58 protein-coding genes and 3 tRNA genes (2 of these 61 only partly in view) are annotated in these 54,495 nt (G+C 69.3%); 28 read left to right on the forward strand and 33 right to left on the reverse strand.

Annotated features, from left to right (window positions below):
• On the reverse strand, positions 1–947 hold the 5' portion of the coding sequence (locus D2K64_RS13825; RefSeq protein WP_120009019.1) for a DMT family transporter. It extends 34 nt beyond the left edge of the window; the window shows 947 of its 981 coding nt (coding positions 1–947); its start codon is at positions 945–947; the stop codon falls past the left edge of the window.
• A gap of 226 nt (positions 948–1,173) precedes the next feature.
• Here D2K64_RS13825 and D2K64_RS13830 point away from each other — a divergent pair, with 226 nt between their 5' ends.
• The 4 genes from D2K64_RS13830 to D2K64_RS13845 all read left to right on the forward strand — a co-directional run bounded on the left by D2K64_RS13830 (position 1,174) and on the right by D2K64_RS13845 (position 3,716).
• Positions 1,174–1,677 (forward strand): type III secretion system chaperone family protein, encoded by a 504-nt coding sequence (locus tag D2K64_RS13830; RefSeq protein WP_120008964.1) that lies wholly within the window; start codon positions 1,174–1,176, stop codon positions 1,675–1,677.
• Positions 1,674–2,504 carry a pyrroline-5-carboxylate reductase gene (gene proC, locus D2K64_RS13835; RefSeq protein ID WP_274379305.1) on the forward strand — a complete coding sequence of 277 codons (831 nt, stop codon included), beginning with the start codon at positions 1,674–1,676 and terminating at the stop codon, positions 2,502–2,504. Before D2K64_RS13830 ends, proC begins: the two co-directional genes overlap by 4 nt.
• 137 nt (positions 2,505–2,641) lie before the next feature.
• On the forward strand, positions 2,642–3,214 hold the full coding sequence (locus D2K64_RS13840) for a TetR family transcriptional regulator (protein WP_238384186.1): 573 nt from the start codon (positions 2,642–2,644) through the stop codon (positions 3,212–3,214).
• Positions 3,215–3,281: 67 nt separating this feature from the next.
• Entirely contained in the window at positions 3,282–3,716 is a 435-nt protein-coding gene (locus tag D2K64_RS13845) for a phasin family protein (RefSeq protein ID WP_120008966.1), read from the forward strand.
• 24 nt (positions 3,717–3,740) lie between these two features.
• Here the strand turns inward: D2K64_RS13845 and D2K64_RS13850 are convergent, their stop codons facing one another.
• The 3 genes from D2K64_RS13850 to D2K64_RS13860 are packed head-to-tail and all read right to left on the reverse strand — an operon-like array spanning position 3,741 to position 6,383.
• Entirely contained in the window at positions 3,741–5,102 is a 1,362-nt protein-coding gene (locus tag D2K64_RS13850; protein WP_120008967.1) for an ATP-binding protein, read from the reverse strand.
• A gap of 17 nt (positions 5,103–5,119) precedes the next feature.
• On the reverse strand, positions 5,120–5,821 hold the full coding sequence (locus tag D2K64_RS13855; RefSeq protein WP_120008968.1) for a response regulator: 702 nt from the start codon (positions 5,819–5,821) through the stop codon (positions 5,120–5,122).
• 16 nt (positions 5,822–5,837) lie between these two features.
• Positions 5,838–6,383 (reverse strand): MarR family winged helix-turn-helix transcriptional regulator, encoded by a 546-nt coding sequence (locus tag D2K64_RS13860; RefSeq protein ID WP_120008969.1) that lies wholly within the window; start codon positions 6,381–6,383, stop codon positions 5,838–5,840.
• A gap of 429 nt (positions 6,384–6,812) precedes the next feature.
• Between D2K64_RS13860 and D2K64_RS13865 the strand changes: the two genes are divergently transcribed.
• Together D2K64_RS13865 and pyk are read left to right on the forward strand one after the other, a co-directional pair.
• Positions 6,813–8,099 (forward strand): glycerate kinase type-2 family protein, encoded by a 1,287-nt coding sequence (locus D2K64_RS13865; protein WP_120008970.1) that lies wholly within the window; start codon positions 6,813–6,815, stop codon positions 8,097–8,099.
• 60 nt (positions 8,100–8,159) lie between these two features.
• Entirely contained in the window at positions 8,160–9,593 is a 1,434-nt protein-coding gene (gene pyk, locus D2K64_RS13870; RefSeq protein ID WP_120008971.1) for a pyruvate kinase, read from the forward strand.
• A 91-nt stretch (positions 9,594–9,684) separates the two neighbouring features.
• Here pyk and D2K64_RS13875 read toward each other — a convergent pair whose 3' ends face one another.
• Entirely contained in the window at positions 9,685–10,266 is a 582-nt protein-coding gene (locus tag D2K64_RS13875) for a tetratricopeptide repeat protein (RefSeq protein ID WP_157985840.1), read from the reverse strand.
• A 201-nt stretch (positions 10,267–10,467) separates the two neighbouring features.
• Between D2K64_RS13875 and osmF the strand changes: the two genes are divergently transcribed.
• The 4 genes from osmF to D2K64_RS13895 are packed head-to-tail and all read left to right on the forward strand — an operon-like array spanning position 10,468 to position 14,235.
• Positions 10,468–11,406, forward strand: coding sequence for a glycine betaine ABC transporter substrate-binding protein OsmF (gene osmF, locus D2K64_RS13880; RefSeq protein ID WP_120008973.1), 939 nt, complete (start codon positions 10,468–10,470; stop codon positions 11,404–11,406).
• Positions 11,406–12,602, forward strand: coding sequence for an ABC transporter permease (locus D2K64_RS13885; RefSeq protein WP_120008974.1), 1,197 nt, complete (start codon positions 11,406–11,408; stop codon positions 12,600–12,602). Before osmF ends, D2K64_RS13885 begins: the two co-directional genes overlap by 1 nt.
• On the forward strand, positions 12,599–13,528 hold the full coding sequence (locus D2K64_RS13890) for an ABC transporter ATP-binding protein (RefSeq protein WP_120008975.1): 930 nt from the start codon (positions 12,599–12,601) through the stop codon (positions 13,526–13,528). The genes D2K64_RS13885 and D2K64_RS13890 overlap by 4 nt, the downstream gene beginning before the upstream one ends.
• Positions 13,525–14,235 (forward strand): ABC transporter permease, encoded by a 711-nt coding sequence (locus D2K64_RS13895; RefSeq protein WP_241792561.1) that lies wholly within the window; start codon positions 13,525–13,527, stop codon positions 14,233–14,235. The genes D2K64_RS13890 and D2K64_RS13895 overlap by 4 nt, the downstream gene beginning before the upstream one ends.
• 22 nt (positions 14,236–14,257) lie before the next feature.
• Here D2K64_RS13895 and D2K64_RS13900 read toward each other — a convergent pair whose 3' ends face one another.
• The 6 genes from D2K64_RS13900 to D2K64_RS13925 all read right to left on the reverse strand — a co-directional run bounded on the left by D2K64_RS13900 (position 14,258) and on the right by D2K64_RS13925 (position 19,587).
• Positions 14,258–15,259, reverse strand: coding sequence for a branched-chain amino acid ABC transporter permease (locus D2K64_RS13900; RefSeq protein ID WP_120008976.1), 1,002 nt, complete (start codon positions 15,257–15,259; stop codon positions 14,258–14,260).
• 3 nt (positions 15,260–15,262) lie between these two features.
• A complete protein-coding gene (locus tag D2K64_RS13905) occupies positions 15,263–16,150 on the reverse strand; it encodes a branched-chain amino acid ABC transporter permease (RefSeq protein WP_120008977.1) in 888 nt (295 codons plus the stop codon).
• A gap of 64 nt (positions 16,151–16,214) precedes the next feature.
• A complete protein-coding gene (locus tag D2K64_RS13910; RefSeq protein ID WP_120008978.1) occupies positions 16,215–17,459 on the reverse strand; it encodes an ABC transporter substrate-binding protein in 1,245 nt (414 codons plus the stop codon).
• A gap of 95 nt (positions 17,460–17,554) precedes the next feature.
• A complete protein-coding gene (locus D2K64_RS13915) occupies positions 17,555–18,259 on the reverse strand; it encodes an ABC transporter ATP-binding protein (protein WP_120009022.1) in 705 nt (234 codons plus the stop codon).
• Positions 18,252–19,025: an ABC transporter ATP-binding protein gene (locus D2K64_RS13920; protein WP_120008979.1), complete on the reverse strand. Its 774-nt coding sequence runs from the start codon at positions 19,023–19,025 to the stop codon at positions 18,252–18,254. Before D2K64_RS13920 ends, D2K64_RS13915 begins: the two co-directional genes overlap by 8 nt.
• 106 nt (positions 19,026–19,131) lie before the next feature.
• A complete protein-coding gene (locus D2K64_RS13925) occupies positions 19,132–19,587 on the reverse strand; it encodes an RrF2 family transcriptional regulator (RefSeq protein WP_120008980.1) in 456 nt (151 codons plus the stop codon).
• A gap of 48 nt (positions 19,588–19,635) precedes the next feature.
• Here D2K64_RS13925 and cysK point away from each other — a divergent pair, with 48 nt between their 5' ends.
• Complete coding sequence (gene cysK / locus D2K64_RS13930) at positions 19,636–20,607, forward strand: cysteine synthase A (RefSeq protein ID WP_120008981.1); 972 nt, start codon at positions 19,636–19,638, stop codon at positions 20,605–20,607.
• Positions 20,608–20,620: 13 nt separating this feature from the next.
• On the opposite strand, the gene D2K64_RS13935 is transcribed toward cysK, so the two are convergent.
• Positions 20,621–21,091, reverse strand: coding sequence for an Lrp/AsnC family transcriptional regulator (locus D2K64_RS13935; RefSeq protein WP_202910670.1), 471 nt, complete (start codon positions 21,089–21,091; stop codon positions 20,621–20,623).
• Between the two features lie 225 nt (positions 21,092–21,316).
• Here D2K64_RS13935 and D2K64_RS13940 point away from each other — a divergent pair, with 225 nt between their 5' ends.
• Positions 21,317–21,841 (forward strand): cysteine dioxygenase family protein, encoded by a 525-nt coding sequence (locus tag D2K64_RS13940; RefSeq protein WP_120008982.1) that lies wholly within the window; start codon positions 21,317–21,319, stop codon positions 21,839–21,841.
• 89 nt (positions 21,842–21,930) lie between these two features.
• Here the strand turns inward: D2K64_RS13940 and D2K64_RS13945 are convergent.
• From D2K64_RS13945 to D2K64_RS13980, 8 genes are all read right to left on the reverse strand, one after another.
• Positions 21,931–22,007, reverse strand: a tRNA-Pro gene (locus D2K64_RS13945).
• Between the two features lie 63 nt (positions 22,008–22,070).
• Positions 22,071–22,490: a MerR family transcriptional regulator gene (locus tag D2K64_RS13950; protein ID WP_120008983.1), complete on the reverse strand. Its 420-nt coding sequence runs from the start codon at positions 22,488–22,490 to the stop codon at positions 22,071–22,073.
• Between the two features lie 59 nt (positions 22,491–22,549).
• Entirely contained in the window at positions 22,550–22,861 is a 312-nt protein-coding gene (locus D2K64_RS13955) for an integration host factor subunit alpha (RefSeq protein WP_120008984.1), read from the reverse strand.
• 160 nt (positions 22,862–23,021) lie between these two features.
• Entirely contained in the window at positions 23,022–23,597 is a 576-nt protein-coding gene (locus D2K64_RS13960; protein ID WP_120009024.1) for a GNAT family N-acetyltransferase, read from the reverse strand.
• A 97-nt stretch (positions 23,598–23,694) separates the two neighbouring features.
• A complete protein-coding gene (locus tag D2K64_RS13965; protein ID WP_120008985.1) occupies positions 23,695–25,014 on the reverse strand; it encodes an RsmB/NOP family class I SAM-dependent RNA methyltransferase in 1,320 nt (439 codons plus the stop codon).
• A 101-nt stretch (positions 25,015–25,115) separates the two neighbouring features.
• On the reverse strand, positions 25,116–26,639 hold the full coding sequence (gene guaB, locus D2K64_RS13970) for an IMP dehydrogenase (protein ID WP_238384188.1): 1,524 nt from the start codon (positions 26,637–26,639) through the stop codon (positions 25,116–25,118).
• Positions 26,640–26,764: 125 nt separating this feature from the next.
• The gene (locus D2K64_RS13975; protein WP_120008986.1) at positions 26,765–27,454 is read right to left on the reverse strand and encodes an RlmE family RNA methyltransferase; all 690 of its coding nucleotides are present in this window, start codon (positions 27,452–27,454) and stop codon (positions 26,765–26,767) included.
• A 31-nt stretch (positions 27,455–27,485) separates the two neighbouring features.
• Positions 27,486–28,556, reverse strand: a complete 1,071-nt coding sequence (locus D2K64_RS13980; RefSeq protein ID WP_120008987.1) for a Ppx/GppA phosphatase family protein — start codon at positions 28,554–28,556, stop codon at positions 27,486–27,488.
• Positions 28,557–28,723: 167 nt separating this feature from the next.
• Between D2K64_RS13980 and D2K64_RS13985 the strand changes: the two genes are divergently transcribed.
• The 9 genes from D2K64_RS13985 to D2K64_RS14025 all read left to right on the forward strand — a co-directional run bounded on the left by D2K64_RS13985 (position 28,724) and on the right by D2K64_RS14025 (position 38,288).
• Positions 28,724–28,797, forward strand: a tRNA-Gln gene (locus tag D2K64_RS13985).
• 344 nt (positions 28,798–29,141) lie between these two features.
• Positions 29,142–30,821 (forward strand): peptide ABC transporter substrate-binding protein, encoded by a 1,680-nt coding sequence (locus tag D2K64_RS13990; protein ID WP_238384189.1) that lies wholly within the window; start codon positions 29,142–29,144, stop codon positions 30,819–30,821.
• A gap of 13 nt (positions 30,822–30,834) precedes the next feature.
• A complete protein-coding gene (locus tag D2K64_RS13995) occupies positions 30,835–31,785 on the forward strand; it encodes an ABC transporter permease (RefSeq protein WP_120008988.1) in 951 nt (316 codons plus the stop codon).
• Positions 31,786–31,795: 10 nt separating this feature from the next.
• On the forward strand, positions 31,796–32,704 hold the full coding sequence (locus tag D2K64_RS14000) for an ABC transporter permease (protein ID WP_120008989.1): 909 nt from the start codon (positions 31,796–31,798) through the stop codon (positions 32,702–32,704).
• Positions 32,704–33,735, forward strand: a complete 1,032-nt coding sequence (locus D2K64_RS14005) for an ABC transporter ATP-binding protein (RefSeq protein WP_120008990.1) — start codon at positions 32,704–32,706, stop codon at positions 33,733–33,735. The genes D2K64_RS14000 and D2K64_RS14005 overlap by 1 nt, the downstream gene beginning before the upstream one ends.
• The gene (locus D2K64_RS14010) at positions 33,732–34,724 is read left to right on the forward strand and encodes an ABC transporter ATP-binding protein (RefSeq protein ID WP_120008991.1); all 993 of its coding nucleotides are present in this window, start codon (positions 33,732–33,734) and stop codon (positions 34,722–34,724) included. The genes D2K64_RS14005 and D2K64_RS14010 overlap by 4 nt, the downstream gene beginning before the upstream one ends.
• Positions 34,725–34,759: 35 nt before the next feature.
• The gene (locus D2K64_RS14015; RefSeq protein ID WP_120008992.1) at positions 34,760–36,094 is read left to right on the forward strand and encodes an NAD(P)/FAD-dependent oxidoreductase; all 1,335 of its coding nucleotides are present in this window, start codon (positions 34,760–34,762) and stop codon (positions 36,092–36,094) included.
• A 328-nt stretch (positions 36,095–36,422) separates the two neighbouring features.
• Positions 36,423–36,917 carry a helix-turn-helix domain-containing protein gene (locus D2K64_RS14020; protein WP_162306196.1) on the forward strand — a complete coding sequence of 165 codons (495 nt, stop codon included), beginning with the start codon at positions 36,423–36,425 and terminating at the stop codon, positions 36,915–36,917.
• Between the two features lie 42 nt (positions 36,918–36,959).
• Positions 36,960–38,288: an NAD(P)/FAD-dependent oxidoreductase gene (locus tag D2K64_RS14025; protein WP_120008993.1), complete on the forward strand. Its 1,329-nt coding sequence runs from the start codon at positions 36,960–36,962 to the stop codon at positions 38,286–38,288.
• A gap of 11 nt (positions 38,289–38,299) precedes the next feature.
• Here D2K64_RS14025 and D2K64_RS14030 read toward each other — a convergent pair whose 3' ends face one another.
• Positions 38,300–38,812, reverse strand: a complete 513-nt coding sequence (locus D2K64_RS14030; protein ID WP_238384190.1) for an Lrp/AsnC family transcriptional regulator — start codon at positions 38,810–38,812, stop codon at positions 38,300–38,302.
• Between the two features lie 58 nt (positions 38,813–38,870).
• Positions 38,871–39,734, reverse strand: coding sequence for a GNAT family N-acetyltransferase (locus D2K64_RS14035; RefSeq protein WP_120008994.1), 864 nt, complete (start codon positions 39,732–39,734; stop codon positions 38,871–38,873).
• A 469-nt stretch (positions 39,735–40,203) separates the two neighbouring features.
• On the opposite strand from D2K64_RS14035, the gene D2K64_RS24395 reads away from it, so the two are divergent.
• Both D2K64_RS24395 and cysS read left to right on the forward strand, forming a co-directional pair.
• Positions 40,204–40,380, forward strand: coding sequence for a hypothetical protein (locus D2K64_RS24395; protein ID WP_157985841.1), 177 nt, complete (start codon positions 40,204–40,206; stop codon positions 40,378–40,380).
• Positions 40,381–40,707: 327 nt separating this feature from the next.
• Positions 40,708–42,138 (forward strand): cysteine--tRNA ligase, encoded by a 1,431-nt coding sequence (cysS, locus tag D2K64_RS14040; protein ID WP_120009029.1) that lies wholly within the window; start codon positions 40,708–40,710, stop codon positions 42,136–42,138.
• 1 nt (position 42,139) lies between these two features.
• On the opposite strand, the gene D2K64_RS14045 is transcribed toward cysS, so the two are convergent.
• Positions 42,140–43,012: a protein-methionine-sulfoxide reductase heme-binding subunit MsrQ gene (locus D2K64_RS14045; RefSeq protein WP_120008995.1), complete on the reverse strand. Its 873-nt coding sequence runs from the start codon at positions 43,010–43,012 to the stop codon at positions 42,140–42,142.
• A gap of 174 nt (positions 43,013–43,186) precedes the next feature.
• Between D2K64_RS14045 and copM the strand changes: the two genes are divergently transcribed.
• Both copM and D2K64_RS14055 read left to right on the forward strand, forming a co-directional pair.
• Positions 43,187–43,549: a CopM family metallochaperone gene (gene copM, locus D2K64_RS14050; RefSeq protein ID WP_120008996.1), complete on the forward strand. Its 363-nt coding sequence runs from the start codon at positions 43,187–43,189 to the stop codon at positions 43,547–43,549.
• Between the two features lie 76 nt (positions 43,550–43,625).
• Entirely contained in the window at positions 43,626–44,450 is an 825-nt protein-coding gene (locus D2K64_RS14055; RefSeq protein WP_120008997.1) for an RNA methyltransferase, read from the forward strand.
• Positions 44,451–44,463: 13 nt separating this feature from the next.
• On the opposite strand, the gene D2K64_RS14060 is transcribed toward D2K64_RS14055, so the two are convergent.
• The 3 genes from D2K64_RS14060 to D2K64_RS14070 all read right to left on the reverse strand — a co-directional run bounded on the left by D2K64_RS14060 (position 44,464) and on the right by D2K64_RS14070 (position 47,608).
• Positions 44,464–44,652, reverse strand: coding sequence for a hypothetical protein (locus tag D2K64_RS14060; protein WP_120008998.1), 189 nt, complete (start codon positions 44,650–44,652; stop codon positions 44,464–44,466).
• A 14-nt stretch (positions 44,653–44,666) separates the two neighbouring features.
• Positions 44,667–46,031 carry a glutathione-disulfide reductase gene (gene gorA, locus D2K64_RS14065; protein WP_120008999.1) on the reverse strand — a complete coding sequence of 455 codons (1,365 nt, stop codon included), beginning with the start codon at positions 46,029–46,031 and terminating at the stop codon, positions 44,667–44,669.
• 98 nt (positions 46,032–46,129) lie between these two features.
• Positions 46,130–47,608: an NAD-dependent succinate-semialdehyde dehydrogenase gene (locus D2K64_RS14070; protein ID WP_120009000.1), complete on the reverse strand. Its 1,479-nt coding sequence runs from the start codon at positions 47,606–47,608 to the stop codon at positions 46,130–46,132.
• A 217-nt stretch (positions 47,609–47,825) separates the two neighbouring features.
• On the opposite strand from D2K64_RS14070, the gene D2K64_RS14075 reads away from it, so the two are divergent.
• On the forward strand, positions 47,826–47,978 hold the full coding sequence (locus tag D2K64_RS14075) for a DUF3309 family protein (RefSeq protein WP_120009030.1): 153 nt from the start codon (positions 47,826–47,828) through the stop codon (positions 47,976–47,978).
• On the opposite strand, the gene D2K64_RS14080 is transcribed toward D2K64_RS14075, so the two are convergent.
• From D2K64_RS14080 to glmU, 3 genes are all read right to left on the reverse strand, one after another.
• On the reverse strand, positions 47,975–48,415 hold the full coding sequence (locus D2K64_RS14080) for a hypothetical protein (protein ID WP_157985842.1): 441 nt from the start codon (positions 48,413–48,415) through the stop codon (positions 47,975–47,977). The two genes, D2K64_RS14075 and D2K64_RS14080, sit on opposite strands and share 4 nt — an antisense overlap.
• 111 nt (positions 48,416–48,526) lie before the next feature.
• A complete protein-coding gene (glmS, locus tag D2K64_RS14085) occupies positions 48,527–50,350 on the reverse strand; it encodes a glutamine--fructose-6-phosphate transaminase (isomerizing) (RefSeq protein ID WP_120009002.1) in 1,824 nt (607 codons plus the stop codon).
• Positions 50,351–50,352: 2 nt separating this feature from the next.
• On the reverse strand, positions 50,353–51,675 hold the full coding sequence (gene glmU / locus D2K64_RS14090; protein WP_120009003.1) for a bifunctional UDP-N-acetylglucosamine diphosphorylase/glucosamine-1-phosphate N-acetyltransferase GlmU: 1,323 nt from the start codon (positions 51,673–51,675) through the stop codon (positions 50,353–50,355).
• A 101-nt stretch (positions 51,676–51,776) separates the two neighbouring features.
• Between glmU and gph the strand changes: the two genes are divergently transcribed.
• Entirely contained in the window at positions 51,777–52,448 is a 672-nt protein-coding gene (gene gph, locus D2K64_RS14095) for a phosphoglycolate phosphatase (protein ID WP_238384191.1), read from the forward strand.
• Here gph and D2K64_RS14100 read toward each other — a convergent pair.
• Positions 52,337–53,182: a DUF3108 domain-containing protein gene (locus D2K64_RS14100; RefSeq protein WP_120009031.1), complete on the reverse strand. Its 846-nt coding sequence runs from the start codon at positions 53,180–53,182 to the stop codon at positions 52,337–52,339. The genes gph and D2K64_RS14100 overlap by 112 nt on opposite strands.
• Before the next feature lie 127 nt (positions 53,183–53,309).
• Here D2K64_RS14100 and D2K64_RS14105 point away from each other — a divergent pair.
• Positions 53,310–53,384: transfer RNA gene (locus D2K64_RS14105), tRNA-Val, on the forward strand.
• A 34-nt stretch (positions 53,385–53,418) separates the two neighbouring features.
• On the opposite strand, the gene D2K64_RS14110 is transcribed toward D2K64_RS14105, so the two are convergent.
• From D2K64_RS14110 to D2K64_RS14120, 3 genes are all read right to left on the reverse strand, one after another.
• A complete protein-coding gene (locus tag D2K64_RS14110; RefSeq protein WP_120009032.1) occupies positions 53,419–53,649 on the reverse strand; it encodes an EF-hand domain-containing protein in 231 nt (76 codons plus the stop codon).
• Positions 53,650–53,658: 9 nt separating this feature from the next.
• On the reverse strand, positions 53,659–53,910 hold the full coding sequence (locus D2K64_RS14115) for an EF-hand domain-containing protein (protein WP_120009005.1): 252 nt from the start codon (positions 53,908–53,910) through the stop codon (positions 53,659–53,661).
• Between the two features lie 165 nt (positions 53,911–54,075).
• Positions 54,076–54,495: the 3' end of a D-alanyl-D-alanine carboxypeptidase family protein gene (locus tag D2K64_RS14120; RefSeq protein ID WP_238384192.1), read on the reverse strand. 780 nt of this gene lie beyond the right edge of the window; only the last 420 of its 1,200 coding nucleotides appear in the window; the start codon falls outside the window, past its right edge; its stop codon occupies positions 54,076–54,078.

The raw sequence follows: 54,495 nt of genomic DNA on the forward strand, positions 1-54,495 counted from the left end.
GCCGGCGTGCCGCGCGGCGCGATGACGCCGGACACCATGCCGAGCGACACCGTCGCCACCCCGGCGAAGCCGACCCAGCCCAGCCATTCGCCGAGGATCGGGCCCGCGGCGAAGGTGGTCAGCGCCGGGGTCAGCGCGGTCACCATGGTGGTCTGGCCGCTGCCCAGGACGTTCACCGCTCGCGCGAACAGGAAGCCGGCCACCACCACGGCCAGAAGTCCCTGATAAACCAGCTGGTGCAGGATCGCGGCGGCCGAGGCCTCACCCAGCGTGGAAGGCAGCGCGAACCACCAGACCGGCAGGTAGAGAAAAGCCGGATACACCGCGAGCACCACGGTGGCGGCCATCGCCGGCACGCGCCACAGCCGCAACAGGATGGTGAAAGCCGCCCAGGACAGGCTTCCCAGCAGAAACAGCAGGTCACCGCACCAGGCACCGGGTGCCGCATCCAGCGTGCCCAGCCCGAGCAACAGGATGCCGGCCGCCACGATGCCGAGCGATACCCAGCGACGACGTGGAAACGGCTCCCGCAGAACCAGCGCGCCAAGCAGGGCCGCGATGAATGGCAGCACGCCGGTGAGCAGCACCACCCCATGCGCCGCGGGCGCGAACTGAAACCCCAGATAGGCGCAGAGCGGAAAGCCGAAGGCTGCGCCCGCCACCAGGGCCAGGCTGCGCCCGGCGGAAAGGCGGGGCCATCCGACGAAGAAGGCCAGCAGCAATCCGACCGGCAGCGAACCCAGGTACCGCAGCGCCGCCACGTCCCACGGCGTCAAGGATTGTTGCGCCGCCAGCCGCGCGGAAAGCGAGAAGCCGCTCCACACCGCCACCACCCCGAAGGCGCAGCACAGGCCCACCATGCGCTCGCGGGTTGCATTCGGGCCAGGCAACGCCGGACCGGCGCCGAACCGTGGAGCAGGATCGATGATGGGGGGTTCGCTGCGCATGGCGGCCAACCTAGCCGGCGAAGCCCCGCTCGCCCATGCTCGGCGGCATTCCCTCCGCGGTGCAATGCTGCGGCGCGGTGAAAAAGCCGCGCGCGGCCGGCAGACTCGGGCCTTGGCTCTTGCGATGGGATTTGCCCCCGCGATATGCCAGGAATGGTGGTGGGGGCAATCGGCTTCACCCAAGATCTGGGTGGCCCTGTCCCCCTGTAGGGAAGGAGGTGCCGCGATGTCCGGCCTGCAAATTGCCGAGCGCGAGCGTTCCGCCAATCCGCTCGACGTGCTGGAGCAGATCGTGGCCGCCAATGAGTGGGTGTTCGACCGCCGCTCCGATGGCGAGATGGCGGTGGAGGCCCCGGGCAAGTGGTGCGACTACGGGTTGTTTTTTTCCTGGTCGCCCGAGATCAGCGCCATGCATTTCACCTGCGCCTTCGACCTGAAGGTGCCCGCCGGCAAGCGCGGCCCGCTCTACGAATTGTTGGCCCTGGCCAATGAGAAGCTGTGGATCGGCCATTTCGGCATCGACAGCGAGGACGGCGCCCCCGTGTATCGCCATGCCGTGCTGCTGCGCGGTGCGCCCGGTGCCAGCGCCGAGAGCCTGGAAGACATGGTGGATATCGCCATCACCGAGTGCGAGCGCTTCTTCCCGGCCTTCCAGTTCGTGCTGTGGGGCGGCAAGCCGCCCGCCGAGGCACTGGCCGCCGCCATGCTCGACTGCGTGGGCGAGGCGTGAGCCAGTCCGGGGCGGCGGCAGCGTCCCTGCCCCCTCTTCTGCTGGTCGGCTGCGGCAAGATGGGCGGCGCCATGCTGGAGGGCTGGCTGGAGCGCGGTGCCCGCGAAGTCGTGGTGGTGGAGCCGCATGCCGATGCGATGGCCGGCTTCCGCGGCCGCGTCACGGCCTGCGCCGACGCCGCCTCCGTGCCGAAGGACTTCCGACCCGGCGCCATCGTGTTGGCGACCAAGCCGCAGCAGGCCGAGGCGGCCCTTCCCGCCTTCGCCGCCATGGCCGGCGCCGACGCGCTGGTGCTTTCCATCATGGCCGGCAAGACGGCGGGCGGCGTGGCCGCCATGCTGGGCGGCGCGGCGCGCGTGGTGCGGGCCATGCCCAACACGCCGGCCGCGGTGCGCCAGGGCTTCACCTGCGCCTTCGCCGGCCCCGGCGTGACGCCGAACCAGCGGGAACTGGCCGATGCGCTGCTCACCGCCATCGGCGAGGTCGCCTGGGTCGAGGACGAGGCGATGATCGATCCGGTGACGGCGGTATCCGGCGGTGGCCCGGCCTACGTGTTCCTGCTGGCCGAGCTTCTGGAACAGGCCGCGATCGAGCAGGGCCTGCCGCCGGACCTGGCCCGGCGCATGGCGCGGCGCACCGTGTCGGGCTCCGGCGCGCTGCTGGCGGCGAGCGATCTGGATGCGGCCCAGCTCCGCCGCAACGTGACCAGCCCGAAGGGCACCACCGAGCAGGCGCTCCGGGTCCTCATGGCAGCGAATGCTTGGCCGCGCACCATGTCGGAGGCGATCGCCGCCGCCACCCGGCGATCCCGTGAACTCGGCGGCTGATCCGCTGGAAACTGGCGGAGAGGACGGGGCGACCCCCTGGCGGATCGCGCTGCCGGGCCTAAACTTCTGGCATGAGCCAAAGCAACCATGATGCGGCCGCCCCGCCGACCGCTGTCTCTCCCGACGATGCTAAGCTGATGGACGCGCTTTGGCCCCTGGTGGCCGAGCGCGGCTGGAACGGCTTCACCTTTCCGGAGCTGGCCGAACGCTCGGGGCAGGATCTGACCGAGCTGCGCGGCAGGTTTCCCAGCAAATTCCACCTGTTGTGGCTTCATTCTCAGACGGTTGATCAAGCGGTGCTGCGGGATGCGGCGCTGGCCGGCGGCGGTACGCAGCGCGACCGGCTGTTCGACACCTTGATGCGGCGGCTGGACGCGCTGCAGCCGCACCGGGAAGGGCTGATCCGCTTCGGCCGCGAGATGCGCACCGATCCGCTGCTCAGCCTGGCCCTGGCGCCGGTGCTCGCCGCCTCCATGGCCTGGATGCTGGAAGGGGCGCGGATCAATGCGTGCGGACCCGCCGGCATGTTGCGGGTCCATGGCCTGTCGGCCGTGTGGATCGCGACACTGCGCGCGTGGGAACAGGATGACAGCGTCGACCTCGGGACCACCATGGCGGCGCTGGATCGTGCGCTGGACAAGGCGGAGCGCGTCGCCCGCACCCTGCGCCTGAACGAGGATGAGCCGGCGGAGCCGATGGCGGCGCAGTGATGGGCTATCGGCGGGAACGCGATGACCGCTAGACTGCCGGCGCAACAACAAGCCTGGAGGATTGGCCATGTCTGACAGCCCGAAATTTCCGCCCGAGATGGATGTGATGCGCCTGCTGTCGGATTTTCGGTTCCCCGCCATGCCCGACATGGAGGCGCTGGCCGCCGCCCAGCGGCGCAACTTCGAGGCGCTCTCCGCCGCCAACAAGGTGGCGCTGGAGGGTGCTCAGGCCGTGGCCCGGCGGCACATGGAAATCCTGCAGCAATCCATGACCGAGATGACGGGGGCGCTCCAGAGCGCGTCCCCGTCCGCCAACCCGCAGGACCGCGCGGCCCAGCAAGCCGAGCTGCTCAAGGCCAGCTACAGCCGGGCGGTGTCCAACATGCAGGAGATCGCCGACCTGATCCAGCGCTCGAATTCCGAAGCGGTGGGCCTGCTCAACCGGCGCTTTGCCGAGGCGATGGACGAGGTGAAGTCCCTGATGGCGAAGCCCGGCGGCTGAACCGCTCCTGAACGGCTGCCGGCTTCAGGCCGGCAGCCGGATGCGGGCACGCAGCCCGCCGAGGGGGCTGCCTTCCAGCGCGATGTCGCCGCCATGGGCACGGGCGATATCTCGTGCGATGGCGAGGCCCAGGCCCGTGCCGCCGGCCGAGAAGCTGGTGAATGGCCGGAACGCGTCTTCCCGCGCCGTGGCCGGGATGCCCGGGCCATCGTCATCCACCGTGATCAGGATCCAGCGTCCGCTGCCCCGCCCGCCTTCCTCGCGCGGGGTTTCGGTGAGGCCGACGGCGATTCGGCGCGCATGGCGCCGGGCATTGTCCAGCAGGTTGCCGATGCAGCGCCGCAGCGCATCGGCACGAACCGGCAGCACCAGCGGGCCGGGCGCCTCCACCGAAACACTGGCACCGTCCCGCCGTGCCCGCGCCGCCAGATCCCGCACGAGCTCCGACAGGTCGGCCGGCTGCGCCTGCTCGATGCTTTCGCCGCGGGCAAAGGCCAGATAGGCGGCGATCATCCGCTCCATCTCGGCCACGTCCTCGGTCATCGCCGCGGCATCGTCCTCGGTGCCGGGCGGCAGCATGGCGAGACTCAGGCGCAGCCGGGTCAGCGGCGTGCGCAGGTCATGGCTGATGCCGGCCAGGACCTCGGTGCGCTGCGTCACGAAGCGCCGGATGCGGCCCTGCATCTGGTTGAACGCCGCCGCCGCCTGTCGGACCTCGCTGGCTCCTTCCGGCTTGATAGCGCCGACCTCGCGGCCGGTGCCGAAGGCCTCGGCCGCGCTGGCCAGCCGGCGGATCGCACGCACTTGGTTCTTCATGAACAGCGCGGCGATGGCGAACAGCAGCAGCGACGAGCCGACCAGCCAGATGAAGAACAGATAAAGCGTGCCGAAGAACAGGCGCTTGCGGGGCGCTTCCACATGCAGCACGCCCTCGGCCATCTGCACCCGAATGATGACCGACCGCGGATCGCTGGCCCAGTCGGTGTCGAAGGGCAGGCGAACCCGCTCCTCCAAGGCCCGGGCGAGATCGCCTTCCAGCGGCAGGATGGGCAGCCAGCCGCTGCGCATCGACGGCGCGCCGATGGTCGCACCCGGCTCGAAGGCCATGGAAAGGTCAAAGCGCCAGGCGGCCTCACGGAAGATCCAGCCCTCCTCCCGGTCGTCGGGATGGCGGGCCAGCAGTTCCACCACCATGCCGATATCCCCGGCGACACCGCCAGCCAGGCGCCGGGATATGACGTCAAGATGGCCGCCATAGAACAATTGCAGCGCCACCCCCTGCAGGATCAGCAACGGCAGCAGGATGATCAGCAGCGCACGCCCGAGCAGGCCGCGCGGCAGCAATCCGCGAAAGGGATTGGCCAGCCGTCGCAGCAGCGGTCGCATCGGGGACGGCAGCGGCTTCACGTGCCGGGCCGCAGCACGTAGCCGCGGTGACGCACGGTCTGCAGAAACCGCGGCTCGCGCGGGTCCGGCTCGATCTTTCGGCGCAGCCGGGTGACCTGCACGTCGATGGCGCGTTCCCCGGCTTCCGGCGTGCCCAGCGCTGCGGCGATCTCTTCGCGCGTCAGCACCTCGCCGGCGCGGCGCGCCAGCGCCGTGAGCAGCGCCGCCTCGCCGCCTGTCAGGCGGTGCGTGCCATCCTGTCCGCGAAGCTCGCCGCGCTCCGGATCGAACCAGTGCGGTCCCAGCTGCACCGGCGCCAGGGGCAGGCTGGGCGGCGTGGCGGGCGCCGCGCGCTTCAGGATGGTGCGGATGCGCAGCGCCAGCTCACGCGGGTCGAAGGGCTTGGCGAGGTAATCATCGGCGCCGTGCTCGAAACCGGCGATGCGGTCATCCGGGGCACCGGCCGCCGTCAACATCAGGATCGGCACTTCGTGACCATCGCGGCGGAGCCGCTCGGTGAGTTCCAGCCCGGATTCCCCCGGCATCATCACGTCCAGCACCAGCAGATCGAACGCCATGGAATGCAGCGCCTGGCGGGCGGCCACGGCATCCTGCGCCGCCGTGACGCGGAAGCCCTGCTCCGCCAGGAAGCGCTGCAGCAGGTTGCGCAGGCGGGCATCATCGTCGACCACCAGCAGATGCGGCTCGGCACCGGTCATGGCAGCACTCACCTCCTCAGGCGGCGCTGCGCGGGTTGGTGCGCGGCGCCCGGTCGAGCTGGGCCCGCGCTTCCGGCCCCATCAATCCGCGCATCACGCGGCGAAAGCCGTCCACCGCCGCCGGCCCCGCCTCGCGATAGGCGCGCATCACCCATTCGCGCTGACGCTCGAACAGCCGGCGCTCCAGCGCCTCGCCCTTCTCGGTGAGCGACAGCAGGCGCTGGCGGCGATCGGCGCGACCCGGCGCCTGATTCACGTAGCCTTCCTCGACCAACGGGTTCAGGACCCGCCCGAGCGACTGCTTGGTGATGCCGAGGATGGCCAGAAGGTCGCCCACCGTGATGCCGGGGCGGCGGCCGACGAAATGCAGCACGCGGTGATGCGCCCGTCCCATGCCCAGTTCCTCCAGCAACGCGTCGGCCCCGGCGGTGAAGTCGCGATAGCCGAAGAACAGCAGGTCCTGCGCCAGCCGCAGTTCCTCTTCCCGGAGAAACAGCAGCTGCCGGCCGGCTGCAACAGGTCGCGCTTCGGCCGCTGGCTTGGTGTCGCTTGTGTCTGGCATCCCTGGCGTGCTTCCCGCGTCGCTAATCATGTTTGGCGAGGTTTCTGAAGGATTTGCAATGGCCGCGCCGGCACTCTTTCGTCAATGTCCGCCAAGCGGAGATCGCCGCCAACGCAAAAAGGACCCATAGGCGTCCTTGCCCGGCGTGAATGCGCCGGCCGGCAAGGCTGGCGAAGTCGGCACGCCAGGCTTGCCACCCTGGGGCTCGCTTTCGACGCCTTCTTGCGGTTGCCGGCAAACCTGTCCGGTTCCCGGCGCCGGCCGTCCTTGCGCCGGCCGGACCGGACCCCGATGGTCCGCGGCGGTTCTCCGGGTCTGCCGGGTTGCAGCATCATGAAGAACCGGGCGTGCCCGGAGCGGTTTCGCAAGCCACCCCTTCCCTCCGCCGCCGGAAGGCGGCAAACCGATGCCGCACCGGGGGAGAGGTCGATGAACTGGAACAACACCACGGCGCGCGCCGCCCTGCGGCGCTGCTTCGATGCGGCGGTCCGGGCGGCTGATCCGCGCAGCGTGCTGGCCGGTTATCTCCCGTTGCCGCCCAAGGGCCGCGTCGTGGTGGTGGGCGCCGGCAAATCGGCCGCCGTGATGGCCGCCGCCGTGGAAGAAGCCTGGCCGGATCAGCCGCTCTCGGGACTGGTGATCACCCGCTACGGCCATGCCGTGCCGACCCGACGCATCGAGGTGGTGGAGGCCTCTCACCCGGTTCCCGACGCCGCCGGCGAGGCGGCCGCGCGGCGCGTGTTGAAGGCGGTTCAGGATCTGACGGCGGATGACCTGGTCCTGGCGCTGATCTCGGGCGGCGGCTCAGCGCTGATGGCGCTGGCGGCCGAGGGGCTGACGCTCGACCATAAGCAGGCGGTGAACCGCGCCCTGCTGGCGTCCGGCGCCACCATCCAGGAGATGAACTGCGTCCGCCGGCACCTGTCGGCCATCAAGGGCGGCCGGCTGGCGGCGGCGGCGCACCCGGCCCGGGTGGTCACCCTCGCCATCTCGGACGTGCCCGGCGACGACCCGGCGGTGATCGCGTCCGGCCCCACCGTGCCTGACCCTTCAAGCTTTGCCGAGGCCCGCGCCATCGTGGCGCATTACGGCATCGAGCTGCCGCCGCCGGTGGCTGCGCATCTGAGCGCCGCCGCGGAGGAAACGCCGAAGCCCGGCGACCCGCGCCTCGCCGGTGCCGCGTTCCACCTGATCGCCACGCCCCAGATGGCGCTGGAGGCCGCGGCGCGCGAAGCCGTAGCGCTCGGCCTCAATCCCGTGCTGCTGGGCGATGCGCTGGAAGGCGAAGCCCGCATCCTCGGCACCGTGCTGGCCGGCGTGGCACGCAGCGTGCGCACGCATGGCCATCCGGCGCCGGCGCCGGCCCTGCTGCTGTCGGGCGGCGAAACCACCGTGACGATCCGCCCCGGCACGCCGGAAGGCGGGCGCGGCGGCCGCAACTCCGAAAGCCTGCTGGGGTTCGTGCTGGCGGCAGCGGGGTTGGAGGATTGCTGGGCCCTGATGGCCGATACCGACGGCATCGACGGATCCGAAAGCAATGCGGGCGCGGTTGCCGGGCCGGACACGCTGCGGCGCGCCGCCGCGGCGGGCCTGGATGCGCGGGCGCTGCTCGCCGCCCATAACAGCCACGCCTTGTTCGACCGGCTGGATGACACCATCGTCACGGGACCGACCCTGACCAATGTGAACGATTTCCGCGCCATCCTGATCGCCTGAGGCGATTGCTCCCCGTTCCGCCAGCCCCGCGCGTCCCGCGTGAGACAAAAGGATATCGCCTTGCCGCCGCGTCTTCCCATCCGCCGCCGCCGCCGCACCAAGATCGTCGCGACCCTGGGTCCGGCCTCCTCCACGCCGGAGGTGATCGAGCGCCTGTATCGCGGCGGCGCCGACGTGTTCCGCCTGAACTTCAGCCATGGCAGCCATGAGGACCACGCCGCGCGCATCCTGATGATCCGCGCGCTGGAAAAGAAGGTCGGCCGGCCGATCGGGATCCTGGCGGATGTGCAGGGGCCGAAGCTGCGGGTCGGGCGCTTCCAGGGCGGCCGGGTGCAGTTGCAGACCGGCCAGCGCTTCCGCCTCGACATGAGCGCCACGCCGGGCGACGTGCGACGGGTGCAACTGCCTCACCCCGAGATCATGGAGGCGGCCCGCATCGGCACCACGCTGTTGCTGGACGATGGCAAGCTGCGCCTGCGCGTGGTTCACAAGCGTGACGACCATCTGGAAACCGAGATCCTGGTGGGTGGCGCATTGTCCGACCGCAAGGGCGTCAACGTTCCCGATGTGGCGCTGCCGATCCCGGCGCTGACCGCCAAGGACCGTGCCGACCTCGATTTCGTGCTGCCGCTCGGCATCGAATATATCGGCCTGAGCTTCGTGCAGCGGCCCGAGGATGTGGCGGAAACCAAGGCGATCGCCGATGGCCGCGCCTGGGTCATGGTGAAGATGGAGAAGCCGCAGGCAGTGGAGAACCTGGAAGGCATCCTCGACCTCGCCGATTGCGTCATGGTGGCACGCGGCGACCTCGGCGTGGAATGCCCGCCCGAGGAGGTGCCGCTGATCCAGAAGCGCATCGTGCGCGAGGCGCGCGCCCGCGGCCTCCCGGTGGTGGTCGCCACGCAGATGCTGGAATCCATGATCTCCGCCCCCGCGCCGACCCGCGCCGAGGCATCGGACGTCGCGACGGCGGTGTTCGACGGGGCGGATGCGGTGATGCTCTCCGCCGAGAGCGCCGCCGGCCAGTTCCCGTTCGAGGCGGTGAACATGATGGACCGCATCCTGGCCCGGGTGGAACAGGACACCGGCTGGCGGCAGATTACCGATGCCGCGCGCCCGGCGCCGGAGAAGAACTCGGCCGGCGCCATCGCCGCCGCAGCGCGGCAGGTGGCCGAGACCATTGATGCGGAGGTGATCGCCACCTTCACCGCCACCGGCTCCACGACGCTGCGCGTGGCGCGGGAACGTCCCGGCAGTCCGATTCTGGGCCTGACCTCCAGCGAAAGCACGGCTCGGCGGATGGCGGTGGTCTGGGGCGTGCATCCCCTGCCCTCGGCCGAGCCGCACTCGATGACTGACATGGTGGCCAAGGCGGTGCGCGCGGCACAGACGGAAGGCTTCGCCCAGTCCGGCGACGAGGTGGTGGTCACGGCCGGCGTGCCCTTCGGCACGCCGGGTACCACCAACGCGTTGCGCGTCGCGGTGGTCAAGTAGCCGTGGCGAACTGGCCGGGGGAGGTCCTCCTCCGCCCCCGTCGCAGCGTAAGGCGGAAGCCTGGCCTGAGACCCCGGCTATACCCCCTGGACTAGATTCCCTGTCCACGCGCGGCCGTGCGCAGGCGCCGCAGCCGCTCCTGCGCTCCAGCCATGCGCGGGTGCAGCGTGACTGCCTCCTGCATGGAGCGCAGCGCGCCTTCAGCGTCTCCCATCTGTTCCTGCAGCGCCGACAGCGTCGCCAGGGCGCCAAAATGCCGGGGCTCCAGCACCAGGGTCTGCCGGAGGTCGCGCAAGGCTGCCTGGTAGTCGCCCGCCGCGATCAGCGCCTGGGCCCGCATCAGCCAGGCTTCGGCATAGTCGGGCTGCAGGGTCAGCGCGGCATCGAAATCCTCCACCGCATCGGCGGCCGCCTCGGCGCCGAGGTTGCGCTGGCCGCGCCCCAGCAGCAGCGTCACGGCGGGTGAGGCGGCCTGAGCCCATAATCCCCGGATCCGCGCCTCCAGCGCCGCGGCGGCGGTGTCATCCGGCGCAGCCGGCAAGGCATCCAGAAGCCGCTTCAACTCGCCCTTGCGGGCTTCGGCCGAAGCCGGTGGCGGCTGCTGTGCCCGCGCCGCTGGGAGACCGGCCGGCAGCAGGGCGGTGAGCAGGAACATCATCGGGATGGCGCGCATGATGCAAAAGTCGGCATCCCGGCCGCACCGTGCAAGCGGAATCCCGGCTTGGCAAGCCGGGGCGGCGCGGCCAGTCTGCTGGCTCATGATCCGCCGCGGATTTCTTCAGCCGCGCCTGACACCGCACGCAAGCTGGTACGTTGCCGAGGAACGTCGCGCTGCCGCTGTGGCCATCCCGTCAACCGCCTCGGAGGACCATCCATGTCCCGCTTTCATCGTCGTGCCGTGCTGGCTGCGCCGTTCGCCGGCCTGGCCGCTCCGCTGATCGGCTCTCTTCCCGCCCGGGGACAGGGCCAGCCCGTGGTGATCGGCTCAAAGCTCGACACCGAGGGAGCGTTGCTGGGCGAAATGATGGCGCAGCTTCTGGAAGCCCGGAAGGTGCCGGTGCAGCGCCGCCTGCAACTCGGCCCGACGCGGATCGTGCGCCAGGCGTTGCTGTCCGGGGAGATCGACCTGTATCCCGAATACACCGGAAACGGTGCCTTCTTCTTCCAGATGGAAGCCGACCCGGCCTGGCATGATGCGGCCCAGGCGGCCGCCAAGGTCCGCGCGCTGGACGCCGAGCGCAACAAGCTGGTCTGGCTGGAGCCGGCGGCGGCCAACAACACCTGGGCCATCGCCATCCGCCGCGACCTGGCCCGGAGCGGCGGCCTCGCGACCCTGGCGGATCTGCCCGCGCACCTCGCCCGCAACGGCGCGTTCAAGCTGGCCGCCTCGGCCGAGTTCGTGGAAAGCCCCGCCGCCTTGCCCGCCTTCCAGAAGGCCTACGGCTTCACCCTGCCGGCGGAGCGTCTGCTGGTGCTTTCGGGCGGCGACACAGCGGTGACCATGCGGGCCGCGGCCGAGCAGCTGAATGGCGTCAATGCCGCCATGGTCTACGGCACCGATGGCGCCATCGCCGCGTTGGACCTGCAGGTGTTGGGCGATCCCAAGGGCGCGCAGATCGTGTACCAGCCGGCACCGGTGGTGCGGCAGGCGGTGGCGGAGCGGCTGCCGCAGCTGGGCGACTGGATGCGGCCCTTGTTCGCGTCGCTGTCGCTGGAAACGCTGCAGACCCTGAACGCCCGCATCGTCGTGGAAGGCCAGCCGGCGCAACAGGTGGCAGCCGCCCATCTGCGCGGCCTCGGCGCGCCGGGCTGATGCCGTCGCAGCCGGCGGCGCTGGCGGCCCGCCTTCCGCTGACAGGCACGGCGCCGCCGCCGCGGGAAGCGATGGCCGTGGCGACCCTGTCGGTTCTTGCCGTGCTGGCACCCCTGGTTCTGGGGGTGCTGTCGCTGGCCCCGAACCGGCTGCTCAGCCCCCGCGCCGCGGCGATGCCGCAGACCGCGGGCGTGATCATCTGCCTCGGGCTGTTTCTCGGCTTCTGCCTGGGCACCGCGTTGCTGGCACGCCGTGCGGCGTGGCTGGGCTGGGCGGAGCTTGCCGCGGCCCTGGCGCTGTGTGCCCTGCTTGCGGGCATCGGCGTGGCGGCGGGCGAGGTGCTGCGGGATGCCTCCCCCGCAGCCCGCGCCACGCCCGCGGCCGGGTTCTGGATGGCGATGCTGTTGTTGGCCCTGGCGGCAGGCTGCTGCGCCGCGGGCCGGGGCGGCACACCGCGGAACTTCATGGTGGCCGTCGTGTTGGGCTTCGGCCTGCTCTGGGCCGCAGGGTTGCTGGGCAACCTGTCGGTGGCGCGCGAGGCTTCGGCGCGCGGCGCGGAGATCCGCGCCGCAGCGATACAGCATCTGGGGCTGTCGGGCAGCGCGCTGCTGCTGGCCCTGGCCGTGTCGCTGCCGCTCAGCCTGCTGGCCTTGCGCCACCGCAAACTGGAAGCGGCCCTGATGGGCGTGGCCAATGGCTTCCAGGTGGTACCGTCCATCGCCTTGTTCGGCCTGCTGATGGGGCCGCTGGGGGCGTTGGTAAGCTGGGCACCCGGGTTGCGCGACTGGGGCGTGGGCGGCATCGGCCCGGCCCCGGCGGTGCTCGGCATCGCCGTGTACCTGCTGCTGCCCCTGTGCAGCGCCTTTCTGGCAGGGCTGCGGGTGGTTCCGCCCGCGCTGATCGATGCGGCGCGCGGGCAAGGCCTCACGGAGGCCGGCATCCTGCGCCGGCTGCGCATCCCGCTCGGCCTGGGCGTCATGCTGGGAGGGCTGAGGGTCGCCGCCGTGCAGGCCATCGGACTGGCGACTCTCGCCGCGCTGATCGGCGGCGGCGGGCTGGGCACGCTGGTGTTCCAGGGCATCGGCCAGCTCGCCACCGATCTCATCCTGCTCGGCGTGCTGCCGATGGTGGCGTTGTCGCTGCTGGCCGATGGCGGCTGTGCCGCGTTGCAGGCGGCGCTGGAGCGCGGGCCATGATCCGCTTCGAGGGCGTGTCCCGCCGCTACGGAGAACAGGCGGCCGTGGACCGCGTCACCCTGGAGGTTCCACGCGGCAGCATCTGCGTGCTGCTGGGAGAGTCCGGCTCCGGCAAGTCCACCTTGATGCGCATGGTCAACAGGCTGGTGGAGCCCAGCGCCGGGCGGGTTCTGGTGGATGGCCGCGATGTGGCGGGTGCCGATCCGGAGGAGCTTCGCCGCGGCATCGGCTATGTGATCCAGTCGGTAGGGCTGTTTCCCCATTGGCGCGTGGCGGACAACATCGCCACCGTGCCGCGCCTGCTGGGCTGGGAGCCGGCGCGCATCGCAGCCCGGGTCGAGACCCTGCTGGAACTGGTCGGGTTGGAGGCGACCCTGTTCCGCGACCGGTTCCCGCACGAGCTGTCCGGCGGACAGGCACAGCGCGTAGGCCTGGCCCGCGCCCTGGCCGCCGATCCGCCCCTGCTGCTGATGGATGAACCCTTTTCCGCACTCGACCCCGGCACCCGGCGCGGCCTGCAGGTGGCGCTGCGGGAGATCCATGCCGAAACCGGCAAGACCATCCTGTTCGTGACGCATGATGTGGAGGAAGCCCTGGCCCTGGCCGATAGGCTGGCCGTGCTGGACCAGGGGCAGCTGGTGGCGCAGGGTCGTCCGGCGGCGTTGCTGGAAGGCGCGGCGCAGGGGCCGGTGCGGCGGATCTTTGGCGAGGAAAGCCTTGCCTTCCACCGGCTGGCCACGCTGCCGGCCCGCAGCCTTGCCCGGGTTGGAGATGCCGACGGGTTGCCGATGCTGCCGGCCGACGCGACGCTGAAGCAGGCGCTGATGCTGATGTTGTCGGAAAACAGCGCCCGACTGGCCCTGCCGGCCGAGGCCGGCTTCGGTGGTGGAACCCTGCACTGGACCGATCTGGTGACGGCACGGTGAGGGCCTTGCTGGCCAACCTGTTGCTGTTCGGCGCAGCGATGGTGGCCGCCCCTTACCTGGGACCGCTGTGGCACGCTCTGTTCCCGGAGGTGTCGCGGCCGGTCTGGGACAGCCCGGGCTGGTTTTCGCTGCTGGGCGAGCACCTGATGCTATCGCTCGGGGCGACGCTGATCGCCGCCATCCTCGGCCTCGGCGCCGCAATCCTGGCCACGCGCCCGGCCGGGCGCGCCCTGCGACCCCTGCTGGATGCGGTGTTCTCCCTGGCCCAGGCAGTGCCGCCGGTCGCGGCCATCGCGCTGTCCTTGCCGCTCCTCGGCTTCGGTGCCGCCCCTACCCTGCTGGCCTTGGTGCTTTATGCCGCGCTGCCGGTGATGCGCAGCGCCGTGGGCGGGCTCGACGCGGTGCCGGCGCCGGTGCTGGACGCGGCGCGCGGCACCGGCATGGGGTCCGCGCGCATCCTGGCCCAGGTGGAGCTGCCGCTGGCCCTGCCAGTGATCCAGGCCGGGTTGCGGGTCGCGCTGGTGCTGGCCATCGCCACCACTGCGGTCGGGGCCGTGGCGGGCGCACGCTGCCTCGGCACGCCGATCGTCACCGGACTGGCGAACGGCAACCCGTCCTGGGTGCTGCAGGGCGCGATCTTCACCGCCTGGCTGGCGCTGATCGCCGATCAGGCCCTGCGTCTCGGCCTCGGGCGCCACTCCGGCTGAGGCGGCGTTTCCCTGACGCGGCTCAGAGCCGCACCCGCAGCCAGCGGCCGACCTCGCCAGCAATGCCCGCGCGGAACGCCAGCACGCAGGCGACGAAGATGCAGCCCTGGATCACCGTCACCCAGGCGCCGAACTCGGCCAGGTAGTTCTGCATGGACACGATCACCGCCGCGCCGAGGACGGGGCCGAACACCGTGCCGAGGCCGCCGACCAGGGTCATCAGCACCACCTCGCCGGACATCGCCCAGTAGACATCGGTCAGGGTAGCGATGCCGAACACCAGCGCCTTGGTGCCGCCGGCCACGCCTGCCAGCGCCGCCGACAGGGTGAAGGCGATCAGCTTGTAGTCATCCACGCGATAGCCAAGCGAGATCGCGCGCGGCTCGTTCTCCCGGATGGCGGTCAGCACCTGGCCAAAGGGCGAGTGGATGATGCGGTTGATCAGCAGGAAGCCCGCCAGGAACACGCCGGCCACCAGCCAGTACATGTTCATGTCGGGAGCCAGGCTGAAGAGCCCGAGGAAGTTGCCGCGCGGCACGGACTGGATGCCGTCCTCGCCGCCGGTGAACGGGGCCTGCAGGCAGACGAAGAACACCATCTGCGCCAGCGCCAGCGTGATCATGGCGAAGTAGATGCCCTGCCGGCGGATCGCGATCCAGCCCGACACCACCCCCAGCACCGCGCCCACGGCACCGCCGGCCAGGATCGCCAGTTCGGGGCTGAGGCCCCAAACCTTCGCCGCATGCGCCGCGACATAGCCGCCCATACCGAAGAACATGGCGTGGCCGAACGACAGCAGGCCGACATAGCCGATCAGGAGGTTGAACGCGCAGGCAAACAGCGCGAAGCACAGCAGCTTCATCAGGAACACCGGGTAAAGCACGAACGGCCCGACCAGCAGAACCGCCAGCAACAGCAGGAAGGCAATGCTTTGCGCCCGGTTGAAGCCCAGCAAAGACAGGCCGGGCAGGCCCGGGCTCTGGTGCGGCGTCGGCGCCGTGAAGGCGGTCGCTTGTCCGGCCATGCGTCAGGCCCTCCCGAACAGGCCGGCCGGCCGCGCCAGCAGCACGATGGCCATGATAACGAAGATCACGGTGGAAGACGCTTCCGGGTAGAACACCTTGGTCAATCCTTCCACCAGCCCAAGCCCGAAGCCGGTGAGCACCGAGCCCAGGATGGACCCCATGCCGCCGATCACCACCACGGCGAACACGGTGATGATCAGGCTCGACCCCATCTGCGGGTTCACCGAATAGATCGGCGCCGCCAGCACGCCGGCGAAGGCGGCCAGTGCGACCCCGGCGGCATAGGTCAGGGTCATCATCCGCGGCACGTTGACGCCGAAGGCCTGCACTAGCGCCGCATTCTCCGTCGCGGCGCGCAGATAGGCGCCAAGCCGCGTCTTCTCGATGATGATCCAGGTGGCCAGGCTCATCACCACCGCCGCCGCTACCACCCAGAGCCGGTATTTCGGCAGGAACATAAAGCCCAGATCCACCGGCGGGCCGCTCAGCAGCTCCGGCGGGGCGTAGGGCAGGCCGGAGGAGCCGAAGCCGTTGCGAAACAATCCCTCGATGATCAGTGCCAGGCCGAAGGTCAGCAGCAGGCCGTACAGGTGATCCAGCTTGTACAGGCGGCTGATCATGGTGCGTTCCAGCACCACGCCGAATGCGCCGACGATCAGCGGCGCCAGGATCAGCGCCGGCCAGTAGCCAATGCCGACCCAGTTCAGCAGCATCCAGGCCACAAAGGCGCCGACCATGAACTGCGCGCCATGCGCGAAGTTGATCACGTTCAGCATGCCGAAGATCACGGCGAGGCCGAGTGACAGAAGCGCGTAGAAGGCGCCGTTCACCAGCCCGAGCACCACCTGCGGCAGGCCGAGTTCCAGTTGGAAAATCAGGTCTTCGATCACCGGCGGGTCATCCTGGGGCGAAGCAAGGGAGAGGCGCGGGCCGCGTCCGGCCCGTGCCGGCAGGTCAGGCGCGCACCAGCGGGCAGGCACCCTCGGACACCGGCCTCCAGGCCTCCTCGGCCGGGGTGGTCTGCACCAGCTTGTAGTAGTCCCAGGCGCCCTTCGACTCCTCGGGCTTCTTCACCTCGAACAGGTAGACCGGGTGCAACTTGCGCCCGTCCTCGCGGATCGTGCCGGCGCCGAAGCAGTCATCATCCGTGGGCATCGCCTTCATCCGCGCCACCGTGGCGGCGCCGTCCGCCTTGGCCGCGGCCCCGCCCAGATCGGCCACCGTCTTCAGGTAGTGCAGCACGGAAGCGTAGCAGCCGGCATGCGACATGGCCGGGTAGTTGCCGCCGAGGCTGCCCTTGACCCGGTTGGTGAAGGCGCGGGTACGGTCGTTGAGATCCCAGTAGAAGCTTTCCGTGCAGACCAAGCCCTGGGCGGCGGTCAGGCCCAGGCTGTGCACGTCATTGATGAACATCAGCATCACGGCGATCTTGGTGCCACGCCGCGTGACGCCGAACTCGGCCGCCTGCTTGACGCAGTTGATGGTGTCGGTGCCGGCATTGGCCAGCCCGATCACTTTGGCGCGGCTCTGCTGCGCCTGCAGCAGGTAGGACGAGAAATCGGTGGATTGCAGCGGATGCCGCACCGTGCCCAGCACCTTGCCGCCCGCCGCCTGCACGAAGGCGGAGGTGTTGCGCTCCAGATCATGGCCGAAGGCGTAGTCGGCCGTGATGAAGAACCAGCTGTCGGCACCGGTCTTCACCATGGCACCGCCGGTCGACTTGGCCAGCATATAGGTGTCATAGGTCCAGTGCACCGTGTTGGGGCTGCACTGCTTGCCGGTCAGTTCGGTGGTGCCGCCGGTGGAATTCAGATAGACCTTGTTCTTCTCGCGGACGATGCCGTTGATCGCCAGCGCGACGGCGGAGTTTGGCACATCAACGATCACGTCGACGCCGTCACGGTCGATCCACTGCCGGGCGATGGTGGCGCCCACATCCGCCTTGTTCTGGTGGTCGGCCTGCACGACCTCAACATTGACGCCCTTGGCGGCGATGCCGCTGTCCTGGATAGCCTGGCGCACGCAGGCGGTGGAGGTCGGGCCGGACACCTCGCGGTACACGCCGGACTGGTCGTTCAGCACGCCGATCTTGAGCGAAGTCGCGCCCTGCGCGCGGCCGCGCGACGGCAGGCCTGCGAGGGCGGGAACCAGGGCCAGGGCGGCGCCGGACATCAGAAGGCTGCGGCGATCTTGAACCATGAACGAAAGCTCCCTTTCGCCCCTGTTATCTCCCGGGGCCGGAGGTGTCAGGCCAGCCAATGCCGGAGTGCTGGCAAGGGCATCCGGAACGTCCTTCAGACGCCCAGATATTCGTGCAGCCGCTCCATGGCGCCGGCCATCTCGGCATTGGCAACCGCATCGACGACGCGGCCATGCTCCATGACGTAGTGGCGGTCGGCCACGGTTTGCGCGAAGCGGAAATTCTGTTCCACCAAAAGAATGGTGAAGCCGCGCTGCTTGATCTCCCGGATGGTGCGGCCGATCTGCTGCACAATCACTGGCGCCAGCCCCTCGGTCGGCTCGTCCAGCATCAGCAGGCGGGCCCCGGTGCGCAGGATGCGGGCAATGGCAAGCATCTGCTGCTCGCCGCCCGAGAGCCGGGTGCCCGGCGAGCGGGCGCGTTCCTTCAGGTTCGGGAACAAGGTGTAGATTTCGTCCAGCGACAGGCCGCCCGGCCGCACCACCGGCGGCAGAAGCAGGTTCTCGGTCACGTCGAGGCTGGCGAAGATGCCGCGCTCCTCCGGACAGAGCGCGATGCCGGCGCGGGCAATGCGATCGCTGCGGGTGCCGATCAGTTCCTGCTCGTCGAAGCGGACGCTGCCGCTGCGGCGTCCGACGAGGCCCATGATGGATCGGAGGGTGCTGGTCTTGCCGGCGCCGTTGCGGCCCAGCAGCGTCACCACCTCGCCCTCGCGGACCTCGATGTCGACGCCGTGCAGCACATGGCTCTCGCCGTACCAGGCCTGCAGCCCCTCGACCTTCAGCAGCGGCTCAGCCATGCGCGCTGCCGCCGGCAATGGAGGGATCGCTGCCCAGATAGGCCGCCACCACCTCGGGGTTGCGCGACACCTCGGCGTAAGGGCCTTCGGCCAGGATGCGGCCGCGCGTCAGCACCGTGATGGTGTCGCACAGGCCTTCCACCACCTTCAGGTTGTGCTCCACCATCAGAACGGTGCGGCCCTGTGCCACGCGCTTCACCAGAGCGACGATGCGGTCGACATCCTCGGCGGTCATGCCGGCGGTGGGCTCGTCCAGCAGCATCATGGTCGGCTCCAGCGCCAGCGTCGTGGCGATCTCCAGCGCCCGCTTGCGGCCATAGGGCAGTTCCCCTGCCGGCCGCTGGGCGAAGGTGGTGAGGCCCACATCCTCCAGCAATTCCCGCGCCCGGTCATCGAAGCGTCGCAGCACGCTGTCGGAGCGCCAGAAATCGAACGAGCCGCCGCGCTGCCGTTGCAGCGCCACGCGAACATTCTCCAGCACCGTGAGGTGCGGAAACACCGCCGAGATCTGAAAGGACCGCACCAGGCCGAGCCGCGCCACCTCGGCCGGCTTCATGCGCGTGATGTCGCGCCCGTTGAAGCGGATGCTGCCGCTGCTGGGTGGGATGAACTTGGTCAACAGGTTGAAGCAGGTGGTCTTGCCGGCGCCATTGGGGCCGATCAACCCATGGATGCTGCCGCGCCGCACCGACAGCGACACGTCCCCCACGGCGGTGAAGCCGAGGAACTGCTTGCTCAGCCCCTGCGTCTCCAGAATGGCGTCCATTCGGCTCCTCCCAGTCCTGCCCCGGCCTTGTGTCCGACCATTGCGCTGCGAGCATGACCGAAGCCGTGGCCGTGGTGCAAGTAGCGGTTTCGAGCGCAGTTCGAGCTTAAATGGCGAAGTTGAGAGCTTCCGGCGCGGGCCGTTCCAGGCCCTCCACCGCAGCCCGGCGCAATAGTTCGGCCACGGTGCGGCTGGCCAGGGTTTCCAGCAGGCTGCCTTCCAGCTCCGCCCAGAGGGGCTGCACGACCTTTGTCTGCAAGGCCGAGGGGGATGTCGCCACCGGCTCCTCCTCCGCGTCCGACGGGCGCGTGGCCGAGACCACCTCGGCAAGGGTGATGTCGCGGGCGGCACGCCCCAGGCGGTAGCCGCCACGCGGCCCGCGCGTGCTGCCCAGGATGCCGGCGCGCGACAGCGCCTGCAGCACCGGCTCGATGCCGCGCCGTGCCTCGCCCAGGCGGTCAGCGATGTCCCCCGCCGGAACCGTGGTGCCGCGGCCGGCATGGAATGCCACGTCCAGCACGATGGATACTGCCGTCATGGCCCGATCCCGTCGCAGCAACATCGTTCAACCCCCCTGATCCACGCGGCCTGTCCGTGATATAGCTTGTCCATGCCCGAAGGAAACACCCCTCCCCCGGCCCAGGCGGGCCGACTGCACGACAGCATCCTCTCCACCGTCGGAAACACCCCGCTGGTGCGCCTGCCGCGGCTGGAGGCGGAGCGCGGCCTGCAGGCCCGGCTGGCGATGAAGCTGGAGTTCTTCAATCCACTCGGTTCCATCAAGGACCGGATCGGCCTGGCCATGGTCGAAACGGCCGAGCGCGAGGGGCTGATCGCCCCGGATCGTTCCGTGCTGGTGGAGCCGACCTCAGGCAATACCGGCATCGCTCTGGGCTTCGTCGCGGCCGCGAAGGGCTACCGCCTGATCGTCACCATGCCCGACGGTGCCAGCATCGAGCGGCGCAAAATGCTGCGGCTGCTCGGCGCCGAAGTGGAGCTGACGCCCGCCCGGGATGGCATGACCGGCGCGATCGCTCGCGCCGAGGCCATCCTGTCTGAAACACCCGGGGCCTGGATGCCGCGGCAATTCGACAATTCCGCCAATCCGGCGATCCATGAGGCCACCACCGCGGAGGAGATCTGGCGCGACACCGCCGGGCAGGTGGATGCGGTGGTGGCAGGCATCGGCACGGGGGGGTCGCTGACTGGCATCGCCCGCGCCCTGAAGCCACGGAGGCCGGATCTGCGCATCATCGGCGTGGAACCTGCGGAATCGGCCGTGTTGTCCGGGGATGACCCTGGCCCCCACACCATCCAGGGCATCGGGGCCGGCTTCCGCCCGGCCGTGCTGGAGCTGTCCCGACTGGACGAGGTGAAGCGCGTCACCGAGCGCGAAAGCTTCGCCGCCGCCCGGCTCTGCGCGCGCGCCGAGGGCCTGCCGGTGGGCATTTCCTCGGGCGCGGTGCTGCACGCCATGCTGGAGGTTGCGGCGGAGCCCGCCATGGCCGGCAAGCTGGTGGTCGGCATCGCCGCCTCCTTTGCCGAGCGCTACCTGTCCACGGAACTGTTCAGCGGCCTGTGAGCCGCGGGGCAGGTCAGCGGGCGTAGTGCAGCGGGATCTCAGTGGTGGACTTCATCTCCTCCATGGCGAACATGGAGGTGACGTCGTTCAGCTCGATCCGCTCGATGAGTCGCTGGTAAAGTGCATCATAGGTCTGGATGTCCGGCACCACGGCCCGCAGCAGGTAATCGATCTCCCCGCTCATCCGGTAGATATCCAGGATCTCCGGGATGCCAGACACCGCGCGCCGGAACCGCTCCAGCCATTCCGCATTGTGCTGGCTGGTGCGGACCGCGATGAAGACCGTGATGCCGAGATTCAGCTTCTGACGGTCGAGCAGCGCCACGCGCCGGCGGATGATCCCGGCCTGCTCCAGCTTCTGCACGCGGCGCCAACAGGGCGTGGGCGACAGGCCGGCTTCTTCCGCCAAGCGTGCGATGGGCAGCGTCGCATCCCGTTGCACGGCGGCCAAGATGCGGCGATCGAACTCGTCCAGCAGCGTCATGGCGGGAAGATATTCCTTCCGGACCCGAAGTTCCAGTCGCACAAGCCTCATGCTCTGGCCGGCCTGAAGTAAACTATTCCTCCATCGGGGCTTCTGAGAGCATTTCCTTGGCCATAAGCCTCTCCCTAGCGGCGAAAGGAGCAAGAAGCCGCATCCACGCCTGCCTAGACTCGCCAGGCCGGCGCCGTGCCACGCGGCAAGGCAAGACAGCAAAAGGCCCTCAGGATGCTGATCACCCGTCCCCGCACCAAGCTTGACGCCATGTTGGAGCAGGTTTCCGTGGCCGCGGATGCTGCGTTGCCGGATCGCGCGGCGGCGGTGGCCGATACGCTGGCCCCCTTCGCCATGCTTCCTGGCCTGCTGGCCTCCTGCACACTGACGCCGGATCCGCTGCGCTACACGCGCCACAAACTCTTCTCGGACCCCCGGGGCCGATTCGCTGTCGCCGCGCTGGTCTGGGAGCCGGGTCAGATGAGCCCAATCCACGCCCACCGCACCTGGTGTGCCCTGGCGGTGCAGCAAGGCGTCCTGACCGAGACCTTCTACGGCGAGGGGGGAAGCAGAGAGAGTGACATGGAGCAGCAGGCCGTCGCGCTTCGCCTTCTTGGCGATACGAGCCACGGTTCAGCGGACCCACGATCAATGCACCGGCTGGCCAACCTCAGCTGCAGCATTGCCGTGTCCATTCACGTCTACGGCGTCCCTTACGAGGCGTTCGGAGAGGGTGTGAATCTGGTGTATGGCGGCTGAGGCTGGCCGCGAGCGCGATCGCCCGAATCGAAGGCGGGGTGCTCGCCAGCACCGCCTTGGTCACCGCGAATGATGAGAGTATCGGGCAGTGGTCGGAGCGGCGGGATTCGAACCCACGACCCCCAGTCCCCCAGACTGATGCGCTACCAGGCTGCGCTACGCTCCGATGCGAGCGGCAATAGCACCCTGCTCCACGGCCCTCAACCCCTGCCGCAGGCTGCGTCAGGGCTTATTTGCGCTCCACCAGGGCCCGCAGCTCATCGGCGATGGCGGCCAGCTCGGCGACGGCTTGCCGCAGCGCGGCCTGCCCGGCTTCCGGAGGCATGGCCGCCTCAATCTCCGCATCGGCTTCCGCATCCTGCGGCTCTGGCAGCTCGGAGGCATTGTCGCGCAGCAGACGCTGCACACCCTTGATGGTGTAGCCTTGGGTATAGAGCAGATTGCCGATGCGCCGCAGCAGGGCGATGTCCTCGGGGCGATAATAGCGCCGGCCGCCACCCCGTTTCAGCGGCTTCAACTGGGCGAACTTGGTTTCCCAGAAGCGCAGCACATGCTGCGGGATCTGCAGATCCTCCGCCACCTCGGAAATGGTGCGGAATGCAGTCGGTGCCTTCCGGACCCGCCCGGGAGCGTCCAGATCATCATGCATCGGCCGGGGCCCTCCGAGTCACCACAGACCGGGAGGCAAGGCACAGGCCCGGCACCGGCTCAATCCTCCAGCTCGCTGCCGACCATCTCGCCGTTCAGGCGGGCCTTCAGCACCTGGCTGGGCCGGAAGGACAACACGCGTCGCGGCATGATCGGCACCTCTACTCCGGTCTTCGGATTACGTCCCACCCGCATGCCCTTCTGCCGCACCGCAAACGTGCCAAAGGCCGAGATCTTCACGGGCCGCCCGGCCTCAAGCGCGGCGGAAACGCGCTCCAGCACGTCTTCCAGCAAGGCGGCACTCTCATTGCGGGACAGGCCGACCTGGGCGTAGATCGCCTCGGCCAGTTGCGCGCGAGTGATGGTGTTCATGACCGGTGACGGCCCATGCTTCAAACTCCTCGCAACCCCTTCTTCTTGCAAACAAAACCGGGATGGTCGGCGAAGGTCAATCAGCAGTGGGACTGTGGCGCAGAAGCTTCAGGCATGTGGTGCAATTTTGCCACAGCCAGCGGAAGCGCCGGACAGCCTGTCAGGCGCCGTCCGCCCGTGCGGTGGCCTGCAGCAGATGCTCGATCGGAGACCACAGCAGGGCGACCTGCGGCACGGCGCGGCCACCCACCGCCACGGTGCCCGCCGCGGCGAAACGGCCGCCGAGCCGCTGGTAGAACCAGCGTGACGGGTTGGCGCTCAGCACCCACAGCATCACCGACCGGGAGCCCACTGCCGCCAGATGCGCCGCCGCCGCGCGCATCAGGCGCCGGCCGATGCCCTGGTCCCGCCAGTCGTCGAGGACGTAGAGCGTCTCGATCTCGCTTTGCGCCAGCGCGATGCCAGGTGGCCCGGATTCGAGCCTGCGGCCGGAACTGAAGCCGACGATGCGCGGCCCGTCATCGCCCGGTCCGGCCGGTGCCACAGCCACGAAGGTGGCGGCGGCCTGCCGGCGGTCGGTCATGCCGCGGTGGTAGGAGGCGGCCAGCCGCAATGGCGACAATCCAGCCAGATAGGCGTCGGGCAGGATGCCTGGATAGGTGGTGCGCCAGCTGGCCACATGCACGGCGGCAATGGCGGCGGCGTCGGCCGGGCGGGCTCGGCGGATGCGGATCACCAGCACTTCCCTTCCAAGACGATCACGAGGCCGGATCACGACAGCCGCCATGATGCCGGGTCTTGCGTCGGCCAGAACCGACTCCGTGTGGTGCCGGTCAGGCTTTCCGTTGCAGCACAGCGGCGAAGAAGCCATCCGTGCCATGGCTGTGTGGTGCAAGCTCGAGCCAGGGACCCTCGCAGGGTGGCGTCACCGTGGCACCCTGGGCGGGGGCGATCTCGGCCCAGGCATCCCGCAGCGCCACCGCCTCGAAGGCCGGATGGCGCGACAAGAAGGCGTCCACCTGCCGACTATCCTCCTCGGGCAGCACCGAACAGGTAGCGTAGACCAGCCTTCCGCCCGGGCGCACCAGCCCCGCAGCCGTATCCAGGATCGCGCTCTGTTTCGTGATCAGCTCATCCAGGTCGCGCTGAACGGTTCGCATCCTCGCATCGGGATTGCGCCGCCACGTCCCGGCTCCGGTGCAGGGTGCATCCACCAGCACCCGGTCGAACTGCCCGGCCCGCCGCTTGGCCCAGCGGTCGCCTGGCTCCAGCAGATGCCGCTCGGCATTGTCGACGCCAGCGCGCCGCAGCCGCTTCACCGCGCCCTCCAGCCGAGTCGCCGACACATCGCAGGCGGTGATCCGCCCGCGGTTGCGCATCATCGCTGCCACCGCCAGGGTCTTGCCCGCGGCACCGGCGCAGTAATCAGCCACGCGCATGCCCGGCATGGCGCCAGTCAGCAGGGCGATCAGCTGGCTGCCCTCGTCCTGGATCTCAACCAGCCCCTCGGTGAAGGTCCGGCTGGCGAGGATCGGGCGCCGGTCCGGAATGCGCAGCCCCCAGGGGGAGTAGGCCATTACCTCGGCGCTGATCCCTTCCGCCGCCAGGGACTCCATCGCCGCCTCCCGCGTGGTGCGCAGCAGGTTCGCGCGCAGGTCGAGCGGCGCGGGCTGGTCCATGGCGGCCGCGGCTTCCGGCAGGCCATCGCCGAAGCGGGCACGGTAGCCGGGCAGCGCCCAGTCGGGGAGGTTCAGCCGCGGTCCGTCGGACATGGCGGGGTCGGCCAGCGGCCGGCCGGCAAGGGCCTGGATCGCTGCCATTTCGCCCGGATCCGGCGGGCCCGCATTGAAGCGTCCGCCCGGAAATGCCTGCAGCACACCGTCCACGGTCCAGCCTTCGGCCAGCAGCAGGTAAGCCATCACCAGCAGCCGCGGCGTCGGCGCAAGGCCGAGTCGCGCCAGATGCCAGTCCAGCCGCAGTCGCTGCCGCAGCACGCCCCAGCCGCGCTCGGCCACGGCACGGCGATCACCGCTGCCGATGTAGCGGCGGTCGCGAAAGAAGCTGTTGGCCGTGGCATCGGCGGGGCGGCGCGGCGCCGCGGCCACCTCGGCCACCAGCGCCACCGTCGCGGCGATCCGCGCGGAGGGAGTCATGTCGGGTATTTTCCTGTGGTGAGAAAAGGCCGGGGACGAACCGCCCGGCCTTTTCCGCGGTCCATCGCGCTGCCGCTACGGGCGGCATTGCAGGTCGCGGATCAGCCGTCCTGGCGGTAATTCGGCGCCTCGCGGGTGATCGCCACGTCATGCACGTGCGATTCGCGCAGACCGGCACCGGTGATGCGGCGGAAGGTGCAGTTTTGCTGCATCTCGGCGATGGTGCCGTTGCCGGTATAGCCCATGGCCGATTTGAGCCCGCCAACGAGCTGGTGGATGACGTTGCCCACCGGCCCCTTGTAGCCGACGCGGCCCTCGATGCCCTCGGGGACGAACTTCAGGCTGTCCTGCACCTCGGCCTGGAAGTAGCGGTCGGCCGATCCGCGCGCCATGGCGCCGAGGCTGCCCATGCCGCGATAGGATTTGTAGGAACGGCCCTGGTACAGGAACACCTCGCCCGGCGCCTCGTCGGTGCCGGCGAACATGCTGCCCATCATCACCGTGTCGGCGCCGGCCGCGATTGCCTTGGCGATGTCGCCCGAGGAGCGAATGCCGCCATCGGCGATGGCCGGGATGCCCTTCTCATGCGCCGCGGCGGCGCTTTCCATCACCGCGGTCAATTGCGGCACGCCGACGCCGGCTACGATGCGCGTGGTGCAGATGGAGCCGGGACCGATGCCGATCTTCACCGCGTCGGCGCCGGCCTCGGCCAGGGCCATGGCGGCCTCGGGCGTGGCCACGTTGCCGGCGATCACCTGCACGCTGTTGGACAGGCGCTTGATGCGCTCCACGGATTTCATCACGCCGGCCGAGTGCCCGTGCGCGGTGTCCACCACAATCACGTCGACCTCCGCCTCCACCAGTAGCTCGGCACGGCGGATGCCGTCCTCGCCGGTGCCGGTGGCGGCGGCGGCGCGGAGCCGCCCCATCGCATCCTTGGCGGCGTTGGGATTGGCCTGGGCCTTGTCCATGTCCTTCACGGTGATCAGGCCGATGCAGCGATAGGCATCGTCCACCACCAGCAGCTTCTCGATGCGGTGCTTGTGCAGCAGCGACCGTGCCTTCTCCGGCGACACGTCCGCGGTCACCGTGACGAGGTTCTCGCGCGTCATCAGTTCGTAGACGCGGGTGTTGCGATCGGTGGCGAAGCGCACGTCCCGGTAGGTCAGGATGCCAACCAGGCGCTTGGAGCCGGCCTCCACCACCGGGATGCCGCTGATGCGGTGCGCGGCCATCAGCGCCTGCGCCTCGGCCAAGGTCTGGTCGGGATGAATGGTGACCGGGTTCACCACCATGCCGCTCTCGAACTTCTTCACTTGGCGCACCGCGGCGGCTTGGTCCTCGGCCGAAAGGTTCTTGTGGATCACGCCGATGCCGCCGGCCTGGGCCATGGCGATCGCCATGTTGCCCTCGGTCACCGTATCCATGGCGGCGGAGATCACCGGCATGTTCAGGGTGATCTCCCGCGTCAGCCGGGTGCGGGTGTCCGTCTGGTTCGGAAGGACTGTGGAAAAGGCCGGCACCAGCAGCACGTCGTCGAAGGCATAGGCCTCGGCGATCAGGGAACGGCGCGGCGCGGCGCCGCCATCAGCGGGGCCGTTGGTCTGGAACTGTTCGGATGCCATGGCGGGAGCCTTTCGCGGGAACTCTGGAGGCGCGGTCCGCAGCCTTGGCGCGTCCCCCTACCCCAGATTCGGGCCGAGCCGCAAGCGTCATGGCCATGACAGGAGCTCAGTCCTGCCCCGCCACCTCAGCTCCGATAAGCGTTCTCGCCGCGGAAGCCCTGCGCCACGACGTACATCTCGGCACTGTCCTTGCGGCTGGCGGGCGGCTTGGCATGGCGCACCGTGGCATAGTCGCGCTTCATCCGGTTCAGCAGATCCCGCTCCGTTCCGCCCTGGAACACCTTGGCGACGAACGCGCCACCCGGCGACAGCACCTGCCCCGCGAATTCCAGCGCCAGCTCAACCAAGCCCAGGATCCGCAGGTGATCGGTGGCATTGTGCCCGGTGGTGTTGGGCGCCATGTCCGACAACACCAGATCGGCCGGGCCGTCCAGCGCCTGCAGCACCGCCTGCTCCACCGCCTCGTCCTGGAAGTCGCCCTCCAACAGAGTCGCGCCGGCGATCACATCCATCGGCAGCAGGTCGAGCCCGACCACCTTGCCGCGATCCCCCGTCCGTTGCACCGCGACCTGCGTCCACCCCCCCGGCGCCGCGCCGAGGTCCACTACCCGCTGGCCCGGCCTGAACAGCCCGTATTTCTCGTCCAGTTCCAGGATCTTGAAGGCGGCGCGGGATCGCCAGCCCGCCGCCTTGGCGGCCCGGACATAGGGGTCGTTCAATTGGCGCTCCAGCCACTTCTGGCTGGCGGTGGTGCGGCCCTTGGCGGTCCGGAGTCGCGTGGTCAGGCCGCGGCCGGCCTCGTTGGGAGATTTCACGGTATCAAAATCCTTGCGGCGCGCCGCGTCGTCAATGTGCCGGATGAGCAGCCGGTCGGGGTGGCATTCCGCCGCGACGCGGCATTGCGCGATCCTGCCGCATCATGCGCAGTAGCATGCCTTCGCGCAGGCCACGATCGGCCACCGTCACGCAGGAGCAGGGCCAGACGCGGCGGATGGCGGCGTAGATGGCGCAGCCGGGCAACACGAAATCGGCCCGTTCCGGGCCAACGCAGGGGTGCTCACGTAGGCCTTCCCGGCCGAGATGGAACAGGTCGCGCAGCGCCTGATCAGCATCCTCGATCTGGAGCACACGCCCGTCGATCAGATTGCGCGAATACCGGGGCAGGTCCAGCGCCACCCCCGCCAGCGTCGTCACCGTGCCGCTGGTGCCCATCAGCCTGACCCCACCGGCGCAGATCTCGCGGCCGATGCTGTGCACCGCGTCGAAGCGCTGCAACTCGGCCGCGACCTCATCCACCACGCGGCCGAAGCCTTCCGGCGTGTAGCAGCACAAGCCGACGCGTTCTGCCAGGGTCACCACCCCCAGCGGCAGGGACACATAGCCGATCAGCTCGGCCTGCCCCTGGCCGAGGTGGCGGATCCAGGCGATCTCCGTGCTGCCGCCGCCGATGTCAAACAGCAGGGCCCGGCGATCCTGGCGCCGCAGCAGCGGGGCACAGGATTCCATCGCCAACTCGGCTTCTTCCCGCGCCGAGATGATGCGGATCGGCAGCCCGGTGACGGCCCGGGCCTCGGCAACGAAAGCGGGGCCGTTGACCGCCTGGCGGCAGGCTTCGGTTGCCACCGCGAAAACCTGCCGCAACGGGCGGCGCAGCAGCTTCTGCGCACAGGTTTCAAGCGCCAGGAGGGCGCGCTGCGCCGCCTCGGACGACAAGCGCCCGTGCTGGGCCAGCCCCTCCCCCAGGCGCACCACGCGGCTGTAACTGTCCAGCACCCGGAATCCGCCCCCAGGATGTGGCGTGCCGACCAGCAGGCGACAATTATTGGTGCCCAGGTCGATGGCCGCAAAGCCGCAACCGGCTGAGGTGGAAGCGCGGGGGCTGGCGGCGACGGCAGGGCGATATCTGGGTTCTGGCATGGCAAAAAGCTCGCCCGGGAGCGGCGAAGCAGTGCCACAACGGGTAAGGTCGTCCATGATCCGGCCAGGGCGGCCCAGGGGCAAGCGATTTCACGATGCCGGGTGAAATGCGTTCCGACCGGTCTTGCGCCCCTCTGTGCCCAGTGCTATTCGGCCGCCCACGCCGTTGGGGAATAGTTTAACGGTAGAACTCCCGACTCTGACTCGGGCAGTCTTGGTTCGAATCCAGGTTCCCCAGCCAGCGTTGCAGCATTTTGCAGTCTTCGATCGGTAGGCTCCCGCACGGAGCCACAGGTCACGATCCAGCTTGAATTCGGGCCAGTGCCTTGTTCGGGTGGGCTCCCATTCTGCCATGTTTCCAGGTGGGTTCGAGTGATAGCTCATCCACGCCATCCCTGCGGATCAGCCTCAGCCAACGTCAACGGTCTCGGTATCCTTCCGACCGTCCACTCCTGCCGTTGAGCTTTCCGGAACCGGGAAGCGGCCGGGAGGCGCAACGGCCTTTGGCGGGCGACAAAAACATCCTCGACGCAGGGCCTTGCGCCTCGGCAGGCTCCCGGTTCCCCGCGGAACTGGATCAGACGCATGACCGACGCCACAGGACCGAAGCTCCGCCCCTCGATGCCGCGCCTCGGCCGCCGCGACATGCTGGCGCTCGGCGGCGCGGCGCTGGCCGCATGGGGCGGCGCGGCAAGCAGCGCGGCCCGCGCCCAGGGTGCCAAGCCTGCCAAGCCGGCCGGCCAAGTCGTGATCGGCCTGTCGCAGGAGCCCACCGTCTTCAACCCGCTGATGCCCTCGATCGAGGTGGACCAGGGCATCGCGCTGAACGTGTTCAATCCGCTCTGGCTGGCCGATCCCGAGGCCAACCTGATGCCACAACTCGCCGTTGAAGTGCCGTCGGTGGAGAATGGCGGCATCAGCGAAGGCGGGCTGCTGTGGAAGGTCAAGCTGCGCGAGGGCGTGGTGTGGCACGACGGTGCGCCATTCACGGCCGAGGACGTCAAGTTCACTCTCGAGTTGATCAACACTTCCGGCTTCCGGGCGCGCACGCGCCAGGGCCATAGTCTGGTGCGCGACATCCAGGTCCTCGGGCCACACGAGATCTCCTGGCGCATGGAAAAGGCGTTCTCGCCTTATCTTTCGCTGTTGGCCGAAACCTTCATCGTGCCGAAGCACATCCTGTCCAAGGCGGAAGACCCGAACACCGCCCCGTTCAACAACGCACCCGTCGGAACCGGCCCGTTCCGCTGGGGTGAGAGGCGGCCGGGCGAGCACCTGACGCTGGTGGCCAATGAGCGCTACTTCGGCGAAGGTCCCTACCTCGAGCGCGCGGTGTTCAAATACATCCCGGACCTGACGGCGCTCTACACCCAGCTGCGCACCGGCCAGATCGACGCCACGGTGGGCGTCGGCATCCTCGCCAATTTCTACGAAGAAGCCCGCAAGAACCCGACCCTGCATGTGGTGACGGTGCCCAGCAATTCGCTGGAAGTGATCATGCCGAACCTTGGAATGCCGGCTTTGGCGGACAAGGCCGTGCGCCAGGCGCTGTACACCTCGATCAACAAGCAGGCGATCCTGGACACGATCTACTACGGCTTGCCGAAGCCCACGGAATCCATCACGCCGCAGCAGTACTGGGCCTACAACCCAGACCTGCCGAAGCAGGAATACGATCTCGCCAAGGCCAGCAAGCTGCTCGACGATGCGGGCTGGCGCCGGGCCGGGCGCGGCGTGCGGCAGAAGGATGGCGTGCGGCTGGAATTCACCGTCTCCACCACCAGCGGGAATGCGCTGCGCGAGCAGGTGCAGCAGCTGATGCAGCAGGACTGGCTGCAGATCGGTGCCTCGATGAAGATCAACAACATGCCGGCAGCGGTGATCTGGGGCGATTTCTACACGCGCTCCAAGTTCGAGACGCTGCTGGTGGGAACCAACTTCGTCACCGGCAACGACCCGGACATGTCGACGCGCTTCAACAGCGGCGCGATCCCGGTCAAGGGCGGCGCCGGCGGCAACTACATGCAGTACCAGAATGCCAAGGTGGATGAGCTGATGCTGGCCGCGCAAACCAGCTTCGACCGCGCCGAGCGCAAACGGCTGTATTCCGAAGTGCAGGTGATCCTGCGCGACGAACTGCCCGTGCTGCCGATCTTCCAATACGCCCCCGTGGAAGGCATCAAAAAGGGAATCAACGGCTTCCGGCCGAACATCAACTACAAATCCAACACCTGGAACATGCACACCTGGTCGTGGGCGGCATGAGCCGGCGGAGCCGATGAGCACCTACCTGCTCCGGCGCCTGTTCCAGGCGCTGGTTCTGCTGTTGATCGTTTCGGCGGTGGGCTTCTCCATCCTGCACCTCGCGCCCGGCGGTCCTTTGTCGCAATTTGCCGCCGGCGGCGAGATGACCCAGGCCGATCTTGACCGCATCGCGCGTGACATGGGCCTCGACCGGCCGCTGCCGGTGCAATACGCCGAATGGCTCTGGCACATGGCGCAGGGTGATTGGGGTCGCTCCTACCGCGACCAGCAGCCTGTGCTGCACATCATCGTGGCGCATCTGGGCGCCACGCTGGAGCTGATGCTGACCTCCACGCTGATTGCCATGGCGCTGGGCAGCTGGATCGGCATCCTCGGCGCGATGCGCCGCTACTCGCTCTTCGACTCCCTGGCGACGATCGGAGCCATGATCGCGGTGTCGATCCCGACCTTCTGGTTCGGACTCGTGGTGATCTGGCTGTTTTCCGTGACGCTGGGCTGGCTGCCGGCCGGCAACCGCTACACCGTCGGCGACGGCTCCTGGCTCAATCAGCTGCATCACCTGATCGCGCCATCCATGGTGCTGGCGCTGGTCAGCACGGCGGTCTGGAGCCGCTACATGCGGTCCTCCATGCTGGACGTCATCAACCAGGACTACATCCGCACCGCGCGCTCCAAGGGCATACCGGAACGGCGCATCCTGTTCCGTCACACCGTTCGCAACGCGCTGCTGCCGATGATCACCATCGCGGGACTGCAATTGCCGACCCTGCTGAGCGGTGCGCTGGTGACGGAAACCATCTTCACCTGGCCGGGCATGGGGCGGCTGTTCCTCGACAGCATCAATTATCGCGACTACCCCGTGGTAATGGGCATCCTGATGTTCACCGCCGTGCTGGTGCTGCTGGGCAGCCTGGTGGCCGATCTGCTGTACGGCCTGGCCGATCCGCGCATCCGGCTGGCGTGAAAGGCTCCTGATGATTCCCGCCCAAAATCCCGCCGCAGCCGCCGCGCCGGTTCTGCGCGCCGCGCCGCGCCGACGGCTGCGCAATCCCGCGCTGCGCCGCTTCTGCCGGCATCGCCTGGCGGTGTTCGGCGCCTGTGCCGTGACCTTGCTGACCCTGCTCTGCATCGCGGCTCCGCCGTTGCTGCCCTACAGCGACACCTTTATCGACATCCGCGCCCGCTTCACGCCGCCTGGCGGCAGCAGCGCCCATCTTCTGGGCACCGACCAGCTCGGCCGCGACATGCTGTCGCGGCTGCTGATGGCCGGCCGGATCTCGCTGGCCGTGGGCTTCTCCGCCATGCTGATCAGCATGGTGATCGGGGTCTGCGTCGGCCTGGTGGCAGGCTACTACCGGGGCGTCCTCGGCACCGTGCTGATGCGGTTCGTCGATGCCATGCTCTGCTTTCCCAGCATCTTCCTGTTGCTGGCCGTGTCGGCCTTCATCGAACCTTCGGTGTCCTCGATTATCCTGTTGATCGCCTGCACCTCCTGGATGGAGGTCGCCCGCATCGTGGAAGGCCAGATCCGTGCGCTGCGGGAACGCGACTTCACCCTGGCCGCGCACGCCATCGGCGCCGGTGATGCCCGCATCATGTTCCGCGAGCTGCTGCCCAATGCGGTGGCACCGATCGTCGTTGCCGCCACCCTGAATGTGGCGCACGCCATCCTGGCCGAATCCTACATCAGCTTCCTGGGCTACGGCATCCAGCCGCCGACGCCGAGTTGGGGCAACATGCTGGACAATGCTCAGACTTATCTTGAAAGCGCGCCCTGGCTGGCGATCCTGCCGGGTGCCATGATCGCGCTGGCGGTGACCTCCTTCAACTTCATCGGCGATGGCCTGCGGGACGCGCTGGACCCGCGCATGGAGGGACGCTGATGTTTCCTGCGCCCTCCGATGAGGTGCTGTCGGTGCGCAACCTCAGCATCGGCTTCCGCACTCCTGGCGGCATCCTGCCCGCCGTGCAGGATGTGTCGTTCAGCGTTCGACGCGGCGAGACCTTGGCCCTGGTGGGCGAATCCGGTTCCGGCAAAAGCATCACCAGCCTGGGTATCCTGCGCCTGACGCCGCCTGCGCCCTTCTGCCAAGTACGGGGCGAGGTGATCCTGCGAACGCCGGATGGCCGCGCGCACGACCTGCTGGCGCTGCCGGAGCCTGAGATGCGCTCCCTGCGCGGCGACGCCATGGCCATGGTGTTCCAGGAGCCGATGACCTCGCTCAACCCCGTACACACCATCGGCGAGCAGATCGCCGAGGCGGTGCGCTTCCATCGCGGCCTCGGCAAGCGCGCCGCCCTCGGGCGCGCGGCGGAATTGTTGGAGCTGGTCGGTATCCCGAACCCGCACCGCCGCCTGTCGAACTACCCGCACCAGCTGTCCGGCGGCATGCGGCAACGCGCCATGATCGCCATGGCCTTGTCCTGCGAGCCCTCGCTGCTGATCGCCGACGAGCCGACCACGGCGCTCGACGTGACGATCCAGGCGCAGATCCTGGAGCTGCTGCAGGAGCTGCAACAAAAGACCCGGATGGCGGTGATCTTCATCACTCACAATCTCGGCGTGGTGGCGGAGATCGCGGATCGCGTCATGGTCATGTATGCCGGTCGCGTGGTGGAGCAGGCGCCCGTGGTGCCGCTCTTCAAGGCGCCGCGCATGCCCTACACCCAGGGCCTGTTGCGCTCCGTGCCGCGGCTCGACTGGGCCGGCCGGCGCGGCGAGAAGCTGGCCGCCATCCCGGGCAATGTTCCCGACGCCCTCGCCCCTCCCTCCGGCTGCGCCTTCGCGCCCCGCTGCGAGCATCACCGCCCCGGCCTCTGCGACGCCGCCGTGCCGCCGCTGGAGGCGAGCGGCGCTGACCACGATGTGCGCTGCGTCCGATGGTCCGAGTTGCTGCCCGAGGCAGCGGCATGAGCGCGCTGCTTGAGGTCCGTGATCTTCAGCGCTGGTTCCCGGTGAAAGGCGGCATCCTGTCGGGCACCCGGGATCACGTGAAGGCGGTGGACGGCGTGTCCTTCGATGTCCGGCGCGGCGAGGTGCTGAGCCTCGTGGGCGAATCAGGCTCCGGCAAGAGCACCATCGGCCGCACGGTGCTGCGGCTCGACACGCCGACGGGCGGCCGCATCCGCTTCGACGGGCACGACATCACCGACCTGACCCGCGCCGGCATGCGACCCCTGCGGCCGCGCATGCAGCTGGTGTTCCAGGACCCTTATGCATCGCTCAACCCGCGTCACACGGTGGAGCAGATCATCGCGGCCCCGCTCGAGATCCACGGCGCGCGCATGAATGCCGCAGAACGGCGCCGCCGGGTGGAGGAAGCGCTCGCGCTGGTCGGATTGCTGCCGCAGCATGCCTCGCGCTATCCTCATGAGTTCTCCGGCGGTCAGCGGCAGCGCGTCGGCATCGCGCGCGCCTTGATCACCCGGCCGGATTTCCTGATCGCGGATGAGCCGGTGTCGGCGCTCGACGTGTCGATCCAGGCGCAGGTGGTGAATCTTCTGCTGGAGCTGCGCGAGCAGCTCGGCCTGACCATCCTGTTCATTGCCCATGACCTGGCGGTAGTCGGGCACATCTCGGACCGCATCGCCGTTCTGTATCTCGGCCGGTTGGTGGAGCTGGCGGAGACCCGCAGCCTGTTCACCCGGCCGCGGCACCCCTACACGGAGGCCCTGCTCTCCGCCGCCCCGATTCCCGATCCAACGCTGAAGCGCCAGCGCATCGTGTTGCAGGGCGACATCCCGAGCCCGCTGAACCCGCCTTCCGGCTGTTCCTTCCGCACCCGTTGCCGCTATGCCTTGCCCGCCTGTTCGGCGTCGCGCCCACCGCTGCGCGAGGTGGCACCGGGCCACTTCAAGGCCTGCATCCGCGACGACCTGGTGCTGGCGGCCGATGCCGCCTGACGCCCTCCTCCAGACACAAGAACCGAGCCCACAGCATGTCGCCTCCCGTTGAACGCGTCCTCAACGACCTTGATCTGCCGGAAGCGGTGGATGTGGTCATCATCGGTGCGGGGGTGGCCGGGATCGGCGCCGCCTATGCCCTGGCCCAGAAGGGCCGCAAGGTGGCGGTGGTGGAGAAGGGCATCGTCGCCGGCGAGCAATCGAGCCGCAACTGGGGCTGGTGCCGGGTGCAGAACCGCGATGAGCGCGAGATCCCGCTGGCGCTGTACAGCCGGGAACTCTGGGCCGGCATGTCCGAGGCCGTGGAGGCCGATACCGGCTTCCGCCGCAACGGGCTGGTCTACGTCACCCGGGACCCGGCGGAGCTGGCGCAATGGGAGGCCTGGGTCAACATGGCGCGCGGCTACCAGGCGCACAGCCGCATGCTGTCCGCCGAGGAAGCCCGGGCCATGACCCCCGGCAACAACGGGCAATGGATCGGCGGCGTGCATTCCCCGCATGACGGCCGGGCCGAGCCGTTCATCGCCGTTCCGGCGATTGCCAGCGCCGCGCGGCGCATGGGTGTCACCATCCACCAGAACTGCGCCGTGCGCGGCATGGAGACCACCGGCGGCGCCGTGTCGGCGGTGGTGACCGAGAAGGGCCGCATCCGCACCCAGGCCGTGCTGTGCGCGGCGGGCGCCTGGTCCTCCATGTTCTGCCGCCGGCACGGCATCGACCTGCCGCAATCCAGCGTGGTGTCGACCATCTTCACCACCACCGCGGCACCGGAAGTGACGGATGGCGGCGTCTACACTCCGGATGTGACGCTGACCCGCCGCCTTGACGGCGGCTACATCGTGGCGGCGCAGAGCCGCGTCCGGGCGGAGCTCACTCCGCAGGGGCTGCGCTACGCCCGCAAATTCTGGAAAACCTTCAAGTCGCGCCGCAAGAGCATCGATCTCGGCTTCATCGGTCGTTCCTTCTTCGACGGGCCGGAGGCGCTGCATGGCAAGTGGAGCTTCGACCGCCCGACCGTCTTTGAGCGGCATCGCGTGCTGGACCCCGCACCGAAGCGCAGCGTGGTGCAGCCGGGGCTGGAAGCGGTGGTGAAATCCTATCCTGGCCTGGCCGGCATCAAGATGGACCAGATCTGGGCGGGCTGGATCGACTCCACGCCGGATGCCGTGCCGGTCATCTCGGCAGTCGAAGGAACCGCCGGCTTCTTCATCGCCACCGGGTTCAGCGGCCATGGCTTCGGCATCGGTCCCGGCGCCGGGCGGCTCGCCGCGGACCTGATCACCGGCGACACCCCAGTGGTCGATCCCACCCCGTACCGCTGGTCGCGGCTGGTGGATGGAAGCCTGATCCAGAATCCCGGCATGATGTAGGCGCCCTGCCGGTCCGGGACGCGCAACAGAACTGCTGATCCGTTGCCTCCCGCGCAGCGGAGACTGCTTTCGCAGGCTTCCATTTCGGCGCCTTCTGCCGTTCTGACGCAGTTGGCCGCATGGCAGCTTCGCGGTGCGTGGACAGCACGGCCCGGCATTCTCCATACTGTCACCAAGGCATGGCTGTGCCCCCGATCGCTTGCAGGGCGTGACAAGGGGCACGGCGGCACAGTCCCGGTTCAACGGGCGAGCAGCGGAAACTGGATCCGCCCGGAGGTTGCCACGGTCACAGGGCTGGTCCGTTTTTCGGAACAGGAAGGGCGACGCCATGCCGCACATCTCATCCACCGTGATTGCCACACGGGCCGATCCGGCGCCGGCCTTCATGGACCCGGTTCGCCTGCCGCGGGTGAGCCCCAGGTCCGCCCCGCGGCTCCAGGGCGGACCATCGCCGGCGATCCGCCGCGTGGTCGCCTTCATGGAACTGCATTTCGCCGAGCGACTGACCTTGCCGCAACTGGCGGAGCGCTGTCAGCTCAGCATGCATCGCTTCGCCACCGTGTTCCGCCGTCAGGTCGGCATCCCGCCCCATCAATATCTCTGCCGCGTGCGGGCGCGCCACGCACGGCAGTTGCTGCACCAGGGGCTGTCTCCCGCCGAGGCCGCCGCGGCCGCGGGCTTCTTCGACCAGAGCCATCTTTCGCGGCACTTCCGCCGCCAGTTCGGCATCTCCCCCGCGCGCTTCGCTGCCGCCTGCCGCGCCGCGCAACCCCGTCGCACACCACCGCCGTCACGCCCGCATCCCGCCGGTCTGCCGGCTTGATGCCCGTCGTCTGCCCGGCCGATCAGGAACGCCCCCCCCCGCATGCCCGCCCTTGATCCCGTTCCAAGCGATCCGACCCTGCCGCAGCAGGTCGATGTGGTGGTGATCGGAGGCGGCATCATCGGCGTCATGGCCGCGCATGAACTGGCCCGCAAAGGCTTCACGGTGGCGGTGCTGGAGAAAGGCGCCGTAGGTGCCGAACAATCCAGCCGCAATTGGGGATGGTGCCGCGTGCATGGCCGCACCATCGGCGACCTGCCGCTGGCCACCGCCAGTCTGCGCCTCTGGAGCGGCTTGAACCGGCTGGTTGGCGCGGAAACCGGCTTCCGTCACACGGGCATGCTGGCGGTGCTGCATGACGAGCGCGAACTGGCCTTCTGGCATGAATGGTTCGAACAGGCCCGGCCGTTCCAGATGGATGGGCGGATCCTTTCGCGGGACGAACTCCGCCGCATGGTGCCGGCGGCGGAAACGGCATCCTGGGCAGCCGGCGTATTCTCGGCCTCCGATGGGCGCGCCGAGCCGGCACAAGCAGCGCCCGCGATCGCCGGCGCGGCGCGTGCCCTCGGCGTTTCGGTGCATCAGGGCTGTGCGGCACGCGGCCTCGACATCACCGCGGGCAGAGTAACCGGCGTGGTGACGGAGCACGGACGCATCCGCGCGGCGGCCGTGCTGTGCGCCGGAGGCGCCTGGACGGCCCTGTTCTGCCGCCGGCACGGCATTCGCCTGCCGCAGGCCGGGGTGTTCGCCACCGCTCTGCGCACCACCCCGGGTCCGAGTGTCATCGAAGGCGGCATCAATGATGGCCGCTATGCGCTGCGGCGGCGGGAGGATGGCGGCTACACCGTAGCGCTGGGCGGCGTCGGGCGTGTCGAGCTGACGCCGCAGAACCTCCGCTACGCCTGGGATTTCCTGCCGCTGTTCAGGGCGCGGCGCGGCAAGCTCTCGTTTGGAGTGGGCCATTCCTTTCTGCAGGGCCCGGAGGCCGCCGCCGGCTGGTCGATGGACGGCCCCTCACCCTTCGAGCGGATGCGGGTGCTGTCGCCCGCTCCGAGCGCGAAGCTGGTGAAACGTTCGATGCAGCACCTGCACGCGGATTTTCCGGTGTTGCGCGACCTGCGCGTTGCCGAGGCCTGGGGCGGGCTGATCGATTCCACGCCGGATGCACGGCCGGTGATCTCGCCCGTCCAATCCCTACCGGGATTTTTTTTGGCGACCGGCTTCAGCGGGCTGGGCTTCGGGCTAGGGCCGGCCGGCGGCAGGCTGGCGGCGGACCTGATCGCCAATGATACGCCGATCGTGGATCCGGCACCTTACCGGCACGCCCGCTTCACCGACGGGAGCCGCCCGCGGCCTTCAGCGCATATGTGAGGCGGCGCCGATCAACCGCGTGCCGGCTGCTCCTGTGAGGTCAGGAAACGCTCCAGCGGAAAATTCTGGTGGGCGAACACGGTTTTGATGACGACGTAGCTGAAGTATTTCTCGATGCCGATGTTCTGCGCCAGCAGCAGCTCGATGATCTCCTGGTACTGCTGGATGCCGCGCGTCATGAACTTCAGCAGGTAGTCATAGCCGCCGCTGACCAGGTGGCATTCCAGCACCTCCTCGACGGCGCGGATACGCGCCTCAAAGCGTTGGAAATCATGGCTTCGGTGATCGGCCAGCGTCACCTCGGTGAACACTGTCAGCACATCGCCCAGCTTGTGGAGCTGGATCTGCGCCCCGTAGCCGGCAATGTAGCCAGCCTTCTCCAGGCGCTTGACCCGCATCAGGCAGGGACTGGCGGACAGGCCCACCGCCTCTGCCAGTTCCACATTGGTGATGCGACCGCGGCGCTGCAACTGCGCCAGGATCCGCAGGTCGATGCGGTCGAGCTTGGGAAGTCCGTTCACCATGGGGCAGTCCGTGTCACGCCCAACAGCGTAGCCCCGGCGCCGCCTCGGTCAATGCGGATCAACCCAGGGCTTGGCTGCTCAGCCCGAAGCAATGAAGCCCGGCGGTCGGCGGCGCGGAACCGCGCCACATCGGAATGACGCCCTCGACCGGCACCAGACCGGATTCCTGCAGCCAGGACGAAAGCTTGCCATCCCCGACCAGGTCGATGCGCAGGAATTGCCCGCTGTGGCGGCCGATCCAGTAGACCATCAGGCTACGGGCCGCCGCTTCGTCCGGCGCCACCACCGGGCCGGCCACGTAGCCGCGCCCGAAGCGGCGCAACAGGCTGAAGCCCGCCGGCTCCTCGCCCCGCATCAGCACCACGCCTTCCGCCACCTCCAGCAACGACCACAGCAACGCGGCGCGGTCCAGCCCCGTGGCAGCCATATCGAGGCGCCGCAGCAGTGCCGCATCCCCGCGCCCCGCCGGCCGCAGCCGCTCTCCCTCCGCCAGCGGCACCAGCCCGACGCCGGATGCCGTGCCCTGGTGCTGCCAGACGCCACCACCATGAGGCACGAAGCCGAGGCTGGCATAAAGCGGCTGCCCGGCCGCGGTGGCATGAAGCTTCACGCTGGTGGTGGCGCCGAGTTGGTCGAGCATTGCCATCATGAGCCGGCGGCCGTGACCCTGACCCTGCGCCTCCGGAGCGACGATCACGTGGCCGAGCGTCGCGTGTTCCGCTCCGAAGCGCCACGCCATGATGGTGCCGACCACCCGCCCTGCTGCTTGCGCAACCAGACCCTCGCCGAGGCGCCAGCCGAAATGCCAGTCCTCCAGCCGATGCGGCCATCCCACGGCGCGGGACAGCGCCGCCGCCGCCTCGAGATCGTCTTCCCGCAATCGCCGCAATCCCGTCGTGGCGGCGGCATTCTGACCCGTCATCGATCGATCCCCCTGATGCTGGTTTCAGCGATACCGCAGCGCCAGAGATGATGTTGCTGATTGCGGGATGAGTTCGGCACGATCCGCCGCTGGCGCCGGATGCAACACACATCTTCCCGGTGGCGGTCTCCCGTCACGGATCGATATGCGAGCCCGCAGGGCCAACCCGGTTCCGTCTCCCCGGCCTTCCGTGCCCTCGGGCATGCGCTCCTGGGGCAAGATCCATCATCGATTCCCTCACTGTCCGGAAGCCCGAGGCGCGATTGTGGCAAACTCGCTCCTGTCATGGCAGGCGACTTTCAGATCGAACAACCCGACATTTCAGGGTGTTGAGGAATTTCCATGCGCCTCCCTCACGAAGGGATGAGGCAAAAATCGGGCGCAAATGTGTTTTCGTGCTGGCATTGGGGCCGAAATGTGGCACGCTCAGCCTCAGTTAAGGCATCAGCAAGCCGCCGAGGAGGGCATCATGTTCAAGCGGAAGACCACCCAGAGCGACATCGCCGCCGCCGCCGCGAAGACGAATGCGTCCCAGGATGCGGGCCGTCACGACGTGGCACGCCCGGAAACCGCCGAGATGCACAATGCCTGGAATTCCTGGGGCGAGCGCAACCCGCTGACGCTCGGTTCCTTCGGCCGCTGGTAATCGCCCCCAGCCACGGCCTTAGGGCCCTGGCTGTTGGCTTGGCACCGGCCGCAGCCTCCCAGATCCATTCCGGGTTCTGATCAGAACAAAGGCCCTGCCCCGTGCATGGGGCCTTTTCTGTTTGTGCGCCGCAATGCTTCGCGTTCCGGCATGCCTCCGCACAGCCGGATCCAACCTGTCCGGTTTTCTCAGCAGCACGGCCGATACCGGCACGCCGCCCGCGGTCCGTCCGGAAGTGGTTGACGTAGGTGGCCGATCTGGCACACCACCGCCGCTGTCCCGCGCCGGCAATCCCGCCCGGCCGGATGGCCCATGCAAGGCAGGATGATGACCGAACTGGCCTTCCACAACAGCGCCACGCGGCAACGGGACCTCTTTGTCCCGATCGACCCGCAGCATGTGCGCCTTTATGTGTGCGGGCCAACCGTTTACGACTTGGCGCATCTAGGCAATGCCCGGCCGGTGGTGGTGTTCGACGTGCTGGCCCGGCTGCTGCGCCGCCATTATCCGCGTGTCACCTATGTCCGCAACATCACGGACGTGGACGACAAGATCAACGCCCGCGCGCAGGAGAGTGGCGAGCCGATTGCCGCCATCACCGCGCGCACCACAGCCGATTTCCATGCCGACATGGCGGCGCTGAACTGCCTGCCGCCGGACGAGGAACCGCGCGCCACCGACAACATCGATCGCATGATCACGCTGATCGAACGGCTCATCGGGAACGGCCACGCCTACGCCGCCGATGGGCATGTTCTCTTCTCCGTCGGCAGCTACCGCGATTACGGCCGGCTGTCCGGCCGGTCCACTGACGAGATGCTGGCCGGCGCCCGGGTCGAGGTGGCGCCTTACAAGCGTGATCCGGGCGATTTCGTGCTGTGGAAGCCATCGGGCGATGATCTGCCGGGCTGGAACAGCCCTTGGGGGCGCGGGCGGCCCGGCTGGCACATCGAGTGCTCGGCGATGTCCTGGCGCTACCTGGGTCCTGAATTCGACATCCATGGCGGCGGGCACGACCTGCTGTTTCCGCACCACGAGAACGAACTGGCGCAATCCGTCTGCGCCTTTCCCGGCAGCAGCTTCGCCCGTTTCTGGATGCACAACGGCATGGTGCTGGTCAATGGCGAGAAGATGTCGAAGTCGCTCGGCAATTTCCTGACGCTGCGCGACCTGCTGGCCCATGGCTCCTGGGCCGGCGAGGCGTTCCGCCTGCTGCTGCTGAAGACCCATTATCGCGGCGCCATCGACTACACCGCGGAGCGCCTGGGGGAGGCACGCGGCGAACTCGATGATTTCTACGCCGTTCTGGCGCGCGACCTGCCCCAGCCGGAAGCGGACGACCCCCTGGTCGCCGAGATGGCCGAGTGGGCGCTGGAACCGCTGGGCGATGACCTCAACACGCCGCTGGCCATTGCCCGGCTGCGCGACCTGCGCACGCTGGAGAACGTCGCCACGGTGGGCGGCTCGGCCACCGCCGTGCTCAGCCGGGTGGGCCGCTCGTGGCAGCCGGATTCCGGCCAGGCGGCGGCGGCGCTGCGGCAGGCGGCGGGGGTGCTCGGCCTGCTGGAGACGGATCCGCGCAGCTGGCGTCAGGGGGGGCCGGATGACGGCGCGGCGGTGGAAGCCGCGATCGCCGCCCGGCTGGCCGCCCGGGCGGCCAGGAACTGGGCTGAGGCCGACCGCATCCGGGCGGAACTGGCCGCCCAGGGTATCGTGCTGGAGGACGGGCCGGGCGGCACCACCTGGCGCCGCGCCTGAGCTAGCCGGGTTGGCGGCGCAGCAGCGGCCGCGGCGCGCCGCCCCAGCGGCCCGCCAGCCCCAGCGCCGCCATGCCGAAGCCGGCCAAGCCGACCCACAGCGCCGGCCGCAAGCCGAAGGTCACGTCGAGATTGGCCTGCAACACGGGCCAGAACGGTATTCCCGTGGCCACCCCGTACCAGCCGGCCTCCAGCAGAGCCGTGCCGGCGGCTGCCAGGAAGGCCAGGGCCACCAGGCGGATCGGCGCCGGCGCGCCGCCCTTGGGAGCCAGCAGCCGATACCCCATCAGCCACAGGAACAGCCCGGCGGTCAGCATCGCCTCGGTCACGTCCAGCTTGGTCTGCAGCGTGAAATGTACCAGGGCGAGCACGGCAATGGCGTAGGCCACCCGGTGCAGGGCCTGCCAACGTCGGCCGCCGAGCCGTCGGACCCAGCCATCCGTCGAGGTGACACCCAGCACGACCAGCCCCAGCAGCGCCGCGAAGCCGATGGTGAGGTAGATCCGCAGCGCGATCTCGCTGATCACCTTCGCCAGATCCCATTTGAGGTCCACCGCGAAGAGCAGCAGGTGTATCAGCGCGTAGCTCAACGCGCCGAGCCCCAGCATCCGGCGAACCAGCAGGGCGCGCGGCCAGCGCAGCATCTGCCGCAGCGGCGTCACCAGCAGGGAGATCAGCAGGATCCGGATGGCCCAGAGCCCGGTCATGTGGATCGCCTCGGTCACCGGCCGGCTGCCGAGTTCACCCCGGGCCGCCCACAGCGCCAGCAACAGGGCTGGCAGACAGAGGGCCAGCAGCACCGCCAGCTTGAGGGGTGAGAAGTGATCCTGGCGATTGCGCCAGGGAGGACGCGCGATAGCGTTGCTGCGAGGCATGGCGGCTCCGGCTAGGGATTTCACTGCATCTGGGGCATGATGACACCGTTGCCAGGGCCATTTCTGTGACCGAGCGTTTCGGCGCTTGCCATGCTACGGGGCAACCCTGCCAATCCGTGCCGGGCCGCGCCTGGGAGGCGTGGGACCCTGGAACATCAGACTGAAGGCTAGATCATGACACACTGCTTCCGCCGCCTGACCCTGGCGCCGGTCCTGTTTCTGGCGCTGTCGGGCGCGGCCTCCGCCCAGCATGCCGGACATGGCGCCGCCGCCGCGACACCCTCCGGCCCCGCGGTGGTCGAGATGCAGGCCGCCACCCAGCGGATGCACGCCGCGATGGACATCCCCCTGAGCGGCGATCCCGACCGCGATTTCGCCGCCGCCATGATCCCGCACCACCAGGGCGCCATCGAGATGGCCCGCATTCAGCTTCAGCACGGCCGGGATCCCGTGTTGCGGGCCATGGCGGAGGAGATCATCGGCGCGCAGCAGAAGGAGATCGCCGTGCTGCAGAACTACCTCGCGCAACGCCGCTGAGCCGGCCCCTTTCCTGCCACGGCCCGGGCGGCTATCCGGGGGCACATTTCGACCCCCGCCCGAGGATTGCCTGCCCATGACCGGCCGCGATGGTGGCGCCGACCTGAAGCCCCTGCCCGGCGAAAGCCCGATCGTCGTGCTGGTGCGCCCGCAACTGGCCGAGAACATCGGCACCGCCGCGCGCGCCATGGCCAATGGCGGGCTGTTCCACCTGCGGCTGGTGGCGCCGCGCGATGGCTGGCCGTTGGAGCGGGCCTGGCACGCCTCCTCCGGCGCGGACCGCATCCTGGACGCCGCCACCGTGCATGACACGGTGGCCGATGCGGTGGCCGATTGCCACCGCGTCTTTGCCACCTGCCCGCGCCCGCGCCACATCGTCACGCCGCTGCGCACCGCCCGCGCCGCGGCCGAGGATCTGGTGGAGATCTGCCGCGCCCGCGGGCTCCGCTCCGCCATTCTGTTCGGGCCCGAGCGCGCCGGCCTCGAGAACGACGACATGGCGCATGCCGACACGCTGGTGCGCTACCCGCTGAACCCCGACCACATGTCGCTGAACCTGGCCCAGGCCGTGATGATCCTGGCCTATGAGTGGTGGAACGCTGCCGAGGACAGGACGCCGCCGCGGCAGCTGATAACCAACGAGACGCATGTGGCGACCAAGGGCGAGCTGGAAGGCTTCCTGAAGCGGCTGACGGCCGAACTGGACGCCTGCGGCTTTCTCGACAACCTGCCGAAGCGGCCGGGCATGGTGCGCAACCTCCGCCACTGGTTCCAGCGGGGCGAGGTGACGGAACAGGAGCTGCGCACCCTGCATGGCGTGGTGACCGAGTTGTCGCGCGGCCGCATGCGCCGTGGCCGGCCGGAACCCGAGGACCCGCCGCTTCCCTGGCAGCAGGGTTGATCCCGGGACGGTTCTAGGAACCGAGCCGGCGCATCGGCACCTTCTCGGTCCGCAGCGCCTCGGGCCAGCCGATCGTGCGCTCGAACACCACGAGGCCGACGGACAGGATCAGCGCTCCCAGCATCACCCATGCCACCCGGCGGTTGGGCGGATTCCGCACCAGCCGCGACAGGAAGACACTGAGGCGGAGCAGCGGTCCCACCGGGCGGACACTTCCTACCCGCCGATGCGCCGCGTCACGGTGCGCAGCGTGACGAACTCCTCGGCGGCCGTCGGGTGGATGCCGATGGTGTTGTCGAAATCCTCCTTGGTGGCTCCGGCGACGATGGCGACCGCGATGCCCTGCATGATTTCCGCGGCATCCTCGCCCAGCATGTGCGCGCCGAGCACCCGTCGGGTGCGGGTCGAAACCACCAGCTTCATGAGGGTCTTGCGCGGCTGCCGGCTGATGGTGTGCCGCATCGGCGTGAAGCGGGCGGAATAGATCTCCACCGGCCCTTCCTGCGCCGCGGCCTCCTCGGTCAGTCCCACCATGGCGGCGGGAGGCGAGGTGAAGATCGCGGTTGGCACGTTCAGGAAGCTCACAAGCCGCGGCTTGTTGCCGAACAGCGTGTCCGCGAGGGCGTGGCCCACCGCCGTCGCCACCGGCGTCAGGTTCAGCTGATCGGTCACGTCACCCAGCGCGAAGATGTGCGGCTGCTCCGTGGCCTGCTGCACCGTGACCGGCACGCAGCCGGATTGGCCGGGCGTGATGCCGGCGCGGTCCAGACCCAGCCCTTCGGTGTGCGGCACGCGCCCGGTGGCGAAGATCACCTGGCCCGCCGGCAGCGTCTTGCCGGAGCCGGTGGTGAGCGCCACGCCCCCTTCGGCACGATCCAGCCGGGCCAGGGTTTCGCCAGGATGCAGGCGGATCCCCTGGTTGAGCAGCGCCTCGGCCATCACCTCCCGCAGCTCGTTGTCCATGCCGCGCAGCGGCAGGGACTGGCGGTACACCAGATCGACCTCGGCACCCAGGCCGCGCAGCAGGCAGGCGAATTCCAGCGCGATGTAGCCGCTGCCGATCACGGTGATCTGGCGCGGCAGTTCCTGCAGCGTGAACAGGTCGTCGGACACCAGCCCCAGTTCGCAGCCGGGGATCTCGGGACGGATCGGGCGTCCACCCACGGCGATGACGATGCGCTCGGCGGTGATGCGCCGCCCGCCGACATCCAGGGTGTGCGGGTCGGTAAAGGTGGCGCGGGCGTTGAACGCCGTTGCGCCGGCATTGCCCAGCAGCCGGTCATAGATGCCGGACAGGCGCCGCACCTCGGCGTCGCGGGCGGCGACCAGCGCCGGCCAGTCATGGGTTCCGGCCTGCATCCCGGTCCAGCCGAAGGCCGGCGCCTCCCGCGCCCATTGGCCGTATTCGGCGGCCTGCACCATGATCTTCTTCGGCACACAGCCGACATTGACGCAGGTGCCGCCCCAGAAGCGCTCCTCGGCGACGCCGACCCGGGCGCCGTGGCCGGCGGAGATCCGGGCACAGCGCACGCCGCCGGAGCCGCCGCCGATGACGAAGAGGTCGAAGTCGTACTGGCTCATCGGGCGGGCGTCCCCCTGCTGCTGCATCCGGTGCGGGCAAGAAGGGCCGGCGGCGGCCTGACGTCAAGCCGCCGCCGGCGTGCCATGTGCCCGGACGCTCAGCCGCCGATGCCGCCCAGGGCCAGGTACTTGGTTTCCAGGTATTCCTCGATTCCGTGCGAGCTGCCCTCGCGGCCCAGCCCCGACTGCTTGAACCCGCCGAACGGCGCTTCTGCCGTGGAGATGATGCCTTCGTTGATGCCGATGATGCCGTATTCCAGTGCCTCGGCGACGCGGAAGATGCGCCCGACATCGCGCGAATAGAAATAGGCGGCGAGGCCGAACTCGGTGTCGTTGGCCAGGCGGATCGCCTCCTCCTCCGTCTTGAAGCGGAACAGCGGCGCAACCGGTCCGAAGGTTTCCTCGCGGAAGATCACGGCGTTATGCGGCACGTTGGCCAGCACGGTCGGCTGGAAGAAGTTGCCGCCCTTGTCGTGCGGCTTGCCGCCGGTGACGACGCTGGCTCCCTTGGACAGCGCATCGGCGATGTGCGCCTCCACCTTCTTCACCGCGTCGGCATTGATCAGGGGCCCCTGAGTGACGCCGTCCTCCATGCCATTGCCGACCTTGAGGCCTTCGACGGCGGCCTTCAGCTTCTGGCTGAAGGCCTCATACACGCCCTCCTGAACCAGGACGCGATTGGCGCAGACGCAGGTCTGTCCGGTGTTGCGGTACTTCGACGCCATGGCGCCCTTCACCGCCTCGTCCAGGTCGGCATCGTCGAACACGATGAAGGGGGCGTTGCCGCCCAGCTCCATGGAGGTCTTCTTGATGGTTTCGGCGCACTGCGCCAGCAGCACCCGTCCCACCTCGGTGGAGCCGGTGAAGGACAGCTTGCGGACCAGCGGATTGCCGGTCAGCTCCTTGCCGGTGCCGGAGGACGGGCCGGTGATCACGTTGCACACGCCCCTGGGCATGCCGGCGCGCTCGGCCAGCACGCCGATAGCCAGGGCCGAGAACGGTGTCTGCGAGGCCGGGCGGATCACCCCGGTGCAGCCCGCGGCCCAGCCCGGGCCGGCCTTACGGGTGATCATGGCGGCCGGGAAGTTCCACGGCGTGATGGCGGCGAACACGCCGACCGGCTCCTTGGTGACCAGGATGCGACGGCCCTTGGCGTTCTGCGGGATGGTCTCGCCGTTCACCCGGCGGGCTTCCTCGGCGAACCATTCGATGAAGGACGCGGCGTAGGCCACCTCACCCTTCGCTTCCGCCAGCGGCTTGCCCTGCTCGGCGGTCATGATGGCGGCCAGATCCTCGGTGTTGGCCAGCATCAGCGCCGCCAGCTTCTTCAGGATGGCGGCCCGCTCGCCGGCCAGCATCCCGCGCCATGCCGGCCAGGCCGCGTTGGCGGCCTCGATGGCGCGGCGCGTCTCCGCCTGCCCCATGGCGGGGATCGAGCCCACCAGATCGCCGGTGGCGGGGTTGCGCACCTCCAGCGTCTTGCCGCTATCGGCCTGCACCCATTCCCCATTGATCAGGTTGGCCTGCCGCAGCAGGTCGGGGTCCTTGAGCGGCAGCTTGGCAACGGTATCGAGCATGGTGGCACCTCTTCCCTGATCCGGCGCGTCTTGGCGCCCGCGCTTCTGGCCGGGAAAGACTAGGCCCGGTGGGCGGCACTGTCAGCCCGGGCCGCGCGCGATTATCGGCGATGCTGCGCAACAGGTATCCGCCTACCGGCGTTTCAGACAGAGACGCGGCCATAAACCGGCGTCCAACACGGCGGCGGGCATCCGGCTGCGCCGCATGGAGGAAACCATGAGCACCATCCTGCTGATTCTGGTGATCCTGCTGTTGATCGGCGCGCTGCCGCGCTGGGGCTACAGCACCGGCTGGGGCTATGGCCCGTCCGGAGTGCTGGGGCTGATCCTGATCGTGCTGCTGATCATGATGCTGATGGGCCGCATCTAGCGGCTCAGGCGGCGGGGCGCTGCGGGGGGCAGGCCCCGCAGCGCCAGTTCCAGCGCTTCCATCAGCGCGCCAGCCCTCAAAGCGTGTCCGATGCGCCGGGCCAGCATCCAGCGCGGTCCGGATTGCTCCACAACGATCGCGGCCCAGATGCAGACGCCGAGTGCGAACAGCGGCACCAGGTGCAGATACAGCATCATCGTCAGCACCGAGCCGTGCAGCGGCGCCAGCCACGCCGTGAGCGTGACCGCCACGGCCGACAACAGCAGCGCCGCCGCCATGCTGAGATCCAGCCGCGCCAGACGACCGACCTGCTCCACTTCCCGCTGCAACTGCGGCACCGCCAGCGTCAGCGGGTCGCGCACCATCGGCGTGCCGCCGCGGCTTGCCAGGTAGCGGCGCGCCAACAACTCGGTCTGGGAACGGCGGCTCCAGGACATGGATCGTGACGGCCTCGGCAGACTGGAACGGTGCTGCCGCGGCGCAGCATGGCAAGAGCCGCCGGCGATGCCCGGCGGCCCGCATGCCGTCCGCGACGAGCCGGGCGCCGATCACTCCACCGTCACGGCCTTCGCCAGGTTGCGCGGCTGATCGACGTCGGTGCCTTTCAGCACAGCGACGTGGTAGGCCAGCAGTTGCACCGGAATGGCGTGCAGGATCGGCGCCACAAAGGGATCCACGGTGGGCAACACCACCACCCGCTCGGCGAAGCGGCGGAGCGCCGGTGCCCCTGCGGCATCGGTGAAGGCCATGATGCGGCCGCCACGCGCCGCCGCTTCCTGCAAATTGGAGGCGGTTTTCTCGAACAACGGGCCTGAGGGGCAGAGCGCGATCACCGGCACGTCGCGGTCGATCAGGGCGATCGGCCCGTGCTTCATCTCGCCCGCCGCATAGCCCTCGGCGTGAATGTATGAGATTTCCTTGAGCTTCAGCGCGCCTTCCAGCGCGATCGGGTACAGCGAGCCGCGGCCCAGGAACAGCACGTCGCGGGCCAGGGCCACCTCGCGGGCCATGTCCTGAATCTCGCTGCCCTTCTCCAGCAGCGCCGCGGCATGGCCGGGCACCTCCAGCAGGGCGGCCGTGAGGCGGGCCTCTTCCCCGGCCGACAGGGTCCCGCGCGCCCGGCCGAAGCCCAGCGCCAGGCTGGCCAGCACCGCGAGCTGGGCGGTGAAAGCCTTGGTGGAGGCGACGCCGATCTCCGGGCCCGCGATGGTCAGCAGCGTGCCGTCGCTTTCCCGGTCCATGGTGCTTTCGCTCACATTCACCACAGCGAGCACATGCTGCCCGCGCTGCTTCAGCAGGCGAAGCGCCGCCAGAGTGTCGGCCGTTTCGCCGGACTGGCTGACCAGCAGCGCGGCGCCACCCTCCGGCAGCGGCGGATCGCGGTAACGCAGCTCGCTGGCGACGTCGGAATCCACCGGGATGCGGGCCACCTGCTCAATCCAGTAGCGCCCCACCTGCGCCGCCAGATAGGCCGAGCCGCAGGCCGAAAAGGTGATCCTGGGCACCACCGCGGGATCGAAGGGCAGCGGCGGCAGTACCACCGCACGGGTCGCCGGGTCGATATGCTGGCGCAGCGTGTCGCCCAGCACCACCGGATGCTCATGGAGTTCCTTTTCCATGAAGTGCCGGTAATTGCCCTTGCCTACGGCGGCACCGGAATAGGCGGTCAGCTTGACCTCGCGCTGCACCGGCCGGTCTGCGGCGTCGAAGAACCGCGCCTCATTGTCCGACAACACCACCCAATCGCCCTCCTCCAGATAGGCGATGCGGCGGGTCATCGGCGACAGCGCCAGCGCGTCGGAGCCGACAAACATCTCCTCCTCTCCGTAACCCACGGCCAGCGGGCTGCCCTGGCGCGCCGCGATCAACTTGCGGCCGTGGCCGGCGAAGATCATCGCCAAGCCAAAGGCGCCGTGGATGCGCTTCAGCGTGGCAGACACCGCCTGTTCCGGCGTGGCGCCGCCGGCCAGCAGGTGATCGAGCAGCTTGGCCACCGTCTCGGTATCGGTTTCGGTCTCGAACGCGACCCCCTCGGCCTCCAGCTCGGCACGCAGCTCGGCGTAGTTCTCAATGATGCCGTTATGCACCACCGAGACGCGGGCGGTGCCGTGCGGATGCGCGTTGCGCTCCGTGGGCGCGCCATGCGTCGCCCAGCGCGTGTGGCCGATCCCGGTGGTGCCGGCCAGGGGCTGGCGGTCCAGCACGGCCGCCAGGTTCTGCAGCTTGCCCTCGGCGCGGCGCCGCTCCACGTGACCGTTCACCAGCGTGGCGATGCCGGCGCTGTCATAGCCGCGATATTCCAGCCGCTGCAGCGCTTCCAGCAGGCGCGGCGAGGCGGCATCGCGCCCCACCAGTCCGACGATGCCGCACATTCCTACTTCGTCTCCTTGGAGCGGGCGTCGCGAAAGGCGGCGGCCAGGCCAGGCTTCTCCGTGGTGCGCGTCCGGCCGAACGCCAGCGCGTCGGGCGCCACGTCGCGGGTGATGGTGGAGCCGGCGGCGGTGAACGAACCGTCGCCCAAGCGCAGTGGCGCCACCAGGGTGGAATTTGAGCCGACGAACACACCTGCGCCGATCTCGGTGCGGTGCTTGTTGAAGCCGTCATAGTTGCAGGTGATGGTGCCGGCGCCGATGTTGCTGCCGGCACCGATGCTGGCATCGCCCAGGTAGGCCAGGTGATTGGCCTTGGCACCCTCGCCCAGCACGGCGTTCTTCAGTTCCACGAAATTGCCGACATGCGCCCGCGGGCCCACCTCCGCACCCGGCCGCAGCCGGGCAAAAGGTCCGATCACGGCGCCGCGCCGCACCACGCAGCCCTCCAGATGGGAGAAGGCGCGGATCTCGACCTCGTCCTCGACCGTGACGCCGGGGCCGAACACCACGTCGGGCCCGACCACCACGTCCTTCCCAAGCCGCGTGTCGTGGCTGAAGGTGACGCTGTCCGGCCGGATCAGGGTGGCACCGCCCGCCATCGCCGTCTGGCGCAGCCGTCCCTGCACCTCCGCCTCAGCCTCGGCCAATTCGATGCGGCTGTTGATGCCGCGCAGTTCGGCTTCCGGCGCTTCCACGGCGATCACGCGGCGGCCTGCGGCCACCGCCAGGGGCACCACATCCGGCAGATAGTACTCGCCGGCACGGTTGTTGTTGCGCACCTGGCGCAGCCAGCCGAACAATTCGCCGGCCGGGGCGCAGAGTACGCCGGCATTGCACAGGCCGATCGCCCGCTCGGCTGCATCCGCGTCGGCGAATTCGACGATCCGGATCACGTCGCCCTTCGCATCCTGCAGCACGCGCCCGTATTTCGCCGGATCGGCAGGGCGCATCGCCAGCAGCGCGAGCCCGGCCTCGGACCGGGCGGCGCGCAGGCGGGTCAGCGTGTCCGGGGCGATCAGCGGGTTGTCGGCATAGAGCACCGCGACGTCGCCGTCGAAACCTTCCAGCAGCGGCGCCGCCTGCAGCGCGGCGTGGCCAGTCCCCAGGCGCTCCCGTTGCACCACCGTGGCGTGCGGCGCGGCGGCGCGTTCCAGCGCCGGCATGTCGGGGCCGGTGACCACCACGACGCGGTCGAACACCTGCTCGCAGGCAGCGATCAGGTGGTTGAGCATCGGCCGCCCGGCGATCGGGTGCAGCGCCTTGGGCAGGCGGCTTTTCATGCGGGTCCCGAGACCGGCGGCGAGCAGAATGGCGGTGGCTGGCATGTCCACGCTTGTGCCGGGGATCGCCCCTGTCGGGCAAGGGGCCGCTGCCGGGGCCGGCGTCACATCGCATTGCCGAAGGAAACATGGCATGGCTGCCGCCCATGACAGGCACCGTGATCTTCGACCTGGACGGCACCCTGGTGGACAGCCGCCCCGACATCCGCGCCGCGCTGGACCGGCTGATGGCCGCCCGCGGCCACCCCCCCTTCACCCTGGAGGAGGTGACACGCTTCATCGGCGATGGCGTGCCGGTGCTGATCCAGCGCGCTTTCGCCGCCCGCGGCCTGCCGGCCGACCCCACCGCCCTGCCCGCCTTTCTCGCTGATTATGAGAAGCACGCGGCGGTGGAAACGCGACCCTTCGCCGGCATTCCCGAGGTGCTGGACCAGTTGCAGGCGGCGGGATGGCGCATGGCCGTCTGCACCAACAAGCCCGAGCGTGCGGCACGGCTGCTGCTGGAGGCGCTGGGCCTCGCGCACCGCTTCGCGGCGCTGGGCGGCGGCGACAGCTTTCCGGTGCGCAAGCCGGACCCGGCTCATGTGCTGGCGACCCTGACCGCCGCCGGCGGCAGTGAAGGCCGTGCCGTGATGGTGGGCGACCACCACAACGACGTGGCCGCCGGAGCCGCGGCCGGGCTGCCGGCAATCTTTTGCGGATGGGGCTACGGATTGCCGGAAATGGCGGGCGATGCGCCGGTGGCGAGCCGCCCGGCTGAGTTGCCGCCGCTGCTGGCATCCGCCCTGGCGGGTGCCCCGTCGACTTCCAGCAGGTAGCCGGTCAACGGCCCGAGCCAGCGGCCGGGCATCTGCACCCGCACCGGCAGAAAGGGCGCGCCCGGGAACGGCCGTGCCATCCAGGCCATGCCCTCCTGCGGCGCACGCGCTTCCGCATCGTCGTCGCGGCGGAAGCCGCCGGTCTGCCGGCCACTGAAGCCGCAGCGGACCGCTTCGCCATGCCAGGCCGTTCGCCATGGCGCCAGGATGTCGCGGCCCAGCGTGCGGGCGGTAAACTCGGCGGAGCGGCGCCCGTCGAACACGGCCGCGCGGCCTTCGCAGCGTCCGCTGCTGGCCAGGTTCCGGGTCAGCTGCGCCAGGGCGCTCAGGGAGTCGATGGTATTGCGCCGCAGTTCCAGTGGCACCGGCTCCCGGTCCGGGTCGGTGGCAGGCAGCAATTGCCGGAGTATCGGATCGCCTTGCGGGTAGTCGAGCACCACCCTGCGCGGCTCGCCGCGCCACACGCCATCGACCATGAAGCGTTGCGGCGCCACCTGCCCATCCTGCCAGGTACCGTCCACCCGGGAGGTGGCGCCGCCACCGCTGAACAGGCTAGCCACCCCAGTGAAGCGGGACCGCGATTCGATGCTGTACCGGCCCGGCGCGGCGAGGTCGAACACCACCTCCAGCCGCATCACCTGCAGGCCTGCCGCCTGCACGCCATACACGGCGCGCAGCGGCTCCGCCAGGGCCGGGCGCGGCCCCAGGACCGGCAATGCCGTGACTGCAAGCATGAGAACGGCGGCGAAGCAACGCATCAATGGGATGTGGGCGTGCAGCCGGTTGTTTGAAGGGCGAAAACCCGGCGGAGGACTGCTTGACAGCCCTCGTCCCCCCCGGTATTTCCCGCCCCACCTCGATGGGTGCGTAGCTCAGCGGTAGAGCATCGCCTTCACACGGCGGGGGTCACAGGTTCAATCCCTGTCGCACCCACCATCGGGGTTTTCCTTTTCCTGACAGTGTCGCAGGTTCAGCCCGGATGGCGATGGTTCCGGCTGCCGCGCAGCTCAGTCCCGGCCAGGGCGCCGTCACCATCGCGATCGGCCGCCCGAAACAAAGCCACGGCGATCGGCCGCACTTCCTCCAGCGTCACCCGTCCATCACGATTGCTGTCCGCGGCGCGGAACATGGCGTCGACCCGTTGCTCCATGGCGTGCCGGGCGCGCTCCGGCAGGGCCGGGCGTGCCTCGGCCGACCGCATCGCCACGGCTCAGGTCCGCAGGAAATCGCCCAGCTCCTGCCGGGTCAGCGCGGTGTCACGGTCGGCATCCGCCTCGGCAAAGCGGGCCGACAGGAAATTCAATCCTTCACTCTCGGCGACGCGGCCATCGTGGTTGCCATCGGTCAGGTCAAACAGGCCAGCGGTGCCGGGCCGGTGTTGCGGCGCCGGCTGCGCCAGGGCCGGCAGGGTCGTCGCCAGCAGAACGGCGCTGAGCATGATCGGGCCGAACGAACGGTTCATGTCGGGCATCCTTCCCTCCAGGCGGCACAGGCGCCGCCTTTGCAGGAGAGATGGGACACTGTTGTAACGGCCGCGTTGCCAGCCCGGTGCGGCGGGTGAAAAACTGTGACCCGGGCGCGATCATCCGGACCGTGCCAGGCGGCAGAAGCCGCCTGACCGGGCGAATCAGCGCCGACGAGGCTTCACCACGGGCTTACGGGCCGGTGCAACAGTCCGAACCCGCACGCGGGTACCGCCATCCCCCTGCTCCACCACCGTGCGCGCCGCCACGCGCCGTGTTGCCGCGGCCGGACGGTCCGGATTGCGCGCGGAGGCCTGCGCGGCGGCGAGGCGGACCGTCTTGCGAGCGGCAACAACCGAACGCGTCGCGGCCACCGGGCGCGCTGCGGCCCGGCGGGTCAGCGACGGGGCAGCACGCGCCACCATGCCACCGGCCCGAACCGTGCGCAGCGTCGCGGCCGCAGCCGTGCCGCCCACCGCGGCCAGGGCCAGACCACGCGGAACAGCGGCATTGGCCATCACCACCCCACCGCTGCCGTCAACGCCAAGCTGGGCGAAGCCGCGATCCAGCAGCGCCGCCGCGTG

The sequence above is a fragment of the Teichococcus vastitatis genome, assembly GCF_003604215.1.
GTDB lineage: Bacteria > Pseudomonadota > Alphaproteobacteria > Acetobacterales > Acetobacteraceae > Pseudoroseomonas > Pseudoroseomonas vastitatis.

Bases quoted from the DNA above. Each gene is read 5' to 3' on its own strand.
- D2K64_RS13830 (WP_120008964.1), top strand. From the start codon at position 1,174: ATGTCCGGCCTGCAAATTGCCGAGCGCGAGCGTTCCGCCAATCCGCTC.
- D2K64_RS13840 (WP_238384186.1), top strand. From the start codon at position 2,642: ATGGACGCGCTTTGGCCCCTGGTGGCCGAGCGCGGCTGGAACGGCTTC.
- D2K64_RS13845 (WP_120008966.1), top strand. From the start codon at position 3,282: ATGTCTGACAGCCCGAAATTTCCGCCCGAGATGGATGTGATGCGCCTG.
- D2K64_RS13850 (WP_120008967.1), bottom strand. From the start codon at position 5,102: ATGCGACCGCTGCTGCGACGGCTGGCCAATCCCTTTCGCGGATTGCTG.
- D2K64_RS13855 (WP_120008968.1), bottom strand. From the start codon at position 5,821: ATGACCGGTGCCGAGCCGCATCTGCTGGTGGTCGACGATGATGCCCGC.
- D2K64_RS13860 (WP_120008969.1), bottom strand. From the start codon at position 6,383: ATGCCAGACACAAGCGACACCAAGCCAGCGGCCGAAGCGCGACCTGTT.
- D2K64_RS13865 (WP_120008970.1), top strand. From the start codon at position 6,813: ATGAACTGGAACAACACCACGGCGCGCGCCGCCCTGCGGCGCTGCTTC.
- D2K64_RS13875 (WP_157985840.1), bottom strand. From the start codon at position 10,266: ATGCGCGCCATCCCGATGATGTTCCTGCTCACCGCCCTGCTGCCGGCC.
- osmF (WP_120008973.1), top strand. From the start codon at position 10,468: ATGTCCCGCTTTCATCGTCGTGCCGTGCTGGCTGCGCCGTTCGCCGGC.
- D2K64_RS13885 (WP_120008974.1), top strand. From the start codon at position 11,406: ATGCCGTCGCAGCCGGCGGCGCTGGCGGCCCGCCTTCCGCTGACAGGC.
- D2K64_RS13890 (WP_120008975.1), top strand. From the start codon at position 12,599: ATGATCCGCTTCGAGGGCGTGTCCCGCCGCTACGGAGAACAGGCGGCC.
- D2K64_RS13900 (WP_120008976.1), bottom strand. From the start codon at position 15,259: ATGGCCGGACAAGCGACCGCCTTCACGGCGCCGACGCCGCACCAGAGC.
- D2K64_RS13910 (WP_120008978.1), bottom strand. From the start codon at position 17,459: ATGGTTCAAGATCGCCGCAGCCTTCTGATGTCCGGCGCCGCCCTGGCC.
- D2K64_RS13915 (WP_120009022.1), bottom strand. From the start codon at position 18,259: ATGGCTGAGCCGCTGCTGAAGGTCGAGGGGCTGCAGGCCTGGTACGGC.
- D2K64_RS13920 (WP_120008979.1), bottom strand. From the start codon at position 19,025: ATGGACGCCATTCTGGAGACGCAGGGGCTGAGCAAGCAGTTCCTCGGC.
- D2K64_RS13925 (WP_120008980.1), bottom strand. From the start codon at position 19,587: ATGTTGCTGCGACGGGATCGGGCCATGACGGCAGTATCCATCGTGCTG.
- cysK (WP_120008981.1), top strand. From the start codon at position 19,636: ATGCCCGAAGGAAACACCCCTCCCCCGGCCCAGGCGGGCCGACTGCAC.
- D2K64_RS13935 (WP_202910670.1), bottom strand. From the start codon at position 21,091: ATGACGCTGCTGGACGAGTTCGATCGCCGCATCTTGGCCGCCGTGCAA.
- D2K64_RS13940 (WP_120008982.1), top strand. From the start codon at position 21,317: ATGCTGATCACCCGTCCCCGCACCAAGCTTGACGCCATGTTGGAGCAG.
- D2K64_RS13950 (WP_120008983.1), bottom strand. From the start codon at position 22,490: ATGCATGATGATCTGGACGCTCCCGGGCGGGTCCGGAAGGCACCGACT.
- D2K64_RS13955 (WP_120008984.1), bottom strand. From the start codon at position 22,861: ATGAACACCATCACTCGCGCGCAACTGGCCGAGGCGATCTACGCCCAG.
- D2K64_RS13965 (WP_120008985.1), bottom strand. From the start codon at position 25,014: ATGACTCCCTCCGCGCGGATCGCCGCGACGGTGGCGCTGGTGGCCGAG.
- guaB (WP_238384188.1), bottom strand. From the start codon at position 26,639: ATGGCATCCGAACAGTTCCAGACCAACGGCCCCGCTGATGGCGGCGCC.
- D2K64_RS13980 (WP_120008987.1), bottom strand. From the start codon at position 28,556: ATGCCAGAACCCAGATATCGCCCTGCCGTCGCCGCCAGCCCCCGCGCT.
- D2K64_RS13990 (WP_238384189.1), top strand. From the start codon at position 29,142: ATGACCGACGCCACAGGACCGAAGCTCCGCCCCTCGATGCCGCGCCTC.
- D2K64_RS13995 (WP_120008988.1), top strand. From the start codon at position 30,835: ATGAGCACCTACCTGCTCCGGCGCCTGTTCCAGGCGCTGGTTCTGCTG.
- D2K64_RS14000 (WP_120008989.1), top strand. From the start codon at position 31,796: ATGATTCCCGCCCAAAATCCCGCCGCAGCCGCCGCGCCGGTTCTGCGC.
- D2K64_RS14005 (WP_120008990.1), top strand. From the start codon at position 32,704: ATGTTTCCTGCGCCCTCCGATGAGGTGCTGTCGGTGCGCAACCTCAGC.
- D2K64_RS14010 (WP_120008991.1), top strand. From the start codon at position 33,732: ATGAGCGCGCTGCTTGAGGTCCGTGATCTTCAGCGCTGGTTCCCGGTG.
- D2K64_RS14015 (WP_120008992.1), top strand. From the start codon at position 34,760: ATGTCGCCTCCCGTTGAACGCGTCCTCAACGACCTTGATCTGCCGGAA.
- D2K64_RS14020 (WP_162306196.1), top strand. From the start codon at position 36,423: ATGCCGCACATCTCATCCACCGTGATTGCCACACGGGCCGATCCGGCG.
- D2K64_RS14025 (WP_120008993.1), top strand. From the start codon at position 36,960: ATGCCCGCCCTTGATCCCGTTCCAAGCGATCCGACCCTGCCGCAGCAG.
- D2K64_RS14030 (WP_238384190.1), bottom strand. From the start codon at position 38,812: ATGGTGAACGGACTTCCCAAGCTCGACCGCATCGACCTGCGGATCCTG.
- D2K64_RS14035 (WP_120008994.1), bottom strand. From the start codon at position 39,734: ATGACGGGTCAGAATGCCGCCGCCACGACGGGATTGCGGCGATTGCGG.
- D2K64_RS24395 (WP_157985841.1), top strand. From the start codon at position 40,204: ATGTTCAAGCGGAAGACCACCCAGAGCGACATCGCCGCCGCCGCCGCG.
- cysS (WP_120009029.1), top strand. From the start codon at position 40,708: ATGACCGAACTGGCCTTCCACAACAGCGCCACGCGGCAACGGGACCTC.
- D2K64_RS14045 (WP_120008995.1), bottom strand. From the start codon at position 43,012: ATGCCTCGCAGCAACGCTATCGCGCGTCCTCCCTGGCGCAATCGCCAG.
- copM (WP_120008996.1), top strand. From the start codon at position 43,187: ATGACACACTGCTTCCGCCGCCTGACCCTGGCGCCGGTCCTGTTTCTG.
- D2K64_RS14055 (WP_120008997.1), top strand. From the start codon at position 43,626: ATGACCGGCCGCGATGGTGGCGCCGACCTGAAGCCCCTGCCCGGCGAA.
- gorA (WP_120008999.1), bottom strand. From the start codon at position 46,031: ATGAGCCAGTACGACTTCGACCTCTTCGTCATCGGCGGCGGCTCCGGC.
- D2K64_RS14070 (WP_120009000.1), bottom strand. From the start codon at position 47,608: ATGCTCGATACCGTTGCCAAGCTGCCGCTCAAGGACCCCGACCTGCTG.
- D2K64_RS14075 (WP_120009030.1), top strand. From the start codon at position 47,826: ATGAGCACCATCCTGCTGATTCTGGTGATCCTGCTGTTGATCGGCGCG.
- D2K64_RS14080 (WP_157985842.1), bottom strand. From the start codon at position 48,415: ATGTCCTGGAGCCGCCGTTCCCAGACCGAGTTGTTGGCGCGCCGCTAC.
- glmS (WP_120009002.1), bottom strand. From the start codon at position 50,350: ATGTGCGGCATCGTCGGACTGGTGGGGCGCGATGCCGCCTCGCCGCGC.
- glmU (WP_120009003.1), bottom strand. From the start codon at position 51,675: ATGCCAGCCACCGCCATTCTGCTCGCCGCCGGTCTCGGGACCCGCATG.
- gph (WP_238384191.1), top strand. From the start codon at position 51,777: ATGACAGGCACCGTGATCTTCGACCTGGACGGCACCCTGGTGGACAGC.
- D2K64_RS14100 (WP_120009031.1), bottom strand. From the start codon at position 53,182: ATGCTTGCAGTCACGGCATTGCCGGTCCTGGGGCCGCGCCCGGCCCTG.
- D2K64_RS14110 (WP_120009032.1), bottom strand. From the start codon at position 53,649: ATGCGGTCGGCCGAGGCACGCCCGGCCCTGCCGGAGCGCGCCCGGCAC.
- D2K64_RS14115 (WP_120009005.1), bottom strand. From the start codon at position 53,910: ATGAACCGTTCGTTCGGCCCGATCATGCTCAGCGCCGTTCTGCTGGCG.